Source organism: Pseudomonas sp. CFII68, assembly GCF_000416195.1.
Classification (GTDB): Bacteria; Pseudomonadota; Gammaproteobacteria; order Pseudomonadales; family Pseudomonadaceae; genus Aquipseudomonas; species Aquipseudomonas kilonensis.
Genome location: NZ_ATLN01000073.1, coordinates 1 through 44387, shown reverse-complemented (window position 1 = coordinate 44387; position 44387 = coordinate 1). Strand labels below are relative to the sequence as shown.

The window sequence follows — 44387 nt, the reverse complement described above, 5'->3', positions numbered from 1 at the left end:
TCCCACGCGGAGCGTGAGGAACGATCTTCACCGCCCTGATCGAGCGCCACTGTGGGGTCGGTTCTTGTTACTTGTGCAGAATCACCTGCGCAATCTCCTGCAACCCCATCACCCGTTGTGCGGCGTTGAGTTTGATTGCTTCCTTGGGCATGCCGAAGACCACGCAGCTGGCTTCGTCCTGGGCCACGGTGGTGCTGCCGGCGTCGAGCATTTCCTTCAGGCCGCGGGCGCCGTCGTCGCCCATGCCGGTCATGATGATGCCGGTGGCGTTGCGGCCGGCGAATTTGGCCACGGAGCGGAACAGCACATCCACCGACGGGCGGTGGCGGTTGACCAGTGGGCCGTCCACCACCTGCACGTGATAGAACGCGCCGCTGCGGGTCACCATCATGTGTTTGCCGCCCGGTGCGATAAGCGCCAGGCCCGGGTGGATGCGGTCGTTGTTGCGGGCCTCGCGCACTTCGATCTGGCACAGGCTGTTGAGCCGGGCGGCGAACGAGGCGGTGAATTTTTCCGGCATGTGCTGGACGATGACGATGCCCGGGCACACCCGCGGCAGGGCGGTGAGCACCGCTTCCAGGGCCTGGGTGCCGCCAGTGGAGGTGCCCAGGGCGACGATGCGTTCGGTGGTCTGCGCCATGGCGTGGCCGTTGGCGGCGGGCAGCATGGCGTCGGCGGTGAGTTTGGTCGCGGGCGTCAGCGCGATGGGGGCAGGGCGCTTGCCCAGGTTGCGCACGTTGACCTGGGCGGCGGCACGGATCGCCGACACCAGTTCCGGCGCCGACTCCAACAGAAAGTTCTTCAGGCCGGTGGTGGGCTTGGTGATGATTTCCACCGCGCCAGCGGCCATCGCCTGCAAGGTGGTTTCCGCGCCCCGGGGCGTCAGGGACGAGCAGATCACCACCGGTGTGGGGCGCTCGCTCATGATTTTTTTCAGGAAGGTGATGCCGTCCATGCGCGGCATTTCCACGTCCAGCACGATCACGTCGGGCCATTCCTTGGCCAGTTTGTCCATGGCGAAAATCGGGTCGGACGCCGCGCCCATGACGTGGATGTCCGGTGTGTCGCTGAGGATCGCCAGCAACACCTGGCGAACCACGGCAGAGTCATCCACCAGCAGTACATTGATCTTTTTTGACATAGTCAGTGCCGGGTCCTTATAGGTTGGTGCCTGACCCACACATCGCCGCTGCAAAGGTCGAAGATGATGCTGCGGTGGCCAGTGCTGCCCATGTCCTGGGCGATCAGGTCGAGGCGATAGAGGGCGGCTATTTCCAGCGCGGCGTTGACGTTCAGCCGCGCCACATCGCCGTAGGGCACGTGGCGTTGCAGCTCGGGGAACATCTCGCCGCCGCCGAACAGCTTGAGTTGGTAATCCTCGGGTTCGGTGTGGTGGGCCCGGGCCTGGCGGATGAACAGTTCGATGGCTTCGTCGGCGTAGAGGCCGTTCAGTGCGGTGGAGCAGCGCACCCGACTGGGCAACATGAAATGGCACATGGCGCCGATCCTGCGTTCCGGATGCCACAGGGTGATCGCCACGCAAGAACCGAGGATCGTGCGCAGGCGGGTCGGGCAGGTGGCGAAACGAAACTCCCCGGGTGCCAGGTACTCCTCGGCCACATCCCTGATGGCGGCGTTCATGGTTTGCGGTAAATCGATGGCGCCACCAGTTTCAATGCATCGGACACACCGTTGAGGCTTTCCGAGTGGCTGATGATGAAATAGCCGCCGGGCTTGAGCCGGGGGAGCAAGCGGGCAACCACCTTGCTTTTGGTGGGCTGGTCGAAATAGATCATGACGTTGCGCAGGAAGATCACGTCGAACTCCCCCAACTCCGGCAGGGTATCGTTGAGGTTGACCTGGATAAAGTTGACCCGGTTGCGCAATGCCCGGTCGATGAGGAACGTGCCTTGCTGGTTGCCGGTGCCCTTGAGGCAATATTTCACCAGCAGCGGCTGGGGCAGGGTGCGGGCGCGTTCCATCGGGTAATGCCCGGCGCGCGCCTTGGCCAGCACCTGGCTGCTGATGTCCGAACCGATGACTTCCCAGGGCGTGGTGCCCAGCCCTTCGGCCAGGGTCATGGCCAGGCTGTAGGGTTCTTCCCCCGATGAACTGGCCGCGCTCCACAAGCGAAAGGTCTTGCCCGGTGTCGCGTGGGGCAGCACGTGTTGGCGCAGGAAATCGAAATGCTTGGGTTCGCGGAAAAAATAGGTCTCGTTGGTGGTGAGCAGGTCCAGCGCTACCTGCAACTCATCGGTGCGCTGGCCGTTCATGATCAGCTTGAAATACTCGCCATAGCTGTCCAGCCCATAGTGCTTGAGGCGCTTGAATAAACGCCCGGCCACCAGGGCTTTCTTGGCCTCGGACAGGCTGATGCCGGCGGCCTGGTACAGCCAGGACTGGAACTGGCCGAACTCTCGGTCAGTGAGCGCCTGGGTGTTCAGCGTGCGTTCCTTGCAGGTATCGGCGTTCACGGGGCATCCACTTCCAGCGCGCTTGGGCTGGCTTCGGCGAGTTGGGACATTTCGTCGATGGACAGCACGCGGTCCACCTCCAGCACGATGACGAACTTGCCATCGACCTTGGCCATGCCACTGATGAAATCGGCACGGATCTTCGCACCGAAGCTCGGTGGTGGTTCGATCTGCGAGGCCGGGATTTCCAGCACCGCCGACACCGTGTCCACCAGCAGGCCAATGTCCTGGGCCTGGCCGTCGGCGCTGGCCGCCTCGATGATCACCACGCAGCTGCGGCGGCTGATCGCCGAATTCGGTCGGCCGAAACGGGCCGACAGATCGACTACCGGCACGACCGCGCCCCGCAGGTTGATCACCCCGCGCACGAAGGTCGGCATCATCGGCACCACGGTCAGGTTGCCGTATTCGATGATTTCCTTGATGCACAGGATGCCGATGGCAAACATTTCCGTGCCGAGCATAAACGTCAGGTATTGCGCTTCTTCCTCGACCGCGAGGGCGGTTTGACGTGTGGTCGCGATGGCGCCCATTGCTTTTTCTCCTTTAAGCAAGCCAGTGGAACCGGGCCATCAGAACCGGGTGAAGTCCGATTCGTTGAGCTCGTGGGCCGTGTTGTAGGCAAACACCGGGGGCTTGACCGGGGCCGGTGCCCGCGCCGGTTTGCGGCCGGACGGGCCTGGGGTGTTATCGACCCTGGCAACTTGCACGGCAGACTTGGGCGGCGTGTCCAGGGTGAAGAAACTCATGGCCTGTTGCAGCTGCTCGGCCTGGCTGCTCATTTCCTCGGCGGTGGCGGCCAGTTCTTCGCTGCTGGAGGCGTTTTGCTGGGTCACCTGGTTGAGCTGGGTCATGGCGGTGTTGATCTGCGCCACGCCGGCGGCCTGTTCTTCGGAGGCGGCGCTGATTTCCTGCACCAGGTCCGAAGTCTTGTTGATCGACGGGACCATCTCGTTGAGCAGGCTCCCGGCCTTTTCCGCCATGTCGACGCTGCTGGACGACAGCTCGCCGATTTCCTGGGCGGCCACCTGGCTGCGTTCGGCCAGCTTGCGCACTTCGGCGGCGACCACCGCGAAACCTTTGCCGTGTTCACCGGCGCGGGCGGCTTCGATGGCAGCGTTGAGCGCCAGCAGGTTGGTCTGGTAGGCGATGTCGTCGATGATGCTGATGCGCTGGGCGATTTTCTTCATCGCCACCACGGTCTGCTGCACCGATTCGCCGCCGTCGGTGGCTTCCTTGGCAGCCTTGCTGGCCATGCCGTCGGTGACCTTGGCGTTCTCGGTGTTCTGGTTGATGCTGGCGCTCATCTGCTCGATGGAGGCACTGGTTTCCTCAACGCTGGCCGCCTGTTCGCTGGTGGCCTGGCTCATCGATTGTGCGGTGGCGCTGACTTCTTCGGAGGCGCTGGCCAGGTTGTCGGCGGCGTTGCGCACTTCACCGATGATGTGCGAGAGCTTGCCGACCATGTTCCGCATGGCGTTGAGCACCATGCCGGTTTCATCCTTGGAGCCACCTTCGATTTTCGCGTTCAGGTTGCCTTCGGCCAATTGTTCGGCGACGGCGGCGGCCTGTTTCAATGGGCGGGAGATGATGCGCGAGATGAACAGCGCCAGGCCCAGGCCCACCAGCAGGGCGGCAACCAGCACGGCGATGATCGACAGGCGTGCGTTTTCATACAGCTGGGTGCCGTGTGCACTGGCGACATCAGCGCCAGCCGCGTTGAGTTCGACCAGTTTTTGCAGGTCGCCGGTTACCAGGTCGAACCGATGCTTGGACTCGCCCTTGAGCATCGCATTGGCCTGCTCGGTCAGGTTCTGCCGGGACAATGCGAGCAGGTCTTTGCTGATCGCCAGATAGGCGGCCCAGTCATTACGGGTGGTGTCGAATAGCTGACGATCTTCAGCGCTGGAGAGCAGTTTTTCGTAAGTGGCCAGGCGTGTTTCGAAGGCCTTCTTGGCGTCCTCGGCTTCTTGCTCGAGGGTGACGCGCTCTTGCTCGGAGTCGGCGACAATATGGCGGTTTTCCTTGAGGCGATAGCTCGCCGCATAGAAGCGCATACCCGAGGCTGCGCGCATGGACGGCATCCAGTTTTCACGGATGTCGAGGGCGGTGTGGTTCACCTGGCCCAGTTGAATGATCGAGAACACCCCCATGACGGCGGTCAGCGCCAGCACCACAAGAAATGAAGTGATCAGTTTGGTGGCGATTCTAAGATCGTAGAACCATTTCATTGGGAAGTACCTCTCCATGGAATTGCTAAAGCGTCAGCGAGCGTTGGCTTGTTGTAATTGAGTCGGTGTGTAACGGTTTTCCACTTGGGCGATCTGGGTGAGCAGCGCCGGTACGTCGAGAATCAACGCCACGGCGCCACTGCCCAGGATGGTCGAGCCGCTGATGCCGCGAAGGGCACCGAACAGCTTGCCCAGCGGCTTGATCACGGTCTGGAATTCACCCAGCAAGTCATCCACCACCAACCCGGCCTTGAGTTCGGCGTAGCGCACCACCACCACGTTCTGCCGGCGCGCGGCCGGGCCTTCGTGGCTGAAGTGATCGCGCAGGTAGACCAGCGGCAGCACCTCGCCGCGCAGGTCGAGGTAGCCTTGTTCGCGGCTGGCGAACCCGTCGTCTTCGCTCAGCTCGATGCATTCCTGGACCATGTCCAGCGGAATGACATAGGTCGACTGACCGATGCCCACCAGAAAACCATTGATGATCGCCAGGGTCAGCGGCAGGCGGATGCGCACCACGGTGCCCTTGCCGGGCTGGCTGTCCAGGTCGACGGTGCCGCGCAGCAGGGTGATGTTGCGCTTGACCACGTCCATGCCCACGCCACGCCCGGAAAGGTTGGTCACGGCCTGGGCGGTGGAGAAACCGGGTTCGAAGATCAGGTTGTAGATTTCCTGGTCGGTCGGGTTCGCGCCGGGTGTCACCAGGCCACGTTCCTGGGCTTTTTCCAGGATCCGGTCGCGGTTCAGGCCGGCGCCGTCGTCGGCGATCTCCAGCACAATGCTGCCCGAGTCGTGATAGGCGTTGAGGTGCAGGTGCCCCTTGGCCGGTTTGCCGGCCGCCAACCGGGCCTCGGCGGTTTCAATGCCGTGGTCCATGGCGTTGCGCAGCAGGTGCATGAGTGGGTCGCCGATTTTTTCCACCACGGTCTTGTCCAGCTCGGTCTCTGCGCCGCTGATGATCAGGTCGATGTCCTTGCCCAGTTCCTGGCTGACATCGCGCACCACCCGACGGAAGCGGTTGAAGGTTTCGCCGATGGGGATCATGCGCAGGCGCAGGGCGCCGTCGAGGATTTCCTCCACCAGTGACGACACCGTCGAGGTGGATTCCTGCAACGGATCGTTGTTGCAGGTGCGGGCCAGCAGGCTGGTGCCGGCGCTGGCGATGACCAGTTCGCCCACCAGGTTGATCAGTTCGTCGAGCTTGTCGGCATTGACCCGCACATAGGTGCCGTCCTTGGCCTTGCTGTCGCTGGTCACCGCCTGTTTGTCGCTGGCGATCTGGGCGGGCATGCGCGGTGTCTTGCGCTGGTCGGACAACAACTCGCCGGTGGCGACCAACGCGGTGCTTTCCTCGGCCGGTTCCGGCGACGTGGTCACCAGGCCGGTGTTGGCCGGGGGCGCGATGTCGTCATCCAGGGCCACGATCTCGATCACGCAGTCTTCCCGGACGAAATCGAACACTTCGTTGATCGCCCCGTGGCTGGCGGTCGAGCGAAACTCGATGTCGAAGCCCAGGTAGCAGGATTCGGCGTCCCAGGCATCAGCGGCGGGCAGGGCGTCGGTCAGGGTGGTGAGGTCGACGATGTCACCCAGGGTTTGCAGATAACGCAGGAACGACAGCGGGTCCATGCCGTTGCGGAACACGTCCTGGCCGAAGCGCAGGGAAATGTGCCAGAGGCGCGTTTCGCCGGGCTCGCGGGTGTTGGTTTCAGGGGCTGGCGTCGGGGCCGCAACGGGCGAGGGCGCTTGGTACTCCTGCAGGATCTGGCACAGTTCCACTTCCCGTTGCAGGGCCGGTGGCGGCAGCGCTCCGCCCTGGTTGGCGGCCACGTTGATCAGTTCCAGCATGTGATCGCTGGACTTGAGCAGCACCGCGATCAGGCCGGCGTCCACTTCGACGCTGCCGTTGCGCAGGCGATCGAGCACGTCTTCGACGATGTGGGTGAAGCTGACGATCGGTTCCAGGCCGAACAGCCCGGCCGAGCCCTTGATCGTGTGCGCCGCCCGGAAGATCGCGCCAATGGCGTCATCGTCACCGGGGTCGGTTTCCAGTTGCAGCAGCGACTCTTCCATCGCCTCCAACTGTTCCCGTGCCTCGACGATGAAGGTCTGTTGTGCCTGATCGAGATTGATGCTCACGCTCATATCCTTTGTCGTGTCCGACGTATTGCAACGGCCCTAGGCAACCAGGTTGCACAGGGCAAGTGTTTCCGTAACGGCTTTGCTTTGGCCGGTCAATGTCAGTTGGGTGCCGGCCCTGGCGGCCTCGCGCTGTACCATCAGCAGCAGTTGCAGGCCGGCGCCGTCCATTTCGGTGATCTGCGACAGATCAAGGGCCATCCGCGGTGTTGCGCCCAGGTGCGGCAACCATTGCGCGGCCAGGTCGGCGGCGGTGTAGATCGTCAGCTCGCCGTCGATGTGCACCTGGGCGGTGTCATCGTGTGTCTCGTATTGCAACGGCATGGGAGCCTCCGGCCATCAAGGAAGAATCAGCTTGGATACCGCCGCCAGCATCTGTGCTGGCTGGAATGGCTTGACCACCCAGGCCTTGGCTCCGGCGGCCTGGCCTTCCTGTTTCTTCGATTCCTGGGATTCGGTGGTGAGCATGATGATCGGCGTGAACTTGTAGCTGGCCAGCTTCTTGACCTCCTTGACGAAGGTGATGCCGTCCATGTTGGGCATGTTCACGTCACTGATGATCAGGTGCACTTTCTGGCCATTGAGCTTGCCCAGTGCGTCCTTGCCATCGCTGGCTTCGATCACGTCATAGCCGGCACTTTTCAGCGCGATGCCGACCACCTGCCGAACGCTCGCGGAGTCGTCGACAACCAATACACTTTTAGCCATGAACGGCGCTCCTAAAAGAAGGTAATTTCCTGTGAAGTCTGTTGCGCGCTCGAGTCGCCGTGGTGATTGCGGCGTTGCTCGTCGGTGGCGTAAGTGGTTTCCATGCGCGCCAGCCATTGGCGGGCGTCGATGGAAACGGCCTGTTCGGGCGACTGACCGGCCTGCTGCAGGTGCACATGCAGGTCCTCGATGTTGTCGCGCACGTGGCTGAGGATCTGGCTGACCCGATCCTGGAATTGCAGGCTGACCAGCACCTCGGTGAGTTCATCGCGGATGCCGAAGCTTTCCCGCTGCAGCATGTCGGCCGAGTCGGCCAAGCGGCCGGTGACACTCTTGAAGCGCTCCAGCACCTGCTGGATGCTTTGTTCGGAGGCTGTGACCGAATGGCTGTCCTGGTCAGCGCCGCTGGAGGCAGCATGCACCAGTTGGGTGATGGCGCTGTTGATGATGTCGACCTTGGCCGACATCTGCTGGCCGGTCTCGCTGGATTTGCTCGAGAGACTGCGCACGGCGTCGGCCACCACGGCAAACCCACGCCCGGCTTCGCCGGCACGGGCGGCTTCGATGGCGGCGTTGAGGGCCAGCAGGTTGGTCTGCGCGGCAATCGCCGCGACGTCGGCGGCCATGGTCCGCAGCTCGCCGGTATAGGCCGTCAGGTTACGCACCTGGGCCAGGGTTTCGTCGCGACTGGCCTGGGTGGCCTTCAGCGAATCGATGACCTTGACCAGTTCACCTTCGCTCTGGGCCAGCACCTGCACGGCGCCGCCGCTGCTTTTGCCGGCCAGTTCACCGGCGGCCAGTTGCGAGGCTTGCACGGTGTCTTCCAGGCGCGAGGAAATGCCGGTGAAGCGGTTGGTCAGCGAGACGATTGCGGTTTCGGTCTGCTGCCGGGAGCTTTCGACTTGCTTGGCCCAGATCGGCATGGCACCGAGGATGACTTCGTTGAGTTGCTTGCGGGTGTTATGGGCCGGGTGCTCGGTGGCTTGCTGGTCGTGGCGGGCCATGGCGGCGGCGAGGGCGCTGTCGAACTGCTGGCGTTGCGAACGCGCCCCCCATACGCCAGCACCGACGCCAACGGCCAAAAGGGCAATGCCCAGAATGATGTTCTGTACACTTGGACCGTTGAGCAGCACGACGCCAACGGCTGCAACAAAAGCGACGAGCACTGTGTTCCAGAGGATGCGCGGTGGTTGGGCGAAGGAATGACCGTGTGGGTACGACGTCATGGTTCGGTCCTTGAACAGAGTTTCTAACAGGTTATTTGCGAATAACTGGTTATCTGCGACCTCTACTCGGACTTTAAGACCGGCTGTCCGATGCCGGTATTGCTGTAGGCATTGGCCTACACGGTGCGTGGCACTGTGCTACTTCAGACTAGACGCAGTCTGTGAAATGTCGAATGCACCCGACGAAGGTATAAGCCGCAACATAGAACCCCTGTGGCGAGGGGATTTATCGAAACGTCGCACCGCCCCGCTGGGCTGCGAAGCGGCCCCAAGATCGGTGCATATAATCGGCCTATGGAGCGAGGTGTGGGCTTTTAGGGCCGCTTCGCAGCCCAGCGGGGATAAATCCCCTCGCCACAAGAGCGAACCGCGCTGATTCTTCTGAAACAGATGATTGGATTGCGCTAAATTACCGGCACCCGGATTTTCGAACCTGCCATCAGAGCCCTCATGCCCACCCAGCCCCTCTGGAAAACCTATCTCCTGTTCCTGGCCCCCATGGTCCTGTCCAATTTCCTGCAGTCCATGTCTGGCACGCTCAACAGCATCTACATCGGCCAGATGCTCGGCACCCAGGCCTTGGCGGCGGTGTCGGGCATGTTTCCCATCGTGTTTTTCTTTATCGCATTGGTGATCGGCCTCGGCGCGGGGGCAGGGGTATTGATCGGACAGGCCTACGGCGCCGGAGAAACCGGCACGGTGAAGGCGATTGCCGGTTCGACCCTGTTGTTGGGGGCAATCATTGGCCTGACGGCGGCGGTGCTTGGCAGTGTCTTTGCGCGTCAGGCGTTGCAGGGGCTCGGCACGCCGGCCGATGTGCTGGAGGACGCCGTTTCCTATGCACGGGTCATGATGTGGATCCTGCCAATGTTGCTGGTATTTGTGCTGTTTACCCAACTGCTGCGCGGGGTGAGCGATACGGTGTCGCCGATGTTGGCGCTGCTGGTGTCCACCAGTGTCGGGCTGCTGCTCACGCCCGCGTTGATCCGTGGCTGGTTGGGGTTGCCGCAGATGGGCATCCAGAGCGCGGCATGGGCGGGGCTGGTGGGGACGACGTCAGCGATGCTGATGCTGGCGTGGCGCCTGAGCCGCCGGGAGCATGCCCTGGCGCCGGACCGTGCATTGTTCGCGGCGATGCGCCTGGACAAGGACATCCTCGGCAAAGTGCTGCGCATCGGCTTGCCCACCGGGTTGCAGATGGTGGTGATCTCGTTGTCCGAGTTAGTGATCCTGACGCTGGTCAATAGCCACGGTTCCCAGGCCACGGCGGCCTATGGCGCGGTGACGCAGATCGTCAACTACGTGCAGTTTCCGGCGCTGTCGATTGCCATCACCGCCTCGATCCTCGGTGCCCAGGCCATCGGTGCCGGACGTCTGGAGCGGCTGGGGCCGATCCTGCGCACCGGGCTGTTGATCAACCTCTGGCTTACCGGTGGGCTGGTGGTCCTGGGCTATCTGTTGTCCCACTGGCTACTGGGGCTGTTCATCACCGACCCGGCGGCACGGGTCCAGGCCGAGCACCTGCTGCACATCATGCTCTGGAGCCTGCTGGTGTTCGGCTTCCAGGCGATCGTCGGCGGCATCATGCGCGCCAGCGGCACGGTGCTGGTGCCGGTCGCCATCTCGATCTTCTGCATCGTCGCCGTGCAAGTGCCGGCGGCGTATCTGCTGGACGCTCACTTCGGGCTGCAAGGGGTGTGGATGGCGTTCCCGGTGGCCTACTTGAGCATGCTGCTGTTGCAGACGCTGTACTACAAGTTGGTGTGGCAGCATCAGCCGATCGAGCGCCTCGTTTAGATTGTCGCTTTGTGACACAACACCATTTCCTGGGTGTGCGCCTGTGGGAGCAAAGCTTGCTGTGGGAGCAAGGCTTGCCCGCGATAAAGTTGATGCGGTCTCTCAGAAACCGAGGTGTCTGCATCGCGAGCAAGCTTTGCTCCCACAGGCTGACCCACAGGCTCGCTCCCACAGGGGATTGGGTTCTGGCGATGTTACAGTGGCCAGAACCCGCCACGCCGCCACCGAGGATCCGATGCCTGCCAGTCCCCCCAACCCCATTGCCTACCGCGCCTTCCTGTTCGACATGGACGGCACATTGCTCAATTCCATCGCCGCCGCCGAGCGGATCTGGACGCGCTGGGCCCTGCGCCATGGCGTGGACGTGGCGACGTTCCTGCCGACCATCCATGGCGTGCGCGCCATCGACACCATCGCTCGCCAGCACCTGCCAGGGGTGGATGCCCAGGCCGAAGCCGAGCAGATTACCCGCGAGGAAATCGAAGACGTCGAAGGGGTGGTGCAGGTGGCCGGTGCGCAGGCCTTTCTGAACAGCCTGCCGCCAGAGCGCTGGGCGATTGTGACTTCGGCGCCCATGGCATTGGCCTTGCGTCGTATGGAAGCGGCGGGGATCCCGCGTCCCGGGGTGATGGTCACCGCCGAAGACGTCAGCGACGGCAAGCCCAACCCCGCCTGCTATCGCCTGGCCGCCGAGCGCCTGCAAGTGACGCCGCAGGAGTGCCTGGTGTTTGAAGACGCCGAGGCGGGCATCCGGGCAGGCGAGGCCGCCGGGGCGGATGTGCTGGTGGTAACGGCGACGCATACGCACCCGGTGGTCACCCTTCATCCGCAGATCAAGGATTACCTTGGGCTAGGCATTGAAGTGGATGAAGCCGGCCTGATGCGGATTCAGTAACCACACGATCCCCTGTGGGAGCGCGCCTGTGGGAGCAAAGCTTGCTCGCGATAGCGTCGTCACAGACAACACCTCTGTTGGCTTTAAAACCGCTATCGCGAGCAAGCTTTGCTCCCACATTGGATCTGCGGTGGTCTTCGATTTTTCGGCCACTAAAGATCCCCTGTGGGAGCAAGCTTTGCACCCACATTGGATCTGTGGTCCTCAGATAGGTCAGGTCACCACGCGATAGCACGGCACATACGCCGCGCCGCCCGGCAGTTTCATGCGGTGCTGGGCGACGAAGGCCTGGAGCAGGCGGTCGAGGGGTTCCATGATGGCGGCGTCGCCGTGGATCTCGTATGGGCCGTGTTCTTCGATCAGGCGGATGCCCTTGTCCTTGACGTTACCGGCCACGATCCCCGAGAACGCCCGGCGCAGGTTGGCGGCCAGTTCGTGGGCGGGCAGGTCGCGGCTCAGGCCCAGGCTGGCCATGTTGGCGTGGGTCGGGTCGAACGGGCGCTGGAAGCCCTCGTCGATCTTCAGCAGCCAGTTGAAGTGGAAGGCGTCGTTGCGCTCGCGGCGGAACTGCTTGACCTCCTTGAGCCCCTGGGTCATCTGCCGCGCCACTTCGGCCGGGTCGTCGATGATGATCTGATAGTGCTGCTGCGCCGCCGGGCCCAGGGTTGCGCCGACAAACGCATGCAACTGGTCAAGGTACGGCGCGGCGCTTTTCGGCCCGGTGAGGACCACCGGGAACGGCAGGTCCTGGTTGGCCGGGTGCATCAGGATGCCCAGCAGGTAGAGGAACTCTTCCGCCGTACCGGCGCCGCCCGGGAAGATGATGATGCCGTGACCGACACGCACGAAGGCTTCCAGGCGTTTCTCGATGTCCGGCAGGATCACCAGCTCATTGACGATCGGGTTCGGCGCCTCGGCGGCGATGATGCCCGGCTCCGTCAGGCCCAGGTAGCGACCGCCATGGATGCGCTGCTTGGCGTGGGCGATGGTGGCGCCTTTCATCGGGCCTTTCATCACGCCCGGGCCGCAACCGGTGCAGATGTCCAGGCTGCGCAGGCCCAGTTCGTGGCCGACTTTCTTGGTGTATTTGTATTCTTCGGTGTTGATCGAGTGACCGCCCCAGCACACGACGATTTTCGGCTCCACGCCAGGGCGCAGGGTGCGGGCGTTGCGCAGCAGGTGGAACACGTAGTCGCTGATGCCCTGGGACGAGCTGAGGTCGATGCGCTGGCTGTCCAGCTCGTTCTCGGTGTAGACGATGTCGCGCAGGGCACTGAAGAGCATTTCCCGGGTGCTGGCGATCATTTCGCCGTCGACGAAGGCATCGGCCGGCGCGTTCAGCAGCTCCAGGCGCACGCCGCGGTCCTGCTGGTGAATACGGATCTCGAAGTCCTTGTAGGCTTCCAGGATGGTCTTGGCGTTATCAACATGGGCGCCGGTGTTGAGGATGGCCAGGGCGCACTGGCGGAAGAGGGTATAGATGCTGCCGGAACCGGCTTCGCTCAGTTGCTGGACTTCGCGCTGGGACAGGGTCTCCAGGCTGCCCTTGGGGCTTACCGAGGCGTTGATTACATGTCTTTGAGTCATTCAGCTTTCCTTGAAAACGATGCCATGCACACAACGACGGCATCTTGAAAAAAAACGTCCACGCAGAAAGATCGCACGATCCTTGCGCTATCGCCATGGACTTTGATCCGGACCCGGCGAGTCGGTGGCGCTACAAAATGAGCCCCAGCATAGCTAATTCGGCCGGGCAGGCGATAATGCGTGACTCTTTTGATGCCGTACAAGGAAATTGCGCCGCGATGTTCGAGATCAAACCGTGGGATGGCGACACCTACCGCAAGCAGACCCGCCGCAGCACCCTGATCATCGCGGTGGTGTTCCTGGCCCTGGCGATGTTGCTGTCCAGCCTGGCCGTGATGCTGCTGGGGACGCCTGGAGGCGATAACTTTCGTTTCAATCTCGGCGGGGTGATTGTCGCGGTGTTGGCGATGGCTGTGCTGATGCGCCAGTATTTCTGGTCGCAGCCGTGGATGGCCGCCGCCGTGTACGGCTGGCAGCTCAAGCGCAGCCTGATGAAAATCACCAACGTGATGCACCAGGTGACAGCCGGTGTGCAGGCCCAGGACCCCACCGCCATGAAGCTGCTGCGCTTCTATCACCTGGGGTTGGCCCAGATGCATCAGCTGGACGCCAACTCCAGCGCCCAGGGCTCTCTGGCGCGAGAGGCCGACGCGCACCTGGCGAAGATGCAGGCGCTGGGCCTGGACACCGAACAGTCGCGCCTGGAGCCGAGCTGGATCGAGACGGTGAAGCAGGCCTACAGCGCGGGCTGATCGGGGTCCGCACTTCTAATCCTCGCCGCCGCTGACTTTCCAATGCTTGGCATCCGCTGGGAAAACCACTTGCTCGACCCGATGGGCAATGCCGAAAGCCAGGGAGTTTTCCGCCGGAATCACTCGCTCTTCGGCGCACAGGCATTTGAAGATATCCAGCTGCGTCGCCGCGCCGGCAGTTTCCTTGACGTAGATTTCCACGTAGCGCGCCACGTCGTTGTCCAGGCTGGACAGGTACTCGCGCAAGCGTGAATGGTCCACGGATTTCTGGCCGAAGTACCAGTTCATCGGATGAATCAGGAACCGCGAATGCGGGGTGGTGGTGCGGTCGCTGGCGGCCAGGTACATGACGATGCCCATCGACTCGATGTTGCCGGCGTTCACCGCACGTACCGGTACCGGCAGGGACTTGATGAAGGTGTAGAGGGTGAAACCGAAGTTGGTACTGCCGCCGACTGTGGAGAGATTGAGCATCAGCGAGTCGGCGCCTTTCTCAATGGCCTCCAGGCAGTTATCGCGAAAGCGTTCCGTGGTGCCCTGATCGATCTGGCAATGAAAATGGACAATGTGTTCGGACATCTGAAACTCCTGTCGATTTCACCCTTTTGAAAACCTGCGCAGTGGTCGTGCCGTAAAGTTGGGAGTCCGGTGCTTTGCGGATGTTCCGCCTTCCTGGCTCGCTGCGGGTGAATCGCGTTAAACCGATTGCTCCTGTTCGCACGCCTCGGCGGCTAATGTCATGCGCTGCAAGAAGAGCGTCAGTCCGGCTTCTTCTTCGCTGAGGCCTTTGCGGGCTCGGGGTTTGGGCAATGCGTTCAGGGCGCCGAGCAGAAAACCTTCCACCACTGCAGGGTGGATGTAGCATTTACGACAGACGGTGGGCGTGTTGCCCAACTGGCGGGCGACGTGCCTGACCATCTCGGCGACGTGTCTTTTGGCCTCGCTCTCGGTTTCCCAGCGCAGCGTCCGCAACCCGGCCAGAGCGGCTGCGCTGCCGGCCCAGGTGCGGTAGTCCTTGGCGGTGAAGTCGGCGCCGGTGAGGGTCTTGAGGTAGGCGTTGATGTCCGAAGAACTGATGGCGTGGCGCTCGCCGTCTTCGTCCAGGTACTGGAACAGGTTCTGTCCGGGGATCTCCTGGCAGCGCTTGATGATCCGCGCCAGGCGCCGGTCCTTCACGGTGATCTGGTGCTCGATGCCGCTCTTGCCGCGGAACTGGAAGGCAATGGCGCTGCCGTTGACCTCGACATGTTTGTCGCGCAGGGTCGTCAGGCCGTAGGAGCGATTGTCCCGGGCGTATTGACTGTTGCCGACGCGGATCAGGGTCACGTCCAGCAGGGTGATGACGGTGGCCATGACTTTGTCGCGGCTGAAGCCGGGCGTGGCGAGGATGGCTTCCAGGCGCTTGCGCAAGCGCGGCAGGGCCCGTCCGAATTCCAGCATCCGCGAATACTTGTCCGCATCGCGCACCTCACGCCAGCGCGCATGGTAGCGGTACTGCTTGCGCCCGCGAGCATCGCGCCCGGTGGCCTGGAGATGGCCGCGCGGGTCGGTGCAGATCCAGACATCGGTGTAGGCCGGCGGCACCGCCAGGGCATTGATGCGCTGGATCTCGGCTGCGTCGGTGATGCGCTGGCCCTGCGGGTCGAAATAACAGAATTGGCCCCGCTGCTTTTTGCGGGTGATGCCCGGAGCCGTGTCATCGACATAATGCAGGTCGGCCGGCAGTGCATCCGGCGGCAGGGTGTCGGGCATGAAAAGAGTCCTTGGCAACGAATCCGGTGGCCTGTGAATTCATTGACCGCAGGCTGTTCGGGTCGTGCCAAGATTCTGATGTTGCCGCCGAACCTGTGGGAGCAAACCAGCAAGAGCAAACCTGTGGGAGCAAACCAGCAGGAGCAAACCTGTGGGAGCAAACCTGAGGGAACCTGAGGGAACCTGAGGGAACAAACCTGTGGGAGCAAGGCTTGCCCGCGATAGCATCACCTCAGTCTATCAGCTACACCGAGGTGCTTGCATCGCGGGCAAGCCTTGCTCCCACAGCTCCCACAGCTCCCACAGCTCCCACAGCTCCCACAGCTCCCAAGCTCCCATAGTGTGATCCGCTGGTATGGACCCTACGCCAACACCGCCACCGCCTTGATCTGCGCCCACAACACCTGCCCCGGATGCAGTTTCAACTGATCGCGGGAATAGCGGGTGATGCGCGCCAGCAGCGGGGTGCCGGCGGCTTCCAGGCGGATCAGCACATGGGCGGTGTTGTCGGCGGCCTGTTCGCTGACCACGGTGACCGGCAGGCGATTGAGGATGCTGGTCTGGGCATCGTTCGCCAGGCTGAGGCTGACGTCCCGGGCCTGGACCTTGAAGCGCAGCGGCTGGCCGAGGGCCAGGGAGGTGTGGGCCACGCGTACGTTCAGTTGGCTGTCGGGCAGATTCAGGGTCAGCAATTGATAAGCCGGGTCATAACCACTGACCTTGCCCTCGATCACCACTCCAGCGTCATCCCCCAGGGCCAAGGGCAGGTCGAGCCGGGCCAGGGTTTCGCCGATCGGCCCACTGGCCAGCGCGCGGCCGCCGTCGAGCAGCACGATGTGATCGGCCAGGCGCGCCACTTCGTCCTGGGAATGGCTGACATACAGCACCGGGATGTCCAGTTCATCGTGAAGCCGTTGCAGGTACGGCAGGATTTCGTTTTTGCGTCGGCTATCGAGGGCCGCCAGCGGCTCATCCATCAGCAGCAGTTGCGGGCTGGTGAGCAAGGCGCGGGCGATGCCCACCCGTTGGCGTTCGCCGCCGGACAGGTTGTGCGGCTGCCGATCGAGCAAGTGCCCGATGCCCAGCAGGTCGGTCGCCTGTTGCATGTCCACCCGCCGTTGTGCCGGCGCAATGCGCTTGAGGCCGAACGCCAGGTTGGCCCGCACCGACAGATGGGCGAACAGGCTCGCCTCCTGGAACACATACCCCACCGACCGTTTATGGGGCGGCACGAACACACCGTGCTCACTGTCTTGCCAGACTTGGCCATTGACCTCGATAAACCCCCGGGCCGGCCGCTCCAACCCGGCAATGCAGCGCAGGCAGGTGGTTTTGCCGGAACCGGAAGGCCCATACAGGGCGGTCACGCCACGGCCGGGCAATTGCACATCCAGGTCCAGGGAAAAAGCCCCGTGGTCGAGCTGAAAACGCGCGTGAATCATCGATCAGCTCCAACCGGCACGGGTGCGGCGGCTGGAATACAGCGCCAGCAACACCAGGAATGAAAACACCAGCATCGCCGCGGCCAGCCAATGGGCCTGGGCGTATTCCAAGGCTTCGACATGGTCGTAGATCTGCACCGACACCACCCGGGTTTTCTCCGGAATGTTGCCGCCAATCATCAGCACCACGCCGAATTCGCCGACGGTGTGGGCAAAGCCGAGAATCGCCGCCGTGATAAAACCGGGGCGGGCCAGGGGCAGGATGACGCTGAAAAACGTATCCCAGGGCCCGGCCCGCAGGGTGGCGGCGACTTCCAGCGGGCGACTGCCGATGGCGGCAAAGGCGTTCTGCAACGGTTGCACCACAAACGGCATGGAATAGATCACCGAGCCGATCACCAGCCCGGTGAAGCTGAAGGTGAGGGTGCCCAACCCGAGGGCTTGGGTGAACTGGCCGATCCAGCCGTTCGGCCCCAACGCCAGCAACAGGTAGAAGCCGATCACCGTGGGCGGCAGCACCAGCGGCAACGCGACCACCGCACCCACCGGCCCGCGCAGCCAGGAGCGGGTGCGCGACAGCCACAACGCGATGGGCGTGCCGATGAGCAGCAGGATCACCGTGGTCAATGACGCCAGTTTCAGGGTCAGCCAGATGGCGGCATAGTCGGCGCTGGTCAGGGGCATTTAGCGTTGGTAACCGTAGGTTTGGATGATGGCGGCGGCTTTCGGGCCCTTGAGGTAATCCACCAGGGCCGCGGCAGCGGGGTTGTCCCGGCCTTTGTTGAGGATCACCGCGTCCTGTTTGATCGGGTCGTGCAGTTCGGCCGGGACGATCCATGCCGAGCCGCCCGTCACTTTGCCGTCCTTGTACACCTGGGACAAGGCGACGAAGCCGAGTTCGGCATTACCGGTGGAGACGAACTGATAGGCCTGGGTGATGTTCTGGCCTTCGACGAGCTTGCTTTTCACCTGGGCGGTCAAGCCGAGCTTGTCCAGCACCTGGGTCGCGGCCAGGCCGTAGGGTGCGGCCTTCGGGTTGGCGATGGACAGGTGCCGGAAGTCGTTGTGCTTGAGGACCTGCCCCGTGCCATCGACATAAGCCTCTTTGGCCGACCACAGCGCCAGGGTGCCGACTGCGTAGGTGAAACGCGAGCCCTTGACGGTGTCGCCTTCGCTTTCGAGCCGGGCCGGGGTGGTGTCGTCGGCGGCGAGGAAGACTTCGAATGGCGCGCCGTTCTTGATCTGGGTGTAGAACTGCCCGGTGGCGCCGTATGCCGTTATCAGTTTATGCCCGGTGTCTTTTTCGAAATCGGCGGCGATGGCCTGGATCGGCGCGGTGAAATTGGCAGCGACCGCCACCTGCACCTCAGCGGCCTGGACGGCACCAACGGTGAAGAGCGTGGTCAGCAGCAACGGCGCGAAGCGGGTGGGGCGCATAGGTGAGGCTCCGTAGGGTCAGGTTCGCTATATACCAGAATATATAGCGAATGACCGACAAACGGAACGCGGCATTTTGCCTAGGGAGTGAGGGTGCAGGGGCTGGCCCCATCGCGAGCAGGCTCGCTCCCACAAGGGGTCTGAGGTGGTCGCCGGATTTATGTCCACCCCAGAACCCTGTGGGAGCGAGCTTGCTCGCGATGACGGTGGGTCAGCTTGCATCCATTTTGAATGTACTACCGCTATCGCGAGCAAGCTCGGCTCCCACACGGGACCTGAGGTGGCAGCAAGATTCATGTTCACCACAGAACCCTGTGGGAGCCAAGCTTGCTCGCGATGGCGTTCGATCAGCTTGCATCCATTTTGAATGTACTACCGCTATCGCGAGCAAGCTCGGCTCCCACAGGTCCGGTGGTGTACCCGGATGTACCGGTTGTCCCCAATCCCCTGTGGGAGCGAGCCTGCTCGCGATGGCGTTCGATCAGCTTGCATCCATTTTGAATGTGCTACCGCTATCGCGAGCAAGCTCGGCTCCCACAGGTCCGGTGGTGTACCCGGATGTACCGGTTGTCCCCAATCCCCTGTGGGAGCGAGCCTGCTCGCGATGGCGTTCGATCAGCTTGCATCCATTTTGAATGTGCTACCGCTATCGCGAGCAAGCTCGGCTCCCACAGGTCCGGTGGTGTACCCGGATGTACCGGTTGTCCCCAATCCCCTGTGGGAGCGAGCCTGCTCGCGATGGCGTTCGATCAGCTTGCATCCATTTTGAATGTGCTACCGCTATCGCGAGCAAGCTCGGCTCCCACAGGTCCGGTGGTGTGCCTGGATGTGCCGGTTGTCCCCAGCCCCCTGTGGGCGAGCTTGCTCGCGATGACGTTCGATCAGACATTCGCCCTGCGGAGTTGGGCCAATGCCTCTTCAGCCAAGCGCCGCGTCAGCTCGGCCGTCGACAGTTCGCGGCCCAGTGGGAAGGCCTGGCCGGCCCAGAGGTTGCTGAAGTCTGCTTCGCCCTTGGCGCGCAAGGGCATCAACGCACCGCCGGCCAGCGGGAAGGCCGGGGCCAGTGGGCTCATCGGGCCTACTTCGCGCATCACCCGGTTGACGATGCCTCGGGCCGGGCGACCGGTGAACAGGTTGGTGACAGCGGTCTGGCTTTCCTTGGCCGTGCGCAAGGCGCGGTGATGGGAGGCGCTGATCTTCGCCTCGGGCGTGAACAGGTAGGCGCTGCCCAGTTGCACTGCCGAAGCACCCAGGGCGAATGCCGCGACGATTCCCCGCGCATCGCCAATGCCGCCAGCAGCGATCACCGGCACCTTCACCGCATCCACTACCTGCGGCAGTAAGGCAAACAGCCCGACTTGGGTGTCGAGGTCGTCGCTGAGGAACATCCCGCGATGACCACCGGCTTCGTAACCCATGGCAATGATCGCGTCGCAACCATGCTGTTCCAGCCAGATGGCCTCCTCGACGGTGGTGGCCGAGGAAAGGATTTTCGCGCCAGTGGCCTTCACTCGATCCAGCAAGGATTTTTCCGGCAGGCCGAAATGAAAACTGACCACTTTCGGACGCATCTCTTCCAGCACCCGGCAGGCGGCATCATCGAAGGGCGTGCGGTTGGACACCGGGGTCGGCGCGTCGAAGTCGACGCCCAGTTCCTGGTAATACGGCTTGAGCCGTTGCTTCCAGGCTTCGGCCCGTTGTTCGTCGAAGGCGGGCGGCTGGTGACAGAAAAAATTTACATTGAACGGCTTGTCGGTCTGCTCGCCGATGGTCGTCAGCGCCTGGCGCAGTTGTTCGACATCAAGCATCGCCGCCGGCATCGAACCCAGCCCGCCGGCATTGCACGTCGCGATCACCATGGCCGGCCCGGTCACTCCGGCCAGCGGCCCCTGGATGATGGGCAGCTCGATACCGAGCAGGTCAAGAATGCGGGTGTCTGGCCACTGGCTCATGTGCGGGGTCTCCGAGGGCAGAAGGAAACAGCGTTTTTAGCAGGTGTGGGGCGGCGAGGGCCAGTCGAGTTTTTCAATCCCGCGTTCGCCGCTTGATCCCGACGCCGTGAGGGTTACCATGCGGGCTTCATACATCAAGGAGCCCAACCCATGGACGTGAAACTCAAGACCGTCGAACCCTTCACCGTGGCCGGTTTGCAGGTGCGTACCCGCAACACCGACGAGCAGCAGCCCGACACCGCCCGAATCGGCCCGATGTGGCAGCAGTTCTTCAACGAAGGGCTGTTCGACACGATTCCGGCCCGGCAGTCGGAGTCGTTCGTCTACGGGGTGTATTCCAATTACGAGTCCGACGCCACCGGCCACTTCGATGTGACGGCCGGGGTGCAGGTGGATGCGACCAGCGCAGGCTATCCCGCCGTGGACATCGAGGGCGGGGACTACCTGGTGTTTGCGGCCAAGGGGCCGATGCCCGACTGCGTGATCCAGACCTGGGGCCTGATCTGGGCGTACTTCGCGGATAACCCGCAGGCATTGCGCCGTTTCACCACCGATTTCGAGGTCTACAGCGGCCCCGACTCGGTGGCGATCTACATTGGCATTCAATCCCCGGACGAGCGTTCCAGCGCCAACAACTGACGCTTGCGCTCCACGCCCCAGCGATAGCCCGATAGGTTGCCGTCGCTGCGCACCACCCGGTGGCAAGGGATCGCCACCGCCAGGCTGTTGGCGCCGCAGGCCTGGGCCACGGCGCGCACGGCCTTGGGCATGCCGATGCGCTGGGCAATCTCGGCGTAGCTGGCGGTGCTGCCTGCGGGAATGTCCCGCAAGGCTTGCCAGACCCGCTCCTGGAAGGCGGTGCCGCGCAGGTCCAAGGGCAGGTCCAGGCCCAGGGCCGGCGCTTCGATGAAGCCAACCACCTGGGCGATCAATTGCTCGAACTCGCGGTCGGCACCGATCAGGTTGGCCCGGCGGAATTTGTCTTGCAGGTCGCGCACCAACGCGTCCGGGTCGTCCCCCAGCAGAATCGCGCACACGCCACGCTCGCTTTGCGCCACCAGGATTGCCCCGAGGGCGCATTGGCCGACGGCGAAACGGATGTCGGTGTTCTGCCCGGCGGCGCGGTAGTCGGCGGGTTTCATGCCCAACACCTTGTCGGCAGCCTCATAAAAGCGGCTGTTGGAGTTGAAACCGGCGTCGTACAGCGCCTCGGTGATCGTGCCGCCATCGGCCAGGCGTTCGCGTACCTTGCGTGAGCGGTGGGCGGCGGCATAACCCTTGGGGGTCAGGCCGGTGACAGCCTTGAAGACCCGATGAAAATGGAAGGGGCTCAAGCCCGCGCTTTCTGCCAGTTCATTCAGGCCTGGCAGTTCCTCGGCCGCCTCGATCTGCCGGCAAGCGGCGGCAACCCGTGCCGCTTGTTGGGCGGCGATCTGGGTCTGGTCCCGGGCCACGCGCTTGCTGGGCCGGTAGCCGGCTGCCTGGGCTTGCTCCGGCGTGTCGAAGAACTCGACGTTACGCGGGTTGGGCAGGCGCGACAGGCTGCTGGGGTGGCAATAGATGCCGGTGGTTTTCACGCCATAGACGAAGGTGCCGTCGGCGCGAGGATCGCGGGCGAGCACGGCGGCCCAGCGAGGATCCAGTTCAGGGGCGAGAGTGTTCGAAGTGCTGTTCATGGTCGTTATTCCATTGGCCCGTTTTGGCTACATTAGCGAGCCTGCGAGATGGCAACACTCCGGGTCTTGCGGTTGAATTCTGCACCTTCATCCGGCGGTGCGAAACGTCAGGTTGATCCGCTGGGCGCCCAAGCGCGGGTGCTGGCCTTCCTTGAGCGGCAGCACGCCGTGGTAACGCAAGCGGTCCACGCCGCCCCAGACCACGATGTCGCCATGGAACAACGGGATGCGCAGGCTTTTGTCGCTGCGCTCGAAGCCGCCGAACTGGAACACCGCCGGCAGGCCCAAGGACATCGAGACGATGGGCGCGGCGAAGGAGCGCTCGTTCTTGTCCTGGTGCAGCGACATCCGCGCGCCGGGCACATAGCGGTTGATCAGGCAGGCGTCGGGCTCGAAATGCTCGAAGTGCGCCTGCCGGGCGGCGGCCTGGGCCAGTTCGCGAAACACCGTCGGCATGTCGGGCCAGGGCTGGCCGGTCTGCGGATCGTGGGCGGTGTAGCGATAGCCGCTGCGGTCGGTGGTCCAGCCCAGCGCACCGCAACTGCTCAAGGCCACCGACATGGTAAAGCCGCCGGGCGTGACCATCTGCCGGAACGGCGCTGCCTGCAAGACGCTGTCCAGCGCCGGCAGCAAGCGCTCGAGCCAGGGCAGGGCGAATCCGCGCAACACGTACGCTTGCTGGCCGATCTGCTCGACCTGGCCTGGCGGGGTGGGCGCCTGGTCGGCGAACAGGTCCAAGGTGAGCGGTGTGTCATTACTGCGCATCATGAAAAATGATTCCCAAGGTGTGCCGCCTGCCGCTGTGTACGCAGCTGACGCCATGGCGCATGTTCACCCGATAATACCCGCGAACGCCTTTGACGGGCCGCTGGTGCACGGCAAACACCACGGCATCGCCCTGTTTCAGATCGATGACCTGAGGCCGCGACTGCATGCGCGGGCGCTGTTCGGTGAGGACAAATTCGCCGCCGGTAAAATCCCGGCCCGGTTCCGACAGCAGGATCGCCACCTGCAACGGGAACACCTGCTCGCCGTACAGATCCTGGTGCAGACAGTTGTAGTCCTGCGGACCGTATTGCAGCAACAACGGCGTAGGGCGCTGTTGCCCGGCGGCGTGACAGCGCTGGATGAAATCGGCGTGTGCGTGGGGGTAGCGCACCTCCAGGCCCATGCATTCATTCCAGCGGTTCGCCAGCGGCACCAGCATTGGGTACAACGACTGACGCAGCTGTTGGATGAGGTCGGGCAGCGGATAGCGAAAATACTGATACTCGCCGCGCCCGAATCCATGGCGGACCATGATCACCCGCGAACGAAAAAGCCCGGGTTCGGCGTACAGACCACTCAGCAGCCGGCATTGTGTTGTTGGCAGCAGGTTGCGAATGACCGCACAGCCGTCCTGGTCGAGACTGTTCTCCAAGGTGGGCCAGTCCAGGTCGTGTATGCATTGGATTAGCGAGGGTAGGGACATGATGACAATCCTTGGTAGAAAGGACTGGTCAGTCTGGGGAGTGCTTTGACGGCTGGCACTCCGGATCTTGCGGTGTGTCAACGGCCGAGCGCTCACCTATCCTGAGCTGACACACCCGTCACCCTGTGGCGAGAGGATTATCTGTGGGAGCAAGGCTTGCCCGCGATGAAGGCAACGCGTTCTGTCGGGGTGAACGAGGCGCCTTCATCGCGGGCAAGCCTTGCTCCCACAATGGGGATGACCCTCGCACAAAAACAGTTTGATGAGCTGTTACAGCGCTTTGCTGACCTTGACGTCGCTGATCACATCGTCGGTCTGGCCATGCAGCTTTTGCAATGCGGCCCTGGCTTCTTCCTCGGTGCCGGTTTCCAGTTGCGCGAATTCGAAGCGGCGTTCGTCGTTGAGCTTGTACTTGATGACGTATTTGGTCGTCTGGGCCACGGTTTTGCCTGTCTTGAATAAGGGGCGATTCAGCTCAGTTTCGAGCTGGAACGCCGGATGATTTTGATCTTGTGGGTCAGGGTCGGCTTGCGCGTGACGCTGATTGCACGGTGGCTGACGGTGTCGATGGTGATGTTCCAGAAACCGGTGCTAGGGGCAGTGATCCGGGCCGGGAAGGTGTCGAACGCGCCGCCGTGATACGTGTGCCGGCCGCCGTTCTTGAAGCTGCGGAAGTTGGCGTCGTTCATCAAACGGATGTTACACATTTGGGAGCATTCGATGACGACGATGTCGTCTTCGTTCAGGTGCTCGCGCTGGTGAATGAATTTCATGGGCGCCTCCAGAAGGGCTTTTTCTACAAAATCAAAACGATAGCAAGGGGCAATGATGCGCAGTTTATCAGCCCCGAGTGTTAATATCCGGCCCGCGCTCCAGGCTTTGTTCATTTATCGCAGGAAGCGGGAAAAAAAAGCGGTGCGGCACCGGAGAAAAACGGCGTCTGCACTGTCGGAGGATCTTTATTGGAGGAATCATATGAAGCGCAGCGTGTGGGTGTTGGCATTGGCCATGAGTGGATGTGCATCGGTATCGGACATCAACCAGACGCCCCCCACCATGAGCGTCATCTCCGGAAAGAAGCCTCACGAATATGCCAAGTGTGTGTCCGACAAGCTGGCCAGCAGCCGTGGCTCGCTGCAAATGGAGCCGCACAAGAACGGCGTACGACTGATCGTCCCGGGCAAACTGTCGACCCTGCCGGCGGCGGTGTTCGACATTGACGAGCGCTCCAGTGGCAGCAGCATCAAGCTGCACGAAAGCCTGTCCAACGTACCGGTGCGCCCGGGCGATGTGCAGGATGCGGCCAACGCCTGCATTTCCGGCTGATCACACTCAGCGCCTGACGAGCGGGCCGGGCATCGGATAAACTGCTGCCCCTCGACAAAAAATGCCGCCACGGTTCACGTTGGCGGCATTGTCATTTATGGAGTCAGTCGATGAAACGCGAGCAGGTGCGCGAGCGCCATGCAGAAGGTCTTATCTGTGCCACCCATGTGATTCAGAACCCGGCGAGCCCGGGCGAATGGATTGTGTTCTTCAAGAAAAGCGCCGGGCGCAGTTTTTTCCTGGTGGATGACCTGGACGAAGTCGAGTCCTTCGCCCGTCTCGATGAACTGATCGAAACCTTGCGCGGGCTGGGCATCAAGTTCGCCGAGATCCACATTTGACTACTTGCACACCACCACGACGCTGCGGCTGGTGAAATTGCCGACGTCGACGCCCAGGGTCTTCTCGCTTTCCTTGGCCTGGGGTGTGCCGTCGGTGCCGACGATGCGATAGCCAGTACCGGCACAGGACGCGTCAGCCTTTTCGTAGCACGTCGCCCAGGAGTTGGCCTCGCCCGAGCAGTCGATGGCCAGGCCTTGCTCGCCGTTGTTCAGGTAGGTTTTTTCGGCCGAGGCACAGCCCGCCAGGGCCAGGACTGTAAACAGCGCCAGAAGTGTCTTCATGGGATCGTCATCGAGAAGGGAAGGGCAACGGCGAGGTTATAGCGAATGGCCATTGCGGTACAGCTAAACAAGCCTCGTTCAATGCCCGGGTGGCATTTACTAGAGGCTTGGGGGGTTATTTCTTGCGGCGGGGGCTGCGGGCGGGGGCGGTGTCGCGTTCTTTCGCCGCCGGAGCCGCGCGTTCGTCCTGGAATACCGCAGCCACTTCCACTGCCATGGCCTTGCTAGGCAAGGGACCGGCGACTTGCTCGCCGTGGTAGTTGATAATCCACCACTGGCCGTCCTTGCCCTGGCTGACCGAATAACCGTTTGCGTTTCTTGTTGCCGACATCTAGCTGCCTCATTGGCGTGATCAAGGACGACATGATACGTCAAATGCTCGCAAACAGCGCCTACTGGCGTACAGTGGGTCCGCTGCAGCCATCGAAACGAAAGGCGATTGAACTATCCGCCGTTTTTTATTTCTCTATGATGGCACCGGTTGGCCAGTGCGGGCATTGTAAGGTGCCCGTCGCCTGATTAGACTGCGCCGAAACTCGTACACACCGCCTTTTCAAGGACTTATATGATCAAGAAATGCTTGTTCCCAGCAGCCGGTTACGGTACTCGCTTCCTGCCAGCGACTAAAGCCATGCCCAAAGAAATGCTGCCGGTGGTGAACAAGCCACTGATCCAGTACGGCGTCGAAGAAGCCCTCGATGCGGGCCTGACGGAAATCTCCATCGTCACCGGCCGCGGCAAACGCGCCCTGGAAGACCATTTCGACATCAGCTACGAGCTGGAAAACCAGATCAAGGGCACCGACAAGGAAAAATACCTGGTCGGCATCCGCAAGCTGCTGGATGAGTGCTCGTTCTCCTACACCCGCCAGACCGAAATGAAAGGCCTGGGCCACGCGATCCTGACCGGCCGCCCACTGATCGGTGACGAACCGTTCGCCGTGGTCCTGGCGGACGACCTGTGCGTCAACCTCGAAGGCGACGGCGTCCTGACCCAGATGGTCAAGCTGTACAAGCAGTTCCGCTGCTCCATCGTGGCGATCCAGGAAGTCGATCCGCAGGAAACCAACAAGTACGGCGTGATTGCCGGCGAAATGATCCGCGACGACATCTACCGCGTTCACAGCATGGTTGAAAAACCAAAACCTGAAGACGCGCCGTCGAACCTGGCGATCATCGGTCGCTACATCCTGACCCCGGACATCTTCGACCTGATCGAACAGACCGAGCCAGGCAAGGGCGGCGAAATCCAGATCACCGACGCCCTGATGAAACAGGCCCAGAACGGCTGCGTCATGGCTTACAAGTTCAAAGGCAAGCGTTTCGACTGCGGTGGCGCCGAAGGCTACATCGACGCGACCAACTTCTGCTTCGAGAACTTCTACAAGACGGGCAAGGCTTACTGATAGCCTGCGCCACGCCTTGAAAAACGCCCCGACTGGTTCGGGGCGTTTTTTTATCTGGAAAACCCTCCAGCAGTTTCACTCAGTGCGAAAAACACACAGAACCCTGTGGCGAGGGGATTTATCCCCGCTGGGCTGCGCAGCAGCCCTAAAGCCTGCAACTGCGGTGTATCAGGCTGATTGCATCTGGATTTTGGGGCTGCTGTGCAGCCCAACGGGGATAAATCCCCTCGCCACAGGAATGAGGTAGGCCTTAGGTAATCATTACGCTACAGGAGGGCACTCGCGCCTGGCCACCTGGCTTTTCCATTTTCCACCCCCATAACCATCGCAACGCTGCCTCAGGTGAAAACAGCAGGTATGCTGATGACCTGCCGAAGGAGATAGAGAATGGCCTACGATTTTGACTTGTATGTGGTTGGCGCCGGTTCCGGTGGTGTGCGGGCTGCGCGGTTTGCCGCCGGTTTCGGCGCCAAGGTGGCCGTGGCGGAAAGCCGTTACCTGGGCGGGACCTGCGTGAACGTGGGCTGCGTGCCGAAAAAACTGCTGGTCTACGGCGCGCATTACGCCGAGGACTTCGAGCAGGCGTCGGCCTATGGCTGGACGGCGGGCGAGGCGAGTTTCGACTGGGCCACGCTGATCGCCAACAAGGACCGGGAAATCAATCGCCTCAACGGGATTTATCGCAACCTGCTGGTCAACAGCGGCGTTGTGCTGCACGAAGGTCATGCCAGGCTGACCGGGCCCAACGAGGTCGAGATCAATGGCCAGCGCCACACCGCCAGGCACATCCTGATCGCCACAGGCGGTTGGCCGGTGATCCCGGACATTCCGGGGCGCGAGCACGCCATCAGCTCCAACGAGGCGTTCTTTCTCAAGGAACTGCCCAAGCGCGTCATCGTGGTGGGCGGTGGCTACATTGCGGTGGAGTTCGCCGGGATCTTCCACGGCATGGGTGCGCAGACGTCCTTGCTCTATCGCGGTGAGCTGTTCCTGCGCGGCTTTGACGGCGCGGTGCGCAAGCACCTGGCAGAAGAGCTGACCCGTCGTGGCCTGGACCTGCAATTCAACGCTGACATCAAGTCCATCGAAAAACTGGACGATGGCAGCCTCAGGGTCGAGCTCAAGGATGGCAAAACGTTGCTCACCGATTGCGTGTTCTACGCCACCGGTCGGCGGCCGATGCTCGACAACCTGGGTCTGGAAACCACCGGTGTCACGCTGGATGAGAAGGGCTTTGTCCAGGTCAACGAAAAATACGAGACCGCTGAACCGTCGATCCTCGCCATTGGCGACGTGATCGGTCGCGTCCAGCTCACCCCCGTTGCCCTGGCCGAAGGCATGGCGGTGGCGCGACGTCTGTTCAAGCCCGAGCAGTATCGCCTGGTGGATTACCGGATGATTCCCACCGCCGTGTTCAGCCTGCCGAACATCGGCACCGTTGGCCTGACCGAAGAGCAGGCCAGGGAGGAGGGGCATGAGGTCGAGATTTTCGAAAGCCGCTTCCGGCCGATGAAACTGAGCTTGACCGAATGCCAGGAACGCACCCTGATGAAACTGGTGGTGGATGCCCGGACCGACAAGGTGCTGGGTTGCCACATGGTCGGGCCGGATGCCGGTGAAATCGTCCAGGGGCTGGCCATTGCCCTCAAGGCTGGCGCCACCAAGCGCGATTTCGACGAAACCATCGGCGTGCACCCGACCGCCGCCGAAGAGTTCGTGACGATGCGTACGCCCGTCGCCTGAAGCGACCCGTAAGAGCTGCGTAAGAGCTGTGTAGGAGCTGTCGAGTGCAACGAGGCTGCGATCTTTCCCCAGACACTTGCATCTCAAGCGAAAGATCAAAGGATCAAAAGATCGCAGGCTTCGCCAGCTCCTACAGATTTTTTCTATCTATATAGATTCCTGATAGCCAAAACCAATCATTCACATCAGGTTTGCCAATGAGCCAGCCTGGGGATGAGTGGTTAAGATCCTCTCCATCAACTTCCAACCCTGATGGAGAAACATCAATGCCTATCATCAACAGCCAAGTTAAACCGTTCAACGCTACCGCTTTCAAAAACGGCGAATTCGTCGAAGTATCGGACGCTAACCTGAAAGGCAAATGGTCTGTCGTGTTCTTCTACCCGGCTGACTTCACCTTCGTTTGCCCAACCGAGCTGGAAGACCTGGCCGACAACTACGCCGAGTTCCAGAAGCTGGGCGTCGAGATCTACAGCGTCTCCACCGACACTCACTTCGCCCACGCTGCCTGGCACAACACTTCGCCAGCCATCGGCAAGATCCAGTACACCATGATCGGCGACCCGACCCACGTCATCTCGCGCAACTTCGACGTGCTGATCGAAGAAGTCGGCCTGGCTGACCGCGGCACTTTCGTGATCAACCCACAAGGCCAGATCAAGATCGTTGAAATCAACGACGGCGGCGTAGGCCGTGACGCTTCCGAGCTGCTGCGCAAGATCAAGGCCGCTCAGTACGTTGCCGCTCACCCGGGCGAAGTCTGCCCAGCCAAGTGGAAAGAAGGCGAGGCCACCCTGGCTCCGTCCCTGGACCTGGTCGGCAAGATCTAAGTCTGTGAGTCATCCGAGGGCGATCCGCTCTTAATCAAGTAAGCCGCTTCGCCCCACAAAACGCCCGGGCGAGATTCGCTCGGGCGTTGTTTTTTCTGAATTCAAAAAATGGAAATCGCCCGTATGTTGGACGCCAATCTTAAAGCTCAGTTGAAGTCATACCTGGAACGGGTCACCCAGCCGATCGAGATCGTCGCCTCCCTCGACGACGGTGCGAAATCCCAGGAAATGCTCGCGTTACTCCAAGACGTTGCCAGTCTTTCCCATCAGATTACCTTGCTCGATAACGGCAGCGATGCGCGCAAGCCTTCGTTTTCGTTGAATCGCCCGGGAGCCGATATCAGCCTGCGTTTTGCCGGCATTCCCATGGGGCACGAATTCACTTCGCTGGTGTTGGCCTTGCTGCAAGTGGGCGGTCACCCTTCGAAGGCCAGTGTCGACGTCATCGAACAGGTCCGCTTCCTCAAGGGCGAGTTCAACTTCGAGACCTATTTCTCGCTGTCGTGCCAGAACTGCCCGGACGTGGTCCAGGCGCTGAACCTGATGGCGGTGCTGAACCCGAACATTCGCCACGTCGCCATCGACGGCGCGCTGTTCCAGGCTGAAGTCGATGAACGCCAGATCATGGCCGTGCCGAGTGTGTACCTCAACGGTGTGAACTTCGGCCAGGGCCGCATGGGCCTGGAAGAGATTCTCGCTAAGATCGACACCAGTGGTATCGAACGCCAGGCCGAGAAAATCAGCGCCAAGGACGCCTTTGATGTGCTGGTGGTCGGCGGTGGCCCGGCCGGTGCTTCGGCGGCGATCTACGCGGCCCGTAAAGGCATCCGCACTGGCGTGGCGGCCGAACGTTTCGGCGGCCAGGTGCTCGACACCATGGCCATCGAGAACTTCATCTCGGTCCAGGAAACCGAAGGGCCGAAACTGGCCGTCGCCCTGGAAGAACACGTCAAGCAGTACGACGTGGACATCATGAACCTGCAACGTGCCGACGGCCTGGTGCCAGGCAAGGACGGCGGGCTGCATGAAATCAAGTTCGCCAGCGGTGCGAGCCTCAAGGCCAGGACCGTGATCCTGGCGACCGGTGCCCGCTGGCGCGAGATGAACGTGCCGGGCGAGCAGCAGTATCGCAACAAGGGCGTGGCGTACTGCCCGCACTGCGACGGTCCGCTGTTCAAAGGCAAGCGCGTGGCGGTGATCGGCGGTGGTAACTCCGGCGTCGAGGCGGCCATCGACCTGGCCGGTATCGTCGCCCACGTCACGTTGCTGGAGTTCGATGTGCAATTGCGTGCCGACGCGGTATTGCAGCGCAAACTGCACAGCCTGCCGAACGTGACGGTGATTACCAACGCCCAGACCACCGAAGTGACTGGAGACGGTCAGAAGGTCAACGGCTTGCGCTACAAGGACCGTCCGAGCGGTGAAGTACGGGACGTGGAGCTGGAGGGGATCTTCGTGCAGATCGGCCTGTTGCCCAACACCGATTGGCTCAAAGGCACCGTCGAGCTGTCGCCGCGGGGTGAGATTATCGTCGATGCCCGGGGTGAAACTTCGATCCCTGGCGTGTTCGCCGCCGGTGACGTGACCACCGTGCCGTACAAGCAGATCGTGATTGCCGTGGGCGAGGGCGCCAAGGCTTCGCTGAGTGCCTTCGACCACCTGATCCGTACCTCTGCGCCGGCCTGAAAAGTCGATAGCTGAAAAAACAAAACCCCATGGGCCTGGCTCATGGGGTTTTTATGTTTGCGCATTGTCTGTGGGGCAGGCGTTGTGTTCACCCTGTTATATCGAGTTGCCTCCTTCGCGAGCAAGCCCGCTCCCACACTGGACCGCGTCGTTCACAGGTTTTGCGTACGACAGCGATCCAGTGTGGGAGCGGGCTTGCTCGCGAAGAGGCCCTCAAATCCAGCATCACTGTCGACAGGCAAACCGCTATCGCGCTGTCACAATGGACGGTGGAGAGTTTTACAGCGGCGCAGGCTGGATGATTTCAACCCAGTAGCCATCCGGGTCCTTGATGAAGGCCAGGCTTTTCATGCGGCCGTCGTTCAGGCGTTTCTGGAAATCGCAGCCCAGTGCCTCGAAGCGCTCGCAGGCGGCGACGACGTCCGGTACCGAGATGCAGATATGGCCGAAGCCGCGTGGGTCGGTGTTGCCGTTATGGTAGGCGAAGGCCGGATCGCTTTCGGTGCTGTGGTTGTGGGTCAGTTCCAGGATGCCAGGGATCGACTTCATCCATTCGGTCCGCGCCGCCGCGTCCGCCGGGATCTGGCTCTTGTCCACCAGTGCCAGGAAATACAGGCTGAACTCGGCTTCCGGGAAGTCGCGTTTCTCCACCAGCGAGAAACCCAGCACGCGGGTGTAGAAGTCCAGGGACCGGGTGATGTCCTTGACCCGCAGCATGGTGTGGTTGAAGACGAACTGGGTCGTGGCGGCATCAGGTTGTGCGGTGACGCCAGGGAAAGTATTGAGTTCGTGCAGGCTCATGGGCCCTCCGGAAAATAAGTGGGGCAAACGGCGTCGCAAGCGTGGTTGCGACGGTTCCTGGGCTTGCGTCAGACGGCTTCCTTGCAGGTGCGAGCATGATACGCAAGGGGCGCGGTGTCGCCAAACCGCGTGTGGCTATTGCCTGCTTCTGCCTCGGGCTTCAGACTTTACGATTCGCCCTTGAGTGCCAACGCAATGATTCGACCGTTCCTTTCGCTGTTTGTCCTGCTGTTTGCCTGCATTGCGAGTGTCGGCGGCGTCCAGGCGGACGAACCGCAGATCGCCTGGCCCCAAGGCTGGGTTGTCGAGCCACTGCCCGCCGACGCCGCGGCGCCGGGCCCCTTGCGACAACGTGCAACCAAGAGCGATTCGGCAGGCAATGCGGTGATGGTCATGGAATTGACCACGACCACCGTAGAACCCGATCACCAGGTCAACTTGCAAGGCGTGTTGCTGGAAATGCGCAAATCGATCCAGAAGGATTTTTTCCAGGGCGGTTACCAAAGTGTGTGCAATAAGATCCATGCTTCCATGTTGGGCGGCGTAACTGCATTGGAAACCACTTGCACGATCACGCAAAACGGACGACATGTATTGTCTCAGGCACTCGTCGCGGCACTAAATGAGGGCAAGGCTTATGTGCTGTCCTATGCAGGGCAGGCGCAGGTGTTTGTTGAAAGCCAGGATGAAATACAGTCGGTGCGAAACAGTTTGAAACTATAACGCCGTCAGCGTAATACGCTCGGGGTTTAATCCAAAAGTTTAGCCCATAAAAAAGCCCTGAGTGTATTCAGGGCTTTTTTTTGCATCATGGGGGCTGTCAACCACGCACTGTCAACCACGCAACCAGGAATCGACGGTAGCTGCACCGTACTGTTCTTTCCAGGCTTTGAGGCCGCGGTGATTGCCGCCCTTGGTCTCGATCAACTCGCCGGTGTGCGGGTTCTGGTAAACCTTTACCACTCGCGCACGGCGGGTCTTGATGGGTTTGCTCGATTGCAGGCTCGCCTTGGACGGGTTCGGGTCGAGGATCGCGACGATGTCGCGCAGGCTCTTGCCGTAGGTTTTCATCAGTCCCTGGAGCTTTTCCTCGAATTCGATTTCCTTCTTGAGCCCGGCATCGTTCTTCAGTGATTCCAACTGCTTGAGCTGTTCTTGAAGGGCCTTTTCGGCTGCACGAAATTCAGCGAGTCTGGACAAAATCGTTACTCCATTCAAAATATTTGGCTGATACCAACCGCAAACAAAGCTATAAGCCGAGCGCCTTGGTGTTAATGACTCTCCTGCTATCTGGCACAGGTAGAAAAATTGTAGTAGTTAATCCGGAAAGTGTAAATCGTAACTTTTTCGTTATGTAACAACAGCAAAATTTTTTATCAGTTGGGCATCGTCGTCAATAGATCGGCGGCGGTTAACTGCCATTAAGGTCGGTCACGGTCTCAATGAACGCCTGCCCGCTAATCGGTCGACCAAATAGATAACCCTGTAGAAAGTTCACCCCATGGGCGCTCAGGTAGTCGCTTTGCTCGACGGTTTCGACGCCCTCGGCCACCATGTCCAGGCCCAGCTTGCCCGACAGTTCGATGATGCTGTCGAGCAGGTGCCGTGACAGCGTATCGGCACCGATCCTCGCGACAAAGCTCTGGTCGATCTTCAAAAAGTCCACGTTGAACTGGCGCACGTACGCCAAGCTGGAATGACCCGTGCCGAAATCGTCGAGGGCGATCTTGACGCCCAATTCCCGCAGCTGGTCGAACAGTTGCCGGGTAACGGGCGTAGGTTCGATCAACTCGCGCTCGGTCAACTCCAGCGCCAGGGCAATCGTACCGGGCGCGAAGGCGCCGAGAAATTCGCGACAATCGTCCACCAGCGCCAGATCCTGGCAGTGGCGGGCGGTGATGTTGATGCCAACATGAAACGGCGCTTCGAGTTGAGGCGCCAGCGGTGCCAGCAGGTGCATGGTTTGCTGCATCAGCGCCCGGGTCATCGGTACGATCAGGCCGCTGTGTTCGGCGAATGGAATGAACAGGTCGGGGTGAACGAGGCCTTCCTTGGGGTGGTTCCAGCGCATCAGCACTTCGACGCCGGCCCAGCGTTTGCTGTCGCTGTGCACGATCGGTTGCAGATAGGGCACGAACTCGCCGGCTTCCAGGGCCCGTTGCAGTTCACGACTGGGCGAGGAGGCGCGTTTTTGCAGCCAGTGCCCGAGGATCCCGGCCACGACGCCGAAGAACATCAGCAAGCTGAACAGCGGCGGATATTCCCTGGCCATGTAGCGCCAGGTCTCGCCCTCGTCGAAGCCGGCTTCTACATTGAAGGCATAGCGCGATGACCCCAGTTCATTCTGGGCGACCGGCAGCCCGGGCATGGGCGCTGGCCGGACCTTGCCGTCCGCCGCCAGCCAGTTCGTCCCGACTTGCAGCCTTAGCCGGGTCTGGCGGCCGATCAAGTGCAAGACGTTCGTCAGGTGGTACCCGTTAAGCGTGGCCAAGGCGCCTTGATGGCCCTCGTTGAGCCGGTAAATCAGCAGCGCGGTGTCCGGCGTGACCGGGTTGCCGCCCATGAGCCACAAGCTGCCTTGATGGTAGTCGCTCGGGTTGACGCGTTCCTCGAAGGCACCGAACAGCGAGCTGCAATAGAGGTTGTTGTCCCAGATAAGGTTGGTCGAACGGACAAAGGGCCGGCGCGTCACTTGTTCGCGTAAGGCCAGCTTCACCGCTTCGCAGGGCTGGCCGGCCAGGGGCAATAGTTCACGGGCCGCCAAGGCGGTGTTGTCGAGCATCAGCTCGATCTGCCTGACCAGTTCCTCGGCGGTCTGCCGGGTGTGTTGCGCCAGTGTCCGTTCGGCCTGCATGTACAAAATGGCCAGCCCTGACAGCATCGGCACCAGGCCGCACAGCAGGGTGACGAGATAGCGACGGGGCCGGGTGTGCGAGCGGGTGGCGGTCAAGGGCATCGGCACAACCTGAGAAGAAAGGGGGCGAGGGGGAATCGTCGGATGCCGACCATGATAGATGGCTTGCCGGGTGCTTGCTGACCGCAGCATGACTGTGGAGCGAGGTCTGTGGGAGCAAGGCTTGCCCGCGATGAACGATCATGCGGTCCACCTGGAGAACCGAGGTGCCTTCATCGCGAGCAAGCTTTGCTCCCACAGGTTCAATGCCAGGCTCCCCCAGGTTTGATGCCGGGCTCATGACTGCCGGGCCAGCTCGATAAACGCCAGGGTGGCGGGCGAGGCCTGGCGGCTGTCCAATACCGCCAGGCCGATCTGCCGTGGCACCCGCGGCGAAAAGGGGCGTGCGACGAAACCCAGGCTTTCGCCCTCCGGCAACGAGCCTTCGGACACCACGCTCACTGCCTCACCGCGCCTGACGATATCCAGGGTGCTGAGCAATTGCGAACAACGGAAACGCACGTTCGGGGTCAGCCGGGCGGCATTGAACAGGCGCGAAACCAGCTCCGATGATCCGGCCTCGGTGTGCACGAAGGGGTCGTTGCACAGGTCCTTGAGGCTCAGGCTGGCCTGGGCGGCGAGGGGATGGTGAGTGGGCAGCAGGGCGACCATCTGATCTTCCATCAACATGAACGTATCGAAACGGTCCTCGGGCAGCACCACGAAGCCGACGTCGATCCGCCGTTCGTCCAGCCATTGGAGGACCTGCCTGTCGGGCCCTTCGTCGATGTGCACTTCGATGCCGGGATGCAAGTCTCGATAGCGCCGCAGGATACCGGGCAACAGTTTCATCGATGACGTTGGCCCGAACGAGCCGATGCGCAAGGTGCCGCGGCGCATGCCCCGGGCATCGGCGGCTTCCTGGCGCAAGGTGTTGGCCAGCCCGAGCATGGCCCGGGCCCGCAGCAGCAATTGCTGACCAATGTCGCTGAGTTCCACCTGGGATTGATGACGCCTGAGCAATTCCACACCCAATTCTTGTTCCAGGGACTTGATGGCGTGGGATACCGCTGACTGGCCGATGCCCAATCGTGTGGCCGCCGCCGTGAACCCCCGCAGCTCGGCGACCAGGGAGAAGATTTCGAGTTGGGTGAGGGTCATGAGGGATTACTCATTTTACGATGATCAGGCATGAGGCAAATAATGAGGTATCCAACACCTTGTGGCGAGGGGATTTCACTGTGGGAGCAAAGCTTGCTCGCGATGAACGATGACTCGGTTTGCCTGCTGAATCGCGCCGCCTTCATCGCGAGCAAGCTTTGCTCCCACAATTAATCCCCCTCGCCACAGGTTTTGCGTTGTTCTCATTAGCGTGCCGTGGTGCAACCATGAAAACCCTCGAACAAACCCTCCCAACCCCGTCAGACCTGCCGGTCTACCTGAAGCTCGCCATGGTCACCATGATCTGGGGCGGGACCTTCGTGGCCGGCCGGATCCTTGCCGATGCCCTGGCGCCGATGTTTGCCGCCAGCCTGCGGTTCCTGTTGGCGAGTATCGCGCTGCTGGCGTTTCTCGCCCTGGCCGGGATCCCGCTGGTCAGGCCCAGTGTGAAGCAGGGGCTGCAGTTGGCTGCGCTGGGGTTCTTCGGCATCTTTTTCTACAACCTGTGCTTCTTCTATGGCTTGCAGTACATCAATGCGTCGCGGGCCTCGCTGATCGTGGCCTTGAACCCGGCGGTGATCGGGCTGGCGTCCTGGTGGTTGTTCAAGGAGCGGCTGAGCCGCTTGAAAGTGGCGGGCATCGTGCTCTGCATCGGTGGGGCGGGGCTGGTGATCGTCAGTCGTGATCCGTCCTTGTTGCAAGGCGCAGAGCAGGGTTGGATCGGCGACCTGCTGATTTTTGGCTGCGTACTGGGCTGGGGCATCTATTCGCTGTTTTCGAAAAAACTCAACGACAGCCTCGGCCCCTTGCAGACCGTGACCTGGTCGATTCTGCTGGGCACGCTGATGCTGTGGCTGGCCTGCGCGGCGGCGGGAGAAGTCCGCGTTGAAGCCCTGCGCGGTCTGGACGTGGAGCAATGGCTGAGCCTGTTGTACCTCGGCGTGCTGGGCTCGGCACTGGCCTATATCGCCTGGTACGACGGCATTCGTCGGATTGGCGCGACCCGCTCCGGCGTATTCATCGCGCTCAACCCGCTGACGGCGGTACTGCTGGGGGCGCTGCTGCTGGACGAACGGCTCACGGCCCTGATGTGTGTCGGCGGGGGCGTGATCCTGGTGGGGATTTTCCTGTGCAACAAACCCCTTGCGCGGTCGAAGGAAAAGGCGATTTGATACAGAAGGCGGACAAACCTGGTTACGCTGTGTAGAATCGATTTACGCATATAAGAATAACGTCTTCTGGCAGCAGAAGCCTCGCCCGCAAGAGCCTTGGGTCGACAATGAAGATACTTGGGTTTCAACTGATCTATGGCGATTTCCTCGCCCGCAGCGTTCGTGGCATTTCCTGCGCGCCGCCCCGTGTCCTCAGCATCGCCAGCAACTAACGTTTTTTGTTAATTGAGCAATGATGAGGCGCCGACATGGCAGATCTATACGAAAACCCCATGGGCCTGATGGGCTTCGAATTCATCGAATTCGCATCCCCGACCCCCAACACCCTGGAGCCGATCTTCGAGATCATGGGCTTCACCAAAGTGGCCACCCACCGCTCCAAAAACGTGCACCTGTATCGCCAGGGCGCGATCAACCTGATCCTCAACAACGAACCCCACAGCGTGGCCTCGTACTTTGCCGCCGAGCACGGTCCTTCGGTGTGCGGCATGGCGTTCCGGGTCAAGGATTCGCAACAGGCCTACAAGCGTGCCCTGGAACTCGGTGCCCAGCCGATCCACATCGAGACCGGCCCGATGGAGCTGAACCTGCCGGCGATCAAAGGCATCGGCGGTGCGCCGCTGTACCTGATCGACCGTTTTGGCGAAGGCAGCTCGATCTATGACATCGACTTCGTGTTCATCGAGGGCGTTGATCGCAACCCGGTGGGCGCGGGCCTGAAAATCATCGACCACCTGACCCACAACGTCTATCGCGGGCGCATGGCCTACTGGGCCGGCTTCTACGAGAAACTGTTCAACTTCCGCGAGATCCGCTACTTCGACATCAAGGGCGAATACACCGGCCTGACCTCCAAGGCCATGACCGCCCCGGATGGCATGATCCGTATCCCGTTGAACGAAGAGTCGTCCAAGGGCGCCGGGCAGATCGAAGAGTTCCTGATGCAGTTCAACGGCGAAGGCATCCAGCACGTGGCCTTCCTCACCGACGACCTGATCAAGACCTGGGATCACCTGAAAAGCATCGGCATGCGCTTCATGACCGCGCCGCCGGACACCTACTACGAAATGCTCGAAGGCCGCCTGCCGAACCACGGCGAACCGGTCGATGAACTGCAATCGCGGGGCATTCTGCTGGACGGTGCTTCCGAGCAGGGCGACAAGCGCCTGCTGCTGCAGATTTTCTCGGAAACCCTGATGGGGCCGGTGTTCTTCGAATTCATCCAGCGCAAGGGCGACGATGGTTTCGGCGAAGGCAACTTCAAGGCGCTGTTCGAGTCCATCGAGCGCGACCAGGTGCGTCGTGGTGTGCTGGCGACCGAGTAAGGCCTGAGCCATGAAAAAGCCCGCCCGGCAGTGATGTCGGGCGGGCTTTTTTTGTTGCCGATGCAGTCCCGAATGTGGGAGCGGGCTTGCTCGCGAAAGCGGTGTATCAGTCGATATAAATGGCGCCTGACACGCCGCTTTCGCGAGCAAGCCCGCTCCCACAGGTTCGATGTAGGCTCAGGCCCTGCGCTGCTGCCGCACCAAGTGCTTGAACCCTTCGAACACCAGCACCGCCACCGCCATCCAGATGGGGATGTAGGTCAGCCATTCACCGGCCTTGATGCTTTCGCCCAACAGCAGCGCAACGCCCAGCAGCAGCACCGGTTCGACATAACTCAACAGCCCGAACAGGCTGAACGGCAGCAATCGACTGGCGACGATGTAGGACACCAGCGCGCTGGCGCTGATCACCCCGAGCACCGGGATCAGCAGCGACAGCCACGGGTATTGATCGAACACGTCGAAACCCTGTTCGCCGCTTTGCACGAACCACAGTGCCAGGGGGAGCATCAGGGTCATGTCCAGCCAGAGGCCGCCCAGGTTGTCGGTCTTGATGCGTTTGCGCAGGATGAAATAGATCGGGTAGCCAATCACCACCAGCAAGGTTGCCCAGGAAAAACCACCCACCTGGTACAACTCGTTGAACACGCCAAGGGTGGCGAAGAACACGGCGACTTTCTGCAGGTAGGAAAGGCGTTCGCCATAGACGATGCGCCCGGTCAGGACCATCGACAGCGGCAGCAGGAAGTACCCCAGCGACACGTCCAGGCTGTAGCCGTTGAGCGGCGCCCACATGAACAACCACAGTTGCGCACCCATCAGGGCCGACGAGGCGATCGCCGCGATCAACAGCCGTGGCGTGGCGATCAGGCGTTGGATCAGCGCCGTGACCAGGTGCCAGTCCCGCGTCACCAGCAGGAAGGCGGTCATGCACGGCATCGTCAGCAGCATGCGCCAACCGAAGATCTCCACGCCGGTCAGCGGTGAGAGCAACGAGGTGTAGTAGTACATGACGGCGAACAGCGCGGAGGCCGAGACCGATAGAACGATGCCTTTGGACACGGTGATTCTCTTGAGGGCGATCAATCAACACCTTACCTGTGGCAGGGTTGTTGGTTGTGGGAGCGAGTCATGTGGGAACAAGGCCTGCGGTAGCAAAACCTGTGGGAACAAGGCCTGCGGTAGCAAAACCTGTGGGAGCAAGGCCTGCGGTAGCAAAACCTGTGGGAGCAAGGCTTGCCCGCGATAGTCACGCCGCGGTTCAACAGGTGAGCCGCATTATCGTTCATCGCGGGCAAGCCTTGCTCCCACTAAGCCTTGCTCCCCACAGGTACCCGCCCCGGCACGAAATGGCTCACATCGTTGAACCCCGGCGTCGAAGCATGCCCCGGCGTCACCAGCGAATCGATGAACGCTTCATCTTCCGCACTGATCTTCACCGCCTGCGCCTTGGTGTACGAATCCCACTGCTCCTCGGTGCGCGGCCCGACGATGGCCGAGGTCACGGCGCTGTTGTTCAGCACCCAGGCGATGGCGAACTCGATGATGCCCACGCCACGGCCCTGGGTGTATTGCAGGATCTGCTGGGCAATGCGCAGGGACTCGACCCGCCACTCGGTTTCCAGGATGCGTTTGTCCTGGCGGCCGGCACGGCTGTTGGCGTCCGGCGCCACGTCTGGCGCGTACTTGCCGCTGAGCACGCCTCGGGCCAGGGGGCTGAACGGCACCACGCCGAGGCCGTAGTTCTGCGCCGCGGTGATCTGCTCGGTTTCCGCCTGGCGGTTGACGATGTTGTACAGCGGTTGGCTGATCACTGGCCGGTCGATGCCCAGGCTGTCGGCGATCCGGATCACTTCGGCGATGCGCCAGCCACGGTAGTTCGACAGGCCCCAGTAGCGGATCTTGCCCTGGCGAATCAAATCGCCGATGGCCGACACAGTAACGTGCAGCGGGGTGTTGTGGTCTTCACGGTGCAGGTAATAGATGTCCAGGTAATCGGTGCCCAGGCGCGTCAGGCTCGCCTCGATGCCATTGAAGATGTGCTTGCGGCTCAGGCCGCTGCGGTTGGGCATGCCGTCCGGCGGGCCGAAGCCGACCTTGGTGGCCAGCACCCATTCCTGGCGGTGACGGGCGATCGCCTCGCCGACGATCTCTTCGGAACGGCCGTTGGTGTAGACATCCGCGGTGTCGATGAAATTGATGCCCTGGTCCCAGGCCTTGTCGATGATCCGCAGCGAATCCTCGGTGCTGGTCTGTTCGCCGAACATCATCGTGCCCAGGGTCAGCGTCGAGACTTGCAACCCGGAATGGCCTAGCGTGCGGTAGCTCATGACAAGATCCTTTTATCCATGGGGAAAGGCTCAATCAAATACCAGAACCGTCGCGTGGATCAAATAGAATTCTCAAACGCCCCCAAATCAACTGTGGGAGCGGGCTTGCTCGCGAAGGCGTCGTGTCAGTCGCCATTGATATTGACTGATACACCGCTTTCGCGAGCAAGCCCGCTCCCACAAGGGATTGGTGTCAGGCCCGTAGGGTGCGGGTCATGCGCAACGCCAGCAGGCTGCCGCAGACAATCACGCCCGCCAACAGGTACAGCGCCGCGTCGGTCGAGCCGGTGGCGTCCTTGACCCAACCCACCAGGTACGGGCTCAGGAACCCCGCCATCTGCCCCATGGAGTTGATCAACGCCAACCCACCGGCCGCCGCGCCAGCGCTGAGCATTGCGGTGGGCACCGGCCAGAACATCGGCAGGCCGGTGAGGGCGCCCATGGTGGCGATGGACAGGCCGATGATGGCGATGGCCGGGGTGGTGGCGAAGTTGACGGCGATCAGCAGCCCGACGGCGCCCATCAGCATCGGCACCACCAGATGCCAGCGGCGCTCCTTGTGCAGGTCCGCCGAGCGGCCCACCAGCAACATGAACACCGCCGCCAACAGGTAAGGGATCGCACTCAGCCAACCGATCACCAGGTTGTCGCCAAAACCCAGGCTCTTGATGATCGACGGCAGCCAGAAGTTGATCGCGTACACGCCGCTCTGGATGCAGAAGTACACCAGGCCGAAGGCCCAGATCACCGGGTTCTTGAACACCGCCAACAGCGAGTCGGTGGCGGTCTTTGGTTTGTTGGCCAGGTCTTCGGCGTGGTCGGCGGTGAGCACGTCGCGCTCCTGGTCGGTCAGCCATTTGGCGTTGGCGAAGGTGTCGCTGAGCAGGAAGAACGCCAGCGCCCCGAGGATCACCGTCGGAATGCCTTGCAGCAGGAACATCCACTGCCAACCCGCCAGGCCGCCCTGGCCGGCCGCGAAGTGGTTGAGGATCCACCCGGAAAACGGGCTGCCCAGCAGGCCGGACACCGGGATGGCCGACATGAACAACGCCATGATCCGGCCCCGTCGGAACGTCGGGAACCATTGCGAGAGATAAAGCACCACGCCAGGGAAGAACCCGGCCTCGGCGGCGCCGGTGAACAGCCGCAAGGTATAGAACTCGGTGGGGGTGGTGACGAACAGCAGGCACGTCGACAGGGTGCCCCAGGTGATCATCATCAGCGCGATCCAGCGCCGCGGACCGAACTTGGTCAGGGCCAGGTTGCTCGGCACGCCGCACAGCACGTAGCCGATGAAGAAGATCCCGGCACCGAGGCCGTACACGGTTTCGCTGAATTTCAAAGCGTCGAGCATCTGCAACTTGGCGAAGCCAACGTTGACCCGGTCGAGGTAGTTGAACAGGTAGCAGATGAAAATGAACGGGATCAGGCGCAGGGTGATGCGCTTGTAGACGGTGTTTTTTTCGTCGGGGGTAGCCAGGAGGGCTGTTGCGCTCTGGGACATGGCGGGTCTCTCTTTATTATGATTTTTGCGAGCCAAGGGGTAACGTTGACCGCCCCTTGAGTCTCGGCCAGCCCAGGGGGCCGTGTCTTTGTGCCCGAGCACAGGGTTTGAATGCAGACCCTGTGCGCCTGACCAAACCCATGCCTACAACAATCCACGCCGCCTGCAAGGAACACCGCCCATGTTCGAACTCGATCACGATCTGGCGCAGGACATCGTCGACCGGGCGATGGCGATCCTGCCGTACAACGTCAATGTCATGGACAACCAGGGCCTGATCCTCGGCAGCGGCGAGCGCGAGCGGGTCAATACCCGTCACGAGGGCGCGCAACTGGTTTTGGCCAATGGCCGGGTGGTGGAAATCGACGAGCACACCGCGATGCACCTCAAGGGCGTGCAGCCGGGGATCAACCTGCCGCTGATGCTCGATCAACGACTGATCGGCGTCCTGGGCATCACCGGCGAGCCTGCGCAACTGCGTACCTACGCCGAGCTGGTGCGCATGACTGCCGAGATGCTGGTGGGCCAGCGCAACCAGCAGGCCGAGCAGCAATGGCGCCGGCAGCGCTGCGATGACTTGCTGGCGTTGCTGCTGGGCGATGCCGGGGATTCGCCACGGCTGTTGGACGAAGCCCGGCAAATGGGCCTCAAACCGCAATTGTCGCGGGTGCCGTATCTGTTCGAACTGGGCCTGGAACATGGGCCCGGGCAGACCGTCGAGACGTTGAGCGCGTGGTTGATGTCGCGCTACCCGGACAGTTGGTGCCTGACCTCGTCCAAATCTTCCTTATTGTGGTGTCGGCCGGTCACCGCCTCGGTGGAGAACGAACGGCTGCTGGGCAAGCTCGATGGGCTGGGCTGGAACATCCTGCGGATCGCGGTGGGCGGCCAGGCTGAAGGGTTGGCGGGCTTGCGGCGTTGCTATCGGCGGGTGGCTGATCTGCTGGCCTATGGGCGTGATGTGTTGCCGCAATCGCGCTTGCTGGCGCTCAACCGTTATCGCCTGCCGGTGCTGCTCTGGCGCCATCGCAGCGACGACGCCCTGGACGAATTGCTGACCCCGTTGCGCAAGGTCATCGCCAAGGACAGCAACGGCCAGTTGCTCGCCACCCTGCGCAGTTGGTGCGAACACGACGGCCAGAGCCAGGCCTGCGCCGACGCCCTGGGCATCCACCGCAACAGCCTGCGCTACCGCATGGAGCGCATCGCCGAACTCAGCGGCGTGGACCCGTTGCGCCTGGACGGGATGCTGGCGTTGTACCTGGGGGTGCAACTATTGCCCCAGACCGAGAGCACACCGATATAAAACTGTGGGAGCGGGCTTGCTCGCGAAGGCGTCGTGTCAGCAGCCTTGAAGTCGACTGATGCACCACCTTCGCGAGCAAGCCCGCTCCCACAATAGGTCTGTGTTGTATGCAGATCCTGAGTTCACGCAGGCCTGTGTGGGAGCGAGCCTGCTCGCGATGAGGCCGGCAGCTTCAACCTGAATCTTCCTGGAAAACCGGTATTTGTGAATTTGAACAATAATGCCCAGTGCCTTTTGTGCAGCGGACCGGCGTCACGGCTGCGGTCAACTGGCAGCATGCTGTGCATCGGAACCGGAGAATAATATGAAAATAGTCATCGCCCCCGACTCGTTCAAGGACAGCCTCAGCGCCCAGGGCGTCGCCGATGCCATCGCCCAGGGGCTGGCCGAGGTCTGGCCGGATGCGCAGTTGATCAAATGCCCGATGGCGGACGGCGGGGAGGGGACGGTGGAGTCGGTGTTGGCGGCCTGTCACGGTGAGTGGCGCCGCACCCGGGTCCGCGGTCCGTTGGGTGTCGCCGTCGAGGCGCGCTGGGGCTGGTTGGCCGAGAGCCGCACCGCGATCATCGAAATGGCCGAGGCCAGTGGCTTGCAACGGGTGCCGCCGGAGCAACGCGACGCCTGTTCCAGCAGCACCTATGGCACTGGCGAGCTGATTCGCGCTGCCCTCGATGAGGGCGCCGGCCGGGTGATCCTGGCGATCGGCGGCAGTGCCACCAACGACGCCGGTGCCGGGGCGATGCAGG

Annotated in this window: 44 protein-coding genes and 1 pseudogene; 15 read left to right on the top strand and 30 right to left on the bottom strand. The window is 61.9% G+C overall.

Annotated features, from left to right (window positions below; translation table 11 throughout):
- Positions 1–67: 67 nt before the first annotated feature.
- The 9 genes and pseudogenes from CFII68_RS15870 to CFII68_RS15910 form a co-directional block, all read right to left on the bottom strand.
- Positions 68–1141, bottom strand: coding sequence for a chemotaxis response regulator protein-glutamate methylesterase (locus tag CFII68_RS15870; protein ID WP_018606030.1), 1074 nt, complete (start codon positions 1139–1141; stop codon positions 68–70).
- Positions 1142–1143: 2 nt separating this feature from the next.
- On the bottom strand, positions 1144–1641 hold the full coding sequence (gene cheD / locus CFII68_RS15875; RefSeq protein WP_018606028.1) for a chemoreceptor glutamine deamidase CheD: 498 nt from the start codon (positions 1639–1641) through the stop codon (positions 1144–1146).
- Complete coding sequence (locus tag CFII68_RS15880) at positions 1638–2474, bottom strand: protein-glutamate O-methyltransferase CheR (protein ID WP_018606026.1); 837 nt, start codon at positions 2472–2474, stop codon at positions 1638–1640. Before CFII68_RS15880 ends, cheD begins: the two co-directional genes overlap by 4 nt.
- Positions 2471–3007, bottom strand: a complete 537-nt coding sequence (locus tag CFII68_RS15885; RefSeq protein WP_018606024.1) for a chemotaxis protein CheW — start codon at positions 3005–3007, stop codon at positions 2471–2473. Before CFII68_RS15885 ends, CFII68_RS15880 begins: the two co-directional genes overlap by 4 nt.
- Before the next feature lie 39 nt (positions 3008–3046).
- On the bottom strand, positions 3047–4705 hold the full coding sequence (locus CFII68_RS15890; protein ID WP_018606022.1) for a methyl-accepting chemotaxis protein: 1659 nt from the start codon (positions 4703–4705) through the stop codon (positions 3047–3049).
- A gap of 33 nt (positions 4706–4738) precedes the next feature.
- Positions 4739–6841: a chemotaxis protein CheA gene (locus CFII68_RS15895; RefSeq protein ID WP_033062605.1), complete on the bottom strand. Its 2103-nt coding sequence runs from the start codon at positions 6839–6841 to the stop codon at positions 4739–4741.
- A 39-nt stretch (positions 6842–6880) separates the two neighbouring features.
- Positions 6881–7165 (bottom strand): lipid asymmetry maintenance protein MlaB, encoded by a 285-nt coding sequence (locus CFII68_RS15900; RefSeq protein WP_018606018.1) that lies wholly within the window; start codon positions 7163–7165, stop codon positions 6881–6883.
- 15 nt (positions 7166–7180) lie between these two features.
- Complete coding sequence (locus CFII68_RS15905; protein WP_003203044.1) at positions 7181–7549, bottom strand: response regulator; 369 nt, start codon at positions 7547–7549, stop codon at positions 7181–7183.
- 11 nt (positions 7550–7560) lie between these two features.
- A pseudogene (locus CFII68_RS15910) lies at positions 7561–8502 on the bottom strand (methyl-accepting chemotaxis protein); the annotation flags it as partial.
- Between the two features lie 723 nt (positions 8503–9225).
- Here CFII68_RS15910 and CFII68_RS15915 point away from each other — a divergent pair.
- Complete coding sequence (locus CFII68_RS15915; protein WP_018606014.1) at positions 9226–10572, top strand: MATE family efflux transporter; 1347 nt, start codon at positions 9226–9228, stop codon at positions 10570–10572.
- 235 nt (positions 10573–10807) lie between these two features.
- Positions 10808–11467: an HAD family hydrolase gene (locus tag CFII68_RS15920; RefSeq protein WP_018606012.1), complete on the top strand. Its 660-nt coding sequence runs from the start codon at positions 10808–10810 to the stop codon at positions 11465–11467.
- A gap of 213 nt (positions 11468–11680) precedes the next feature.
- Here CFII68_RS15920 and ppnN read toward each other — a convergent pair whose 3' ends face one another.
- Positions 11681–13054: a nucleotide 5'-monophosphate nucleosidase PpnN gene (gene ppnN / locus CFII68_RS15925; protein WP_018606010.1), complete on the bottom strand. Its 1374-nt coding sequence runs from the start codon at positions 13052–13054 to the stop codon at positions 11681–11683.
- Positions 13055–13272: 218 nt separating this feature from the next.
- On the opposite strand from ppnN, the gene CFII68_RS15930 reads away from it, so the two are divergent.
- Positions 13273–13806: a DUF3087 family protein gene (locus tag CFII68_RS15930; protein WP_018606008.1), complete on the top strand. Its 534-nt coding sequence runs from the start codon at positions 13273–13275 to the stop codon at positions 13804–13806.
- A gap of 15 nt (positions 13807–13821) precedes the next feature.
- Here CFII68_RS15930 and CFII68_RS15935 read toward each other — a convergent pair whose 3' ends face one another.
- The 6 genes from CFII68_RS15935 to CFII68_RS15960 all read right to left on the bottom strand — a co-directional run bounded on the left by CFII68_RS15935 (position 13822) and on the right by CFII68_RS15960 (position 20389).
- A complete protein-coding gene (locus CFII68_RS15935) occupies positions 13822–14385 on the bottom strand; it encodes an ATP-dependent Clp protease proteolytic subunit (RefSeq protein WP_014337800.1) in 564 nt (187 codons plus the stop codon).
- 117 nt (positions 14386–14502) lie between these two features.
- On the bottom strand, positions 14503–15558 hold the full coding sequence (locus CFII68_RS15940) for a DNA topoisomerase IB (protein ID WP_018606007.1): 1056 nt from the start codon (positions 15556–15558) through the stop codon (positions 14503–14505).
- Positions 15559–15920: 362 nt separating this feature from the next.
- Positions 15921–17000: a molybdenum ABC transporter ATP-binding protein gene (modC, locus tag CFII68_RS15945; RefSeq protein ID WP_018606005.1), complete on the bottom strand. Its 1080-nt coding sequence runs from the start codon at positions 16998–17000 to the stop codon at positions 15921–15923.
- A gap of 3 nt (positions 17001–17003) precedes the next feature.
- On the bottom strand, positions 17004–17684 hold the full coding sequence (gene modB / locus CFII68_RS15950; RefSeq protein WP_014337803.1) for a molybdate ABC transporter permease subunit: 681 nt from the start codon (positions 17682–17684) through the stop codon (positions 17004–17006).
- Positions 17685–18437 (bottom strand): molybdate ABC transporter substrate-binding protein, encoded by a 753-nt coding sequence (gene modA / locus CFII68_RS15955; protein WP_018606002.1) that lies wholly within the window; start codon positions 18435–18437, stop codon positions 17685–17687. It abuts the gene before it with no gap.
- Between the two features lie 881 nt (positions 18438–19318).
- The gene (locus tag CFII68_RS15960; RefSeq protein ID WP_018606001.1) at positions 19319–20389 is read right to left on the bottom strand and encodes a nitronate monooxygenase family protein; all 1071 of its coding nucleotides are present in this window, start codon (positions 20387–20389) and stop codon (positions 19319–19321) included.
- Between the two features lie 150 nt (positions 20390–20539).
- Between CFII68_RS15960 and CFII68_RS15965 the strand changes: the two genes are divergently transcribed.
- A complete protein-coding gene (locus CFII68_RS15965; RefSeq protein WP_018606000.1) occupies positions 20540–21028 on the top strand; it encodes a GyrI-like domain-containing protein in 489 nt (162 codons plus the stop codon).
- On the opposite strand, the gene ada is transcribed toward CFII68_RS15965, so the two are convergent.
- From ada to CFII68_RS15985, 5 genes are all read right to left on the bottom strand, one after another.
- Positions 20992–22065, bottom strand: coding sequence for a bifunctional DNA-binding transcriptional regulator/O6-methylguanine-DNA methyltransferase Ada (gene ada, locus CFII68_RS15970; RefSeq protein ID WP_018605998.1), 1074 nt, complete (start codon positions 22063–22065; stop codon positions 20992–20994). The genes CFII68_RS15965 and ada overlap by 37 nt on opposite strands.
- An 87-nt stretch (positions 22066–22152) precedes the next feature.
- A complete protein-coding gene (gene alkB, locus CFII68_RS15975) occupies positions 22153–22833 on the bottom strand; it encodes a DNA oxidative demethylase AlkB (RefSeq protein ID WP_018605996.1) in 681 nt (226 codons plus the stop codon).
- Positions 22820–23536 (bottom strand): 2OG-Fe(II) oxygenase, encoded by a 717-nt coding sequence (locus tag CFII68_RS15980; protein WP_018605993.1) that lies wholly within the window; start codon positions 23534–23536, stop codon positions 22820–22822. Before CFII68_RS15980 ends, alkB begins: the two co-directional genes overlap by 14 nt.
- Before the next feature lie 270 nt (positions 23537–23806).
- The gene (locus CFII68_RS27695) at positions 23807–23977 is read right to left on the bottom strand and encodes a hypothetical protein (RefSeq protein ID WP_018605991.1); all 171 of its coding nucleotides are present in this window, start codon (positions 23975–23977) and stop codon (positions 23807–23809) included.
- Positions 23978–24006: 29 nt separating this feature from the next.
- On the bottom strand, positions 24007–24309 hold the full coding sequence (locus CFII68_RS15985; protein WP_014337810.1) for a DUF1883 domain-containing protein: 303 nt from the start codon (positions 24307–24309) through the stop codon (positions 24007–24009).
- 202 nt (positions 24310–24511) lie between these two features.
- Between CFII68_RS15985 and CFII68_RS15990 the strand changes: the two genes are divergently transcribed.
- Both CFII68_RS15990 and CFII68_RS15995 read left to right on the top strand, forming a co-directional pair.
- Positions 24512–24862 (top strand): hypothetical protein, encoded by a 351-nt coding sequence (locus CFII68_RS15990; protein WP_018605987.1) that lies wholly within the window; start codon positions 24512–24514, stop codon positions 24860–24862.
- A 110-nt stretch (positions 24863–24972) separates the two neighbouring features.
- The gene (locus CFII68_RS15995; protein WP_018605985.1) at positions 24973–25203 is read left to right on the top strand and encodes a hypothetical protein; all 231 of its coding nucleotides are present in this window, start codon (positions 24973–24975) and stop codon (positions 25201–25203) included.
- On the opposite strand, the gene CFII68_RS16000 is transcribed toward CFII68_RS15995, so the two are convergent.
- The gene (locus CFII68_RS16000; protein WP_014337812.1) at positions 25204–25485 is read right to left on the bottom strand and encodes a hypothetical protein; all 282 of its coding nucleotides are present in this window, start codon (positions 25483–25485) and stop codon (positions 25204–25206) included.
- Positions 25486–25600: 115 nt separating this feature from the next.
- A complete protein-coding gene (locus CFII68_RS16005) occupies positions 25601–25816 on the bottom strand; it encodes a hypothetical protein (protein ID WP_018605984.1) in 216 nt (71 codons plus the stop codon).
- Between the two features lie 234 nt (positions 25817–26050).
- Between CFII68_RS16005 and galU the strand changes: the two genes are divergently transcribed.
- The 4 genes from galU to ahpF all read left to right on the top strand — a co-directional run bounded on the left by galU (position 26051) and on the right by ahpF (position 31149).
- Positions 26051–26890 (top strand): UTP--glucose-1-phosphate uridylyltransferase GalU, encoded by an 840-nt coding sequence (galU, locus tag CFII68_RS16010; protein ID WP_003182953.1) that lies wholly within the window; start codon positions 26051–26053, stop codon positions 26888–26890.
- 387 nt (positions 26891–27277) lie between these two features.
- Complete coding sequence (gene gorA / locus CFII68_RS16015) at positions 27278–28633, top strand: glutathione-disulfide reductase (RefSeq protein ID WP_018605982.1); 1356 nt, start codon at positions 27278–27280, stop codon at positions 28631–28633.
- Positions 28634–28899: 266 nt separating this feature from the next.
- Positions 28900–29463, top strand: a complete 564-nt coding sequence (gene ahpC, locus CFII68_RS16020) for an alkyl hydroperoxide reductase subunit C (RefSeq protein ID WP_014337814.1) — start codon at positions 28900–28902, stop codon at positions 29461–29463.
- 123 nt (positions 29464–29586) lie between these two features.
- Entirely contained in the window at positions 29587–31149 is a 1563-nt protein-coding gene (gene ahpF, locus CFII68_RS16025) for an alkyl hydroperoxide reductase subunit F (RefSeq protein ID WP_018605979.1), read from the top strand.
- Positions 31150–31428: 279 nt separating this feature from the next.
- Here the strand turns inward: ahpF and gloA are convergent, their stop codons facing one another.
- Positions 31429–31950 carry a lactoylglutathione lyase gene (gloA, locus tag CFII68_RS16030; protein WP_018605977.1) on the bottom strand — a complete coding sequence of 174 codons (522 nt, stop codon included), beginning with the start codon at positions 31948–31950 and terminating at the stop codon, positions 31429–31431.
- Positions 31951–32145: 195 nt separating this feature from the next.
- On the opposite strand from gloA, the gene CFII68_RS16035 reads away from it, so the two are divergent.
- Positions 32146–32673, top strand: a complete 528-nt coding sequence (locus tag CFII68_RS16035) for a DUF4946 domain-containing protein (RefSeq protein WP_018605975.1) — start codon at positions 32146–32148, stop codon at positions 32671–32673.
- Positions 32674–32784: 111 nt separating this feature from the next.
- On the opposite strand, the gene CFII68_RS16040 is transcribed toward CFII68_RS16035, so the two are convergent.
- From CFII68_RS16040 to CFII68_RS16050, 3 genes are all read right to left on the bottom strand, one after another.
- Positions 32785–33150, bottom strand: a complete 366-nt coding sequence (locus CFII68_RS16040; RefSeq protein WP_013693615.1) for a histone-like nucleoid-structuring protein, MvaT/MvaU family — start codon at positions 33148–33150, stop codon at positions 32785–32787.
- Between the two features lie 211 nt (positions 33151–33361).
- Positions 33362–34906: an EAL domain-containing protein gene (locus CFII68_RS16045; protein WP_018605961.1), complete on the bottom strand. Its 1545-nt coding sequence runs from the start codon at positions 34904–34906 to the stop codon at positions 33362–33364.
- 234 nt (positions 34907–35140) lie between these two features.
- Positions 35141–36004, bottom strand: coding sequence for a LysR family transcriptional regulator (locus CFII68_RS16050; protein ID WP_018605958.1), 864 nt, complete (start codon positions 36002–36004; stop codon positions 35141–35143).
- Between the two features lie 227 nt (positions 36005–36231).
- On the opposite strand from CFII68_RS16050, the gene CFII68_RS16055 reads away from it, so the two are divergent.
- Both CFII68_RS16055 and hppD read left to right on the top strand, forming a co-directional pair.
- Positions 36232–37176, top strand: coding sequence for a DMT family transporter (locus CFII68_RS16055; RefSeq protein WP_018605957.1), 945 nt, complete (start codon positions 36232–36234; stop codon positions 37174–37176).
- Between the two features lie 248 nt (positions 37177–37424).
- Complete coding sequence (hppD, locus tag CFII68_RS16060) at positions 37425–38501, top strand: 4-hydroxyphenylpyruvate dioxygenase (protein ID WP_018605953.1); 1077 nt, start codon at positions 37425–37427, stop codon at positions 38499–38501.
- 177 nt (positions 38502–38678) lie between these two features.
- Here the strand turns inward: hppD and rarD are convergent, their stop codons facing one another.
- The 3 genes from rarD to CFII68_RS16075 form a co-directional block, all read right to left on the bottom strand.
- Complete coding sequence (gene rarD / locus CFII68_RS16065) at positions 38679–39563, bottom strand: EamA family transporter RarD (RefSeq protein ID WP_018605950.1); 885 nt, start codon at positions 39561–39563, stop codon at positions 38679–38681.
- Positions 39564–39811: 248 nt separating this feature from the next.
- Complete coding sequence (locus tag CFII68_RS16070; protein ID WP_018605948.1) at positions 39812–40831, bottom strand: aldo/keto reductase; 1020 nt, start codon at positions 40829–40831, stop codon at positions 39812–39814.
- Positions 40832–41024: 193 nt separating this feature from the next.
- Complete coding sequence (locus tag CFII68_RS16075; RefSeq protein WP_018605945.1) at positions 41025–42335, bottom strand: MFS transporter; 1311 nt, start codon at positions 42333–42335, stop codon at positions 41025–41027.
- Between the two features lie 181 nt (positions 42336–42516).
- Here CFII68_RS16075 and CFII68_RS16080 point away from each other — a divergent pair, with 181 nt between their 5' ends.
- Both CFII68_RS16080 and CFII68_RS16085 read left to right on the top strand, forming a co-directional pair.
- Positions 42517–43641 carry a sugar diacid recognition domain-containing protein gene (locus CFII68_RS16080; RefSeq protein WP_018605943.1) on the top strand — a complete coding sequence of 375 codons (1125 nt, stop codon included), beginning with the start codon at positions 42517–42519 and terminating at the stop codon, positions 43639–43641.
- Positions 43642–43945: 304 nt separating this feature from the next.
- Positions 43946–44387 (top strand): glycerate kinase (locus CFII68_RS16085; protein ID WP_018605941.1); only part of this gene is annotated, 442 nt, incomplete at its 3' end.

What these genes read in the sequence shown, in the direction of transcription:
- CFII68_RS15870 (WP_018606030.1), bottom strand. Translation starts at nt 1,141, where the DNA reads ATGTCAAAAAAGATCAATGTACTGCTGGTGGATGACTCTGCCGTGGTT.
- cheD (WP_018606028.1), bottom strand. Translation starts at nt 1,641, where the DNA reads ATGAACGCCGCCATCAGGGATGTGGCCGAGGAGTACCTGGCACCCGGG.
- CFII68_RS15885 (WP_018606024.1), bottom strand. Translation starts at nt 3,007, where the DNA reads ATGGGCGCCATCGCGACCACACGTCAAACCGCCCTCGCGGTCGAGGAA.
- CFII68_RS15890 (WP_018606022.1), bottom strand. Translation starts at nt 4,705, where the DNA reads ATGAAATGGTTCTACGATCTTAGAATCGCCACCAAACTGATCACTTCA.
- CFII68_RS15900 (WP_018606018.1), bottom strand. Translation starts at nt 7,165, where the DNA reads ATGCCGTTGCAATACGAGACACACGATGACACCGCCCAGGTGCACATC.
- CFII68_RS15905 (WP_003203044.1), bottom strand. Translation starts at nt 7,549, where the DNA reads ATGGCTAAAAGTGTATTGGTTGTCGACGACTCCGCGAGCGTTCGGCAG.
- CFII68_RS15915 (WP_018606014.1), top strand. Translation starts at nt 9,226, where the DNA reads ATGCCCACCCAGCCCCTCTGGAAAACCTATCTCCTGTTCCTGGCCCCC.
- CFII68_RS15920 (WP_018606012.1), top strand. Translation starts at nt 10,808, where the DNA reads ATGCCTGCCAGTCCCCCCAACCCCATTGCCTACCGCGCCTTCCTGTTC.
- ppnN (WP_018606010.1), bottom strand. Translation starts at nt 13,054, where the DNA reads ATGACTCAAAGACATGTAATCAACGCCTCGGTAAGCCCCAAGGGCAGC.
- CFII68_RS15930 (WP_018606008.1), top strand. Translation starts at nt 13,273, where the DNA reads ATGTTCGAGATCAAACCGTGGGATGGCGACACCTACCGCAAGCAGACC.
- CFII68_RS15935 (WP_014337800.1), bottom strand. Translation starts at nt 14,385, where the DNA reads ATGTCCGAACACATTGTCCATTTTCATTGCCAGATCGATCAGGGCACC.
- CFII68_RS15940 (WP_018606007.1), bottom strand. Translation starts at nt 15,558, where the DNA reads ATGCCCGACACCCTGCCGCCGGATGCACTGCCGGCCGACCTGCATTAT.
- modC (WP_018606005.1), bottom strand. Translation starts at nt 17,000, where the DNA reads ATGATTCACGCGCGTTTTCAGCTCGACCACGGGGCTTTTTCCCTGGAC.
- modB (WP_014337803.1), bottom strand. Translation starts at nt 17,684, where the DNA reads ATGCCCCTGACCAGCGCCGACTATGCCGCCATCTGGCTGACCCTGAAA.
- modA (WP_018606002.1), bottom strand. Translation starts at nt 18,437, where the DNA reads ATGCGCCCCACCCGCTTCGCGCCGTTGCTGCTGACCACGCTCTTCACC.
- CFII68_RS15960 (WP_018606001.1), bottom strand. Translation starts at nt 20,389, where the DNA reads ATGAGCCAGTGGCCAGACACCCGCATTCTTGACCTGCTCGGTATCGAG.
- CFII68_RS15965 (WP_018606000.1), top strand. Translation starts at nt 20,540, where the DNA reads ATGGACGTGAAACTCAAGACCGTCGAACCCTTCACCGTGGCCGGTTTG.
- ada (WP_018605998.1), bottom strand. Translation starts at nt 22,065, where the DNA reads ATGAACAGCACTTCGAACACTCTCGCCCCTGAACTGGATCCTCGCTGG.
- alkB (WP_018605996.1), bottom strand. Translation starts at nt 22,833, where the DNA reads ATGATGCGCAGTAATGACACACCGCTCACCTTGGACCTGTTCGCCGAC.
- CFII68_RS15980 (WP_018605993.1), bottom strand. Translation starts at nt 23,536, where the DNA reads ATGTCCCTACCCTCGCTAATCCAATGCATACACGACCTGGACTGGCCC.
- CFII68_RS15985 (WP_014337810.1), bottom strand. Translation starts at nt 24,309, where the DNA reads ATGAAATTCATTCACCAGCGCGAGCACCTGAACGAAGACGACATCGTC.
- CFII68_RS15990 (WP_018605987.1), top strand. Translation starts at nt 24,512, where the DNA reads ATGAAGCGCAGCGTGTGGGTGTTGGCATTGGCCATGAGTGGATGTGCA.
- CFII68_RS15995 (WP_018605985.1), top strand. Translation starts at nt 24,973, where the DNA reads ATGAAACGCGAGCAGGTGCGCGAGCGCCATGCAGAAGGTCTTATCTGT.
- CFII68_RS16000 (WP_014337812.1), bottom strand. Translation starts at nt 25,485, where the DNA reads ATGAAGACACTTCTGGCGCTGTTTACAGTCCTGGCCCTGGCGGGCTGT.
- CFII68_RS16005 (WP_018605984.1), bottom strand. Translation starts at nt 25,816, where the DNA reads ATGTCGGCAACAAGAAACGCAAACGGTTATTCGGTCAGCCAGGGCAAG.
- galU (WP_003182953.1), top strand. Translation starts at nt 26,051, where the DNA reads ATGATCAAGAAATGCTTGTTCCCAGCAGCCGGTTACGGTACTCGCTTC.
- gorA (WP_018605982.1), top strand. Translation starts at nt 27,278, where the DNA reads ATGGCCTACGATTTTGACTTGTATGTGGTTGGCGCCGGTTCCGGTGGT.
- ahpC (WP_014337814.1), top strand. Translation starts at nt 28,900, where the DNA reads ATGCCTATCATCAACAGCCAAGTTAAACCGTTCAACGCTACCGCTTTC.
- ahpF (WP_018605979.1), top strand. Translation starts at nt 29,587, where the DNA reads ATGTTGGACGCCAATCTTAAAGCTCAGTTGAAGTCATACCTGGAACGG.
- gloA (WP_018605977.1), bottom strand. Translation starts at nt 31,950, where the DNA reads ATGAGCCTGCACGAACTCAATACTTTCCCTGGCGTCACCGCACAACCT.
- CFII68_RS16035 (WP_018605975.1), top strand. Translation starts at nt 32,146, where the DNA reads ATGATTCGACCGTTCCTTTCGCTGTTTGTCCTGCTGTTTGCCTGCATT.
- CFII68_RS16045 (WP_018605961.1), bottom strand. Translation starts at nt 34,906, where the DNA reads ATGCCCTTGACCGCCACCCGCTCGCACACCCGGCCCCGTCGCTATCTC.
- CFII68_RS16050 (WP_018605958.1), bottom strand. Translation starts at nt 36,004, where the DNA reads ATGACCCTCACCCAACTCGAAATCTTCTCCCTGGTCGCCGAGCTGCGG.
- CFII68_RS16055 (WP_018605957.1), top strand. Translation starts at nt 36,232, where the DNA reads ATGAAAACCCTCGAACAAACCCTCCCAACCCCGTCAGACCTGCCGGTC.
- hppD (WP_018605953.1), top strand. Translation starts at nt 37,425, where the DNA reads ATGGCAGATCTATACGAAAACCCCATGGGCCTGATGGGCTTCGAATTC.
- CFII68_RS16070 (WP_018605948.1), bottom strand. Translation starts at nt 40,831, where the DNA reads ATGAGCTACCGCACGCTAGGCCATTCCGGGTTGCAAGTCTCGACGCTG.
- CFII68_RS16075 (WP_018605945.1), bottom strand. Translation starts at nt 42,335, where the DNA reads ATGTCCCAGAGCGCAACAGCCCTCCTGGCTACCCCCGACGAAAAAAAC.
- CFII68_RS16080 (WP_018605943.1), top strand. Translation starts at nt 42,517, where the DNA reads ATGTTCGAACTCGATCACGATCTGGCGCAGGACATCGTCGACCGGGCG.